Source organism: Kitasatospora sp. NPDC001664 (genome assembly GCF_053596675.1).
In genome coordinates, this window is sequence record NZ_JBSFGS010000006.1 from 1 (window position 1) to 55,744 (window position 55,744).

At 73.4% G+C, this 55,744-nt stretch carries 52 protein-coding genes and 1 pseudogene (1 of these 53 cut by a window edge); 31 read left to right on the top strand and 22 right to left on the bottom strand.

Annotation, left to right across the window (positions count from 1 at the left end; translation table 11 throughout):
- The first annotated feature begins 203 nt into the window (after nt 1–203).
- The 5 genes from ACWCYY_RS10345 (at nt 204) to ACWCYY_RS10365 (ending at nt 3,111) form a co-directional block, all read left to right on the top strand.
- The gene (locus ACWCYY_RS10345) at nt 204–377 is read left to right on the top strand and encodes a hypothetical protein (protein WP_449795653.1); all 174 of its coding nucleotides are present in this window, start codon (nt 204–206) and stop codon (nt 375–377) included.
- Nucleotides 378–380: 3 nt separating this feature from the next.
- On the top strand, nt 381–650 hold the full coding sequence (locus tag ACWCYY_RS10350; protein ID WP_345288403.1) for a hypothetical protein: 270 nt from the start codon (nt 381–383) through the stop codon (nt 648–650).
- 193 nt (nt 651–843) lie between these two features.
- Nucleotides 844–1,275: a hypothetical protein gene (locus ACWCYY_RS10355; RefSeq protein ID WP_345288401.1), complete on the top strand. Its 432-nt coding sequence runs from the start codon at nt 844–846 to the stop codon at nt 1,273–1,275.
- A 59-nt stretch (nt 1,276–1,334) separates the two neighbouring features.
- Nucleotides 1,335–2,225 carry a peptidoglycan-binding domain-containing protein gene (locus tag ACWCYY_RS10360; protein ID WP_449795654.1) on the top strand — a complete coding sequence of 297 codons (891 nt, stop codon included), beginning with the start codon at nt 1,335–1,337 and terminating at the stop codon, nt 2,223–2,225.
- A 67-nt stretch (nt 2,226–2,292) separates the two neighbouring features.
- Entirely contained in the window at nt 2,293–3,111 is an 819-nt protein-coding gene (locus ACWCYY_RS10365) for a CHAP domain-containing protein (protein ID WP_345288397.1), read from the top strand.
- Between the two features lie 231 nt (nt 3,112–3,342).
- On the opposite strand, the gene ACWCYY_RS10370 is transcribed toward ACWCYY_RS10365, so the two are convergent.
- From ACWCYY_RS10370 to ACWCYY_RS10380, 3 genes are read right to left on the bottom strand one after another with little or no spacing between them, the layout of a single operon-like run.
- Nucleotides 3,343–3,981 carry a histidine phosphatase family protein gene (locus tag ACWCYY_RS10370; protein ID WP_449795655.1) on the bottom strand — a complete coding sequence of 213 codons (639 nt, stop codon included), beginning with the start codon at nt 3,979–3,981 and terminating at the stop codon, nt 3,343–3,345.
- 32 nt (nt 3,982–4,013) lie between these two features.
- Nucleotides 4,014–5,540 carry a pyruvate, phosphate dikinase gene (locus tag ACWCYY_RS10375; RefSeq protein WP_449795656.1) on the bottom strand — a complete coding sequence of 509 codons (1,527 nt, stop codon included), beginning with the start codon at nt 5,538–5,540 and terminating at the stop codon, nt 4,014–4,016.
- Nucleotides 5,534–6,163 carry a transcriptional regulator gene (locus ACWCYY_RS10380; RefSeq protein WP_449795657.1) on the bottom strand — a complete coding sequence of 210 codons (630 nt, stop codon included), beginning with the start codon at nt 6,161–6,163 and terminating at the stop codon, nt 5,534–5,536. The genes ACWCYY_RS10375 and ACWCYY_RS10380 overlap by 7 nt, the downstream gene beginning before the upstream one ends.
- A 146-nt stretch (nt 6,164–6,309) precedes the next feature.
- Between ACWCYY_RS10380 and ACWCYY_RS10385 the strand changes: the two genes are divergently transcribed.
- Nucleotides 6,310–7,434: a TetR family transcriptional regulator gene (locus ACWCYY_RS10385; RefSeq protein WP_449795658.1), complete on the top strand. Its 1,125-nt coding sequence runs from the start codon at nt 6,310–6,312 to the stop codon at nt 7,432–7,434.
- A gap of 78 nt (nt 7,435–7,512) precedes the next feature.
- Here ACWCYY_RS10385 and ACWCYY_RS10390 read toward each other — a convergent pair whose 3' ends face one another.
- On the bottom strand, nt 7,513–8,319 hold the full coding sequence (locus ACWCYY_RS10390; RefSeq protein WP_449795659.1) for an RICIN domain-containing protein: 807 nt from the start codon (nt 8,317–8,319) through the stop codon (nt 7,513–7,515).
- Here ACWCYY_RS10390 and ACWCYY_RS10395 point away from each other — a divergent pair.
- The 6 genes from ACWCYY_RS10395 to ACWCYY_RS10420 all read left to right on the top strand — a co-directional run bounded on the left by ACWCYY_RS10395 (nt 8,306) and on the right by ACWCYY_RS10420 (nt 11,800).
- Nucleotides 8,306–8,482, top strand: a complete 177-nt coding sequence (locus ACWCYY_RS10395) for a hypothetical protein (protein ID WP_449795660.1) — start codon at nt 8,306–8,308, stop codon at nt 8,480–8,482. The two genes, ACWCYY_RS10390 and ACWCYY_RS10395, sit on opposite strands and share 14 nt — an antisense overlap.
- A complete protein-coding gene (locus tag ACWCYY_RS10400) occupies nt 8,479–8,874 on the top strand; it encodes a hypothetical protein (protein WP_449795661.1) in 396 nt (131 codons plus the stop codon). Before ACWCYY_RS10395 ends, ACWCYY_RS10400 begins: the two co-directional genes overlap by 4 nt.
- Nucleotides 8,875–9,170: 296 nt before the next feature.
- A complete protein-coding gene (locus tag ACWCYY_RS10405) occupies nt 9,171–9,833 on the top strand; it encodes a hydrolase (RefSeq protein WP_449795662.1) in 663 nt (220 codons plus the stop codon).
- 5 nt (nt 9,834–9,838) lie between these two features.
- The gene (locus ACWCYY_RS10410; protein ID WP_345288384.1) at nt 9,839–10,363 is read left to right on the top strand and encodes a DoxX family membrane protein; all 525 of its coding nucleotides are present in this window, start codon (nt 9,839–9,841) and stop codon (nt 10,361–10,363) included.
- Nucleotides 10,364–10,502: 139 nt separating this feature from the next.
- Nucleotides 10,503–11,090, top strand: coding sequence for a Dps family protein (locus ACWCYY_RS10415; protein ID WP_345288382.1), 588 nt, complete (start codon nt 10,503–10,505; stop codon nt 11,088–11,090).
- Entirely contained in the window at nt 11,090–11,800 is a 711-nt protein-coding gene (locus ACWCYY_RS10420) for a GPR1/FUN34/YaaH family transporter (RefSeq protein ID WP_449795663.1), read from the top strand. Before ACWCYY_RS10415 ends, ACWCYY_RS10420 begins: the two co-directional genes overlap by 1 nt.
- Before the next feature lie 46 nt (nt 11,801–11,846).
- Here ACWCYY_RS10420 and ACWCYY_RS10425 read toward each other — a convergent pair whose 3' ends face one another.
- The 9 genes and pseudogenes from ACWCYY_RS10425 to ACWCYY_RS10465 form a co-directional block, all read right to left on the bottom strand.
- A complete protein-coding gene (locus tag ACWCYY_RS10425; RefSeq protein ID WP_449795664.1) occupies nt 11,847–14,669 on the bottom strand; it encodes a BTAD domain-containing putative transcriptional regulator in 2,823 nt (940 codons plus the stop codon).
- Nucleotides 14,670–14,801: 132 nt separating this feature from the next.
- Nucleotides 14,802–17,759 (bottom strand): LuxR C-terminal-related transcriptional regulator, encoded by a 2,958-nt coding sequence (locus ACWCYY_RS10430; RefSeq protein ID WP_449795665.1) that lies wholly within the window; start codon nt 17,757–17,759, stop codon nt 14,802–14,804.
- A gap of 109 nt (nt 17,760–17,868) precedes the next feature.
- Nucleotides 17,869–18,834, bottom strand: coding sequence for an AraC-like ligand-binding domain-containing protein (locus ACWCYY_RS10435; protein WP_345290356.1), 966 nt, complete (start codon nt 18,832–18,834; stop codon nt 17,869–17,871).
- A gap of 169 nt (nt 18,835–19,003) precedes the next feature.
- Nucleotides 19,004–20,914, bottom strand: a complete 1,911-nt coding sequence (locus tag ACWCYY_RS10440; protein WP_345290355.1) for an amidohydrolase — start codon at nt 20,912–20,914, stop codon at nt 19,004–19,006.
- Nucleotides 20,915–20,948: 34 nt separating this feature from the next.
- Nucleotides 20,949–21,737 (bottom strand): alpha/beta fold hydrolase, encoded by a 789-nt coding sequence (locus tag ACWCYY_RS10445; protein ID WP_449795666.1) that lies wholly within the window; start codon nt 21,735–21,737, stop codon nt 20,949–20,951.
- A gap of 2 nt (nt 21,738–21,739) precedes the next feature.
- A complete protein-coding gene (locus tag ACWCYY_RS10450) occupies nt 21,740–22,162 on the bottom strand; it encodes an SsgA family sporulation/cell division regulator (protein ID WP_449795667.1) in 423 nt (140 codons plus the stop codon).
- A gap of 52 nt (nt 22,163–22,214) precedes the next feature.
- Nucleotides 22,215–22,829, bottom strand: a complete 615-nt coding sequence (locus ACWCYY_RS10455; RefSeq protein WP_345290352.1) for an FMN reductase — start codon at nt 22,827–22,829, stop codon at nt 22,215–22,217.
- Nucleotides 22,826–22,942 (bottom strand): annotated as a pseudogene (locus tag ACWCYY_RS10460) (5,10-methylene tetrahydromethanopterin reductase); the annotation flags it as partial. The pseudogene ACWCYY_RS10460 and the gene ACWCYY_RS10455, both read right to left, overlap by 4 nt.
- Before the next feature lie 111 nt (nt 22,943–23,053).
- Nucleotides 23,054–23,890 carry an alpha/beta fold hydrolase gene (locus tag ACWCYY_RS10465; protein ID WP_345290350.1) on the bottom strand — a complete coding sequence of 279 codons (837 nt, stop codon included), beginning with the start codon at nt 23,888–23,890 and terminating at the stop codon, nt 23,054–23,056.
- Nucleotides 23,891–24,122: 232 nt separating this feature from the next.
- Here ACWCYY_RS10465 and ACWCYY_RS10470 point away from each other — a divergent pair, with 232 nt between their 5' ends.
- From ACWCYY_RS10470 to ACWCYY_RS10485, 4 genes are all read left to right on the top strand, one after another.
- A complete protein-coding gene (locus ACWCYY_RS10470) occupies nt 24,123–24,332 on the top strand; it encodes a hypothetical protein (protein WP_345290349.1) in 210 nt (69 codons plus the stop codon).
- Nucleotides 24,329–24,934 (top strand): hypothetical protein, encoded by a 606-nt coding sequence (locus tag ACWCYY_RS10475; RefSeq protein ID WP_345290348.1) that lies wholly within the window; start codon nt 24,329–24,331, stop codon nt 24,932–24,934. Before ACWCYY_RS10470 ends, ACWCYY_RS10475 begins: the two co-directional genes overlap by 4 nt.
- A 201-nt stretch (nt 24,935–25,135) precedes the next feature.
- The gene (locus ACWCYY_RS10480; protein ID WP_345290347.1) at nt 25,136–26,749 is read left to right on the top strand and encodes a peptide chain release factor 3; all 1,614 of its coding nucleotides are present in this window, start codon (nt 25,136–25,138) and stop codon (nt 26,747–26,749) included.
- Nucleotides 26,750–26,837: 88 nt separating this feature from the next.
- Complete coding sequence (locus tag ACWCYY_RS10485; RefSeq protein ID WP_345290346.1) at nt 26,838–27,428, top strand: TetR/AcrR family transcriptional regulator; 591 nt, start codon at nt 26,838–26,840, stop codon at nt 27,426–27,428.
- Here ACWCYY_RS10485 and ACWCYY_RS10490 read toward each other — a convergent pair.
- Nucleotides 27,412–28,254: a LuxR C-terminal-related transcriptional regulator gene (locus ACWCYY_RS10490; RefSeq protein WP_449795668.1), complete on the bottom strand. Its 843-nt coding sequence runs from the start codon at nt 28,252–28,254 to the stop codon at nt 27,412–27,414. The genes ACWCYY_RS10485 and ACWCYY_RS10490 overlap by 17 nt on opposite strands.
- A gap of 317 nt (nt 28,255–28,571) precedes the next feature.
- On the opposite strand from ACWCYY_RS10490, the gene ACWCYY_RS10495 reads away from it, so the two are divergent.
- Nucleotides 28,572–29,684 carry an acyltransferase family protein gene (locus ACWCYY_RS10495; RefSeq protein WP_449795669.1) on the top strand — a complete coding sequence of 371 codons (1,113 nt, stop codon included), beginning with the start codon at nt 28,572–28,574 and terminating at the stop codon, nt 29,682–29,684.
- A gap of 56 nt (nt 29,685–29,740) precedes the next feature.
- Entirely contained in the window at nt 29,741–30,514 is a 774-nt protein-coding gene (locus tag ACWCYY_RS10500; protein ID WP_449795890.1) for an aldo/keto reductase, read from the top strand.
- 89 nt (nt 30,515–30,603) lie between these two features.
- On the opposite strand, the gene ACWCYY_RS10505 is transcribed toward ACWCYY_RS10500, so the two are convergent.
- Entirely contained in the window at nt 30,604–32,046 is a 1,443-nt protein-coding gene (locus tag ACWCYY_RS10505) for a DHA2 family efflux MFS transporter permease subunit (protein ID WP_345290344.1), read from the bottom strand.
- Between the two features lie 320 nt (nt 32,047–32,366).
- Here ACWCYY_RS10505 and ACWCYY_RS10510 point away from each other — a divergent pair, with 320 nt between their 5' ends.
- Nucleotides 32,367–33,227 carry an AfsR/SARP family transcriptional regulator gene (locus ACWCYY_RS10510; protein WP_345290343.1) on the top strand — a complete coding sequence of 287 codons (861 nt, stop codon included), beginning with the start codon at nt 32,367–32,369 and terminating at the stop codon, nt 33,225–33,227.
- 120 nt (nt 33,228–33,347) lie between these two features.
- Here the strand turns inward: ACWCYY_RS10510 and ACWCYY_RS10515 are convergent, their stop codons facing one another.
- Nucleotides 33,348–34,385, bottom strand: coding sequence for an alpha-ketoacid dehydrogenase subunit beta (locus ACWCYY_RS10515; protein ID WP_449795670.1), 1,038 nt, complete (start codon nt 34,383–34,385; stop codon nt 33,348–33,350).
- 35 nt (nt 34,386–34,420) lie between these two features.
- Complete coding sequence (locus ACWCYY_RS10520; protein WP_345290341.1) at nt 34,421–35,347, bottom strand: thiamine pyrophosphate-dependent dehydrogenase E1 component subunit alpha; 927 nt, start codon at nt 35,345–35,347, stop codon at nt 34,421–34,423.
- Nucleotides 35,348–35,824: 477 nt separating this feature from the next.
- Here ACWCYY_RS10520 and ACWCYY_RS10525 point away from each other — a divergent pair, with 477 nt between their 5' ends.
- The 3 genes from ACWCYY_RS10525 to ACWCYY_RS10535 are packed head-to-tail and all read left to right on the top strand — an operon-like array spanning nt 35,825 to nt 38,959.
- Nucleotides 35,825–37,003 (top strand): cytochrome P450, encoded by a 1,179-nt coding sequence (locus ACWCYY_RS10525; RefSeq protein WP_449795671.1) that lies wholly within the window; start codon nt 35,825–35,827, stop codon nt 37,001–37,003.
- Between the two features lie 13 nt (nt 37,004–37,016).
- The gene (locus ACWCYY_RS10530) at nt 37,017–38,291 is read left to right on the top strand and encodes an activator-dependent family glycosyltransferase (RefSeq protein ID WP_345290339.1); all 1,275 of its coding nucleotides are present in this window, start codon (nt 37,017–37,019) and stop codon (nt 38,289–38,291) included.
- Nucleotides 38,292–38,299: 8 nt separating this feature from the next.
- The gene (locus ACWCYY_RS10535) at nt 38,300–38,959 is read left to right on the top strand and encodes a dTDP-4-dehydrorhamnose 3,5-epimerase family protein (RefSeq protein ID WP_449795672.1); all 660 of its coding nucleotides are present in this window, start codon (nt 38,300–38,302) and stop codon (nt 38,957–38,959) included.
- 70 nt (nt 38,960–39,029) lie between these two features.
- Here ACWCYY_RS10535 and ACWCYY_RS10540 read toward each other — a convergent pair whose 3' ends face one another.
- From ACWCYY_RS10540 to ACWCYY_RS10560, 5 genes are all read right to left on the bottom strand, one after another.
- Nucleotides 39,030–40,484, bottom strand: a complete 1,455-nt coding sequence (locus ACWCYY_RS10540; protein ID WP_449795673.1) for an NDP-hexose 2,3-dehydratase family protein — start codon at nt 40,482–40,484, stop codon at nt 39,030–39,032.
- 52 nt (nt 40,485–40,536) lie between these two features.
- Entirely contained in the window at nt 40,537–41,736 is a 1,200-nt protein-coding gene (locus ACWCYY_RS10545; protein ID WP_345290336.1) for an FAD-dependent monooxygenase, read from the bottom strand.
- Nucleotides 41,737–41,806: 70 nt separating this feature from the next.
- Nucleotides 41,807–43,786, bottom strand: coding sequence for an anthranilate synthase family protein (locus tag ACWCYY_RS10550; RefSeq protein ID WP_449795674.1), 1,980 nt, complete (start codon nt 43,784–43,786; stop codon nt 41,807–41,809).
- 3 nt (nt 43,787–43,789) lie between these two features.
- Nucleotides 43,790–44,449, bottom strand: a complete 660-nt coding sequence (locus ACWCYY_RS10555) for an isochorismatase family protein (protein ID WP_345290334.1) — start codon at nt 44,447–44,449, stop codon at nt 43,790–43,792.
- A 68-nt stretch (nt 44,450–44,517) separates the two neighbouring features.
- Nucleotides 44,518–45,270, bottom strand: a complete 753-nt coding sequence (locus tag ACWCYY_RS10560; RefSeq protein WP_380149758.1) for a 2,3-dihydro-2,3-dihydroxybenzoate dehydrogenase — start codon at nt 45,268–45,270, stop codon at nt 44,518–44,520.
- A gap of 716 nt (nt 45,271–45,986) precedes the next feature.
- Here ACWCYY_RS10560 and rfbB point away from each other — a divergent pair.
- From rfbB to ACWCYY_RS10605, 9 genes are all read left to right on the top strand, one after another.
- The gene (gene rfbB, locus ACWCYY_RS10565) at nt 45,987–47,051 is read left to right on the top strand and encodes a dTDP-glucose 4,6-dehydratase (RefSeq protein WP_380149759.1); all 1,065 of its coding nucleotides are present in this window, start codon (nt 45,987–45,989) and stop codon (nt 47,049–47,051) included.
- A 64-nt stretch (nt 47,052–47,115) separates the two neighbouring features.
- Nucleotides 47,116–47,985 (top strand): glucose-1-phosphate thymidylyltransferase RfbA, encoded by an 870-nt coding sequence (gene rfbA, locus ACWCYY_RS10570; RefSeq protein ID WP_345290333.1) that lies wholly within the window; start codon nt 47,116–47,118, stop codon nt 47,983–47,985.
- A gap of 126 nt (nt 47,986–48,111) precedes the next feature.
- The gene (locus ACWCYY_RS10575; RefSeq protein ID WP_449795675.1) at nt 48,112–49,272 is read left to right on the top strand and encodes an acyltransferase family protein; all 1,161 of its coding nucleotides are present in this window, start codon (nt 48,112–48,114) and stop codon (nt 49,270–49,272) included.
- 66 nt (nt 49,273–49,338) lie between these two features.
- Nucleotides 49,339–50,463, top strand: a complete 1,125-nt coding sequence (locus ACWCYY_RS10580) for a nucleotide disphospho-sugar-binding domain-containing protein (RefSeq protein ID WP_449795676.1) — start codon at nt 49,339–49,341, stop codon at nt 50,461–50,463.
- A 4-nt stretch (nt 50,464–50,467) separates the two neighbouring features.
- Nucleotides 50,468–50,905: a VOC family protein gene (locus ACWCYY_RS10585; protein WP_345290330.1), complete on the top strand. Its 438-nt coding sequence runs from the start codon at nt 50,468–50,470 to the stop codon at nt 50,903–50,905.
- A 108-nt stretch (nt 50,906–51,013) separates the two neighbouring features.
- Nucleotides 51,014–52,741 carry an FAD-dependent monooxygenase gene (locus tag ACWCYY_RS10590; RefSeq protein ID WP_449795677.1) on the top strand — a complete coding sequence of 576 codons (1,728 nt, stop codon included), beginning with the start codon at nt 51,014–51,016 and terminating at the stop codon, nt 52,739–52,741.
- A gap of 115 nt (nt 52,742–52,856) precedes the next feature.
- Complete coding sequence (locus tag ACWCYY_RS10595) at nt 52,857–53,624, top strand: SDR family NAD(P)-dependent oxidoreductase (RefSeq protein WP_345290328.1); 768 nt, start codon at nt 52,857–52,859, stop codon at nt 53,622–53,624.
- A 57-nt stretch (nt 53,625–53,681) separates the two neighbouring features.
- Nucleotides 53,682–54,728 (top strand): ketoacyl-ACP synthase III family protein, encoded by a 1,047-nt coding sequence (locus ACWCYY_RS10600; RefSeq protein ID WP_449795678.1) that lies wholly within the window; start codon nt 53,682–53,684, stop codon nt 54,726–54,728.
- 32 nt (nt 54,729–54,760) lie between these two features.
- Nucleotides 54,761–55,744 carry the 5' portion of a ThiF family adenylyltransferase gene (locus ACWCYY_RS10605; RefSeq protein WP_449795679.1) on the top strand. Its footprint extends 156 nt past the window's final position, so the window shows 984 of its 1,140 coding nt (coding positions 1–984); its start codon is at nt 54,761–54,763; its stop codon lies beyond the right edge, outside the window.

Here is a 55,744-nt window from a genome sequence, read left to right on the forward strand (position 1 = left end):
GTCCGGCAGCAACGGCTCGATCCGCGCCCACTGGGCATCAGTCAACGACACATCAGATCCAACGATCCGATGATCCGAAAGAAACGGCCTAGGCCGGACGGCAGGATCTTCCTCAGCGGCGGAGAGCGCGACGGGAGACCGGGGCGAGGTCCGCAGGACATCCACCGGCACAGCAGTCGGTCACCGAACGGGAGAGAACAGTCATGGGGAACTCGATACGAATCGCCTGCACCGCCGTGGTCGTGGCGTTCACCGTCGGCCTGGGTGCCGCCGCCGCGAGCACGGTCGTCGCGGACCACTCGGACGTCCAGCGCATCGCGTCCCCCACGGGCTTCGACTGGGACGCCCCGCGCCCCGCACCGCCCGCACAGAGTTGACCGGTGCACCTGGTCGCGGTGACCCTGATCGGCCCTGATCCACCGTCACCGCAGCTGACGGCAGCGGCCGTCACCGATCTGATCTGGGTCCACAGCCGACGCGAGGACCGCGTGGAGCACATCCGCGCCCGCGTCGACCTCAATCTCTACCGCGTCGCCGCCGCGATCATCGCGGCCACTCCGGACGCGGCGACCGCCAGCCTGCGCCGCGTCTGCGAACGCGCCGTCCGGGACGCGCCGGCCCTGCGCGGCTGGTGCCTCGTCCCCGGGTAGCACCTCCGCGCACCAAGTCCACGGCCCTGCCGGCCGCTCGGGTGCGCCCACGCCGCGGCGCCGCGGCCGTCGTCACACACTCTTCCGCCCTGTCCCAGGGGTGAGTCCCGTCCGCGAGGCGGGCTGCCCGGACGCGCTCGGCGGCATCTGACATTTCCTCAACTCCCTTCTTCTGAAAGCAGGTTGCTTCGCCATGCGCATTCTGGCCAAGATCGCCGCCGTTGCCACCCTCGCCGTCCCGGCGCTCATCGCGGTGCCCGGGACCGCCCAGGCCTCCACCCCGTCCGGCTGCTCCAGCGTCACGCAGATCGGCAGCACCGCCTACCTCAACGTCGGCGGCGAGACCTTCGCCTCGGTCAAGCAGTACAAGGGCTGCGGCAAGAACTACTCCTACCTGTACGTGTGGCAGGGCTACCGCAACTCCCACAGCAGCTGGGACGCCTGTGCGGCCATCGTCACCGGCGGCTCGCACGTCCAGGACCCGCGCTGCGGCCACAACGACGTGGAGATCTGGTCCTTCGGCGCCAACACCCTCTCCGAGTGCACCCAGGCCCTGGGCTGGAACGGCACCGGCCCGATCCCGTACCCGGGTGAGGTCGCGGTCAAGACCGACACCCGCTGCTGATCCCCGAACCGGCCCCCCACAAGCGTCGTTGCCGACACCGAACCAGAAGGAACCACCCCATGGCGTCCGCCAGCAAGACCCGCAAGACCGCCACCCGACTTCTCACGGCCGTCGCCGTCCTCAGCGGCCTGGTGCTGAGTGCCGCCCAGGCCAACGCCGCGACCGCGTCGCTCCCCGGCGAGGTGCCGGCCGCCGCCGCCACCGCGCTGCCCGTGGTGAACATGGAGGCCACCGTCCTGGCCGCCCAGATCGACCCCCGCCGCGCCGACAGCACCCAGACCCCGGGTGCCCACGACTCGGTCCTGGCGGTCGAGCAGGCCCTGCAGGCCCGCGGCCTCCTCGACGCCCGTTGGGTGGACGGGTACTTCGGCACCACCACCGTCTCGGCCTACGCCGCGTACCAGCGCTCGCTCGGCTTCACCGGCCTGGACGCCAACGGGCTGCCCGGCACCACCTCGCTCACCTCGCTCGGGCAGGGCCGCTTCACCCTCACCCGCCAGATCGGGGTCGGGGCGAAGCTGAAGCGCGACGGATACACCGTCAACACCCGCACCCAGAACATGCTCCTCGAGGCCGAGCGCCTGTCGGGCGTCCACATCAAGCTCGACCAGGGCTCCTACAACCCCGGCGGCGACCCCACCTCGGCGGGCACCCACGACGGCGGTGGCGTCGTGGACATCAACGTCGACGGCATGACCAGTGCCACCCGCACCGCCGTCGCCAAGACACTGCGCCAGGTCGGCTTCGCCGCCTGGGTCCGCAGCCCCAGCCAGGGCAACTGGCCGTGGCACATCCACGCCGCCGCGATCAACGACACCGACCTGGCCACCCAGGCCCAGAACCAGACCGGTGACTACTACCTCGGCCTCAACGGCCTGGCCAACCACGGCGCCGACGACGGCCCGCGGGTCGCCATCCAGACCTGGGAGGAGTACCAGCGCACCCACTGACGGCGCGCTGCTCCACCCCGCTTCATCTGAGCACCAGCTGACGACACATCACGGAGAGAGAAGAACCTTGAAGAACATACGCACCACGCTCGCCATCGCCGGCACCGCGCTCGCCATGGCCGTCCCGCTCGTCGCCAGCACCCCCGCCTCCGCCGCGGGCCGCGACGGGGTCTGCGACTCCGGCGAGTTCTGCCTCTACTACAACAGCGACCAGGGCGGTTCGGTCTCCGACTTCGCGGGCTCCATCAGCGACTACGGCGCCACCCAGCCGTCCTGCTACGAGTTCAAGGGCGCCGGCAACGGCCAGGGCGTCTGCGTCAAGAACAACGCCGCCTCGGTGTGGAACCGCACCGGCAAGACCGTCCGCGTCTACTTCAACAGCGGCTACGCCGGCGCCAGCCAGGACTTCGCCTCCGGCGCCAAGGGCAACCTCAACGCCACGCTGAAGAACAACGAGGCCTCCCACCAGCTCCTCGGCGCCAACGGCGGCGGCAACGAGAGCCCGACGAACGACTTCGACCACGGCACCCGCGGCTTCGCGGCCAACAACTGCACCGCCTTCGCGGCGTTCCGCATCGCCGACCGCCTCGGCGTCCCGAACTTCACCAACTCCTACGGCGGCACCATCTGGGGCAACGCCGAGAACTGGGACGACGCCGCCCGCAGCAAGGGCATCACGGTCAACTCCACCCCGACCGTCGGCGCCATCGCCGTCAACGACACCCACGGGAAGTACGGTCACGTCGCCTACGTCAACGCGGTCTACTCCGACGGTTCGTTCGACGTCGAGGAGTACAACTGGAACGTCTCCCTCGGCTACGGCACCCGCAAGGGCCTCCGGGTCAGCAGCGCGGAGAACTCCTTCCAGCACATGATCCACTTCTGACAGGTCCTCAGGACCCCGGCAGGCCCTGATCGAGGGCGGTTCCACGGCCGGGACGATCCTGGGAAGGTGCGGGACGCGGGGGTGTGACGAGCCCTCCCGCGGCAGGACACGTCGAAGCCCCGTCGGACGGGGGCGGCCCGCAAGGGCGGCCTCCCCGGCGGGGCTTCGACGTGCCGCCGCGAGGGTGAGAGTGGGGAGAGAGAGTTCCCTTTCCCGAAGAATTCCGCGAGGTCATGATGCTTTCAGGCCTTTCGTCGGGCGGGGCCGGCCGGGCCCGCTGGGCTCAGGGGCGGGTGCCGGCTCCGAAGCCGTCCAGCGCAGCTCGGCCGGGAGGTGGCCCATGTCGTTGTAGAGCACGACCGTCGGTGCGTCGCCGTCGCGGTACTCGATCACGGTGAGCGCCGCGTTACCGCAGTTCAGCCCGAGCCACCGCACCGGCGGCGCGCCCAGAGCGTCCCGGACCAGCCAGGCCACCTGGTAGGCGTGGGTGACCAGGACCTCGTGCGTCTCGGTCTCGGCGGGGCGCGCGAACCTGGCGGTCAGGGCGTCGGCGGCGCGGCTCGCCTCCTCGGCCTCCTCGGCGCCGTAGCCGTCGAAGAACGCCGCCCACAGCGGCGGTACGTCGACGGGGACGTGCGGGACGTGGTCGACCAGCTCCGGTGCCTCGCGCACGACGGCGTCCGGCAGGCAGCTGCCCACGATCCGCGCGCAGTGCACCGCCCGGGGCAGCGGCGAGTGCCGGACCGCGTCGATCGGCAGGCCGGCCAGCCGCTTCCCGACCAGCTCCGACTGCCGCTCCCCGACGTCGGTCAGGGTGCCGAAGGGGTCGGCGGCCCCGTGCCGGACGAGGTAGACGTGCCGAGTGGCCATGGTGGTCCTCCTGTCGGTTCGGTGAGGGGGTGTCAGCGCCCGCGCAGGGCGGTGTGGGCCGCGGCGAGGCGCTGCGCCTCGTCGCGGGCGGAGTGGTCGCCGGAGGCCTCGTCGGCCCAGGCGAGCAGGCGGTGGAGGTGTCCGTCGGCGGCGTCGGTGACGGTGCGGGGGCTGCCGAGCACCACCTCGCCGCCGGTGCCGTCGATGGTGACCGGCGTGCCCTCGGGGAGGGTGCGGCCGCCGGCCGTCACGGACCCGCCGTCGAGGGTGAGGCCGGCCACGCCCACCACGGCGGGCTTGCCCATCGCGCGGGCGACGACCGCGGCGTGGCTGGCGGGACCGCCGCGCGCGGTGACGATCCCGGTGGCGGCGGCCAGGCCGTGCATGTCGCTCGGAGAGGTCTCCGGGCGCACCAGGACGACCGGGCCGGTCCGGGCCATCCGGACCGCGCCGTCCGCCGTGGTCGCGATCCGGCCGGTGGCGACACCGGGGCAGGCACCGATCCCCCGGGCGAGGACCTCGGCCTCCCCGGCGGCGATGCGCGGCGTGCGGACGTGGCGGAGGTGGACCGGCGAGACCCGGAGCAGCGCCTCGTCCCGTCCGATCAGCCGCTGGTCGACGAGCTCGGTGGCGACCCGGACCGCGGCGGCCCCCGCGAACCGGCCGGGCCGGACCTGGAGGAGCCACAACTGGCCCGACTGGAAGGTGAATTCGACGTAGCAGGCGTCGCGGTAGTGCCCCTCGATCCGTTGCAGGGCGTCGAGCAGCCCGCTCCACACCTGCGGCTCCCGCTCGGCGAGTTCGCGCAGCGGCCGGGTCAGTGCCGTCCCCGAGACGACCTCCTCCCCCTGGCGTCCGAACAGGACCTCGCCGTAGGGGACGTCCTCGCCGGTGTTGGGGTCGCGGCTGAACGCGACCCCGCTGCCGCTGGCGGCGTCGCGGTTGCCGAAGACCATCCGCTGGACCACCACGGCCGTGCCCAGGTCGTCCGCGATGCCGTTCAACTCGCGGTAGGTGCGGGCGCGTTGGGAGTCCCAGGAGGAGAAGACGGCCTCGACCGCCCGGGTCAGCTGCCGGGCGGCGTCGTCCGGCCCGGGCCGGCCCGGGCCGGCTGCTGCCGCGCCCGCCGTCGCGGCGGCGAAGCTGCGCAGGAAGCCCTGCCGGGCGTCCTGCGCGAACGGCCGGTCGCCGGTCTCGGCGGCCAGGCCCTCGGTGGCTTCGGTGGTGAGGCCGAGGTTGAGGACGGTGTCCATCATGCCGGGCATGGAGACGCCGGCCCCGGAGCGGACGGAGACCGCCAGCGGCTTCCGCGGCCCCCCGAAGGCCCGCCCGGTGGCGCGCTCCAGGTCGGCCACGGCCGCCGCGAGCTCCGCGTCGAGCCCGTCGGGAAGGCGGCCGTCCCGCAGGAAGGCGCGGCAGGCCTCCGTGGTGATGACGAACCCCTCCGGCACCGGCAGGCCGAGGCGGTGCAGCTGGACGAGGCCGGAGGCCTTGCCGCCCAGGGTCTCGGCCGTGCCCTCCGTCCGGGCGGAGAGCGTGCGGATCCACCTCGTCACCATCGCTCCAATCCGAGCGTAGCCAGCAGGTCCTCGTGCAGCTCCGCCCAGATGACGTGGTACGAGCCGGTGTTGTCGGCCACGTACGCCAACTCCCCGGCGGCGGCGCGGCCGAGGGCGTCGGCGAGGCGCACCGGGTAGCGGCCGAACCGGGGCAGGGCGGCGGACAGCTCGGCGCAGACCGCCGCGGCGCGGCGGTCCAGGTCGGCGAACCGGGCGAGCGCCCGGGAGTCGTAGCCGGGATCGTCGTGCTCGTTGACGCTCATGACGCCGTCGACAGACCGGAGTTGCCAGGCCGTGCAGAGGTCGAGCAGCTCGGGGTTGAGCACCATGAACCGCTCGTACGCGGCCGCCACGCGCTCCCGGGCCCCGGCCGACTCCAGCTCGCCGGCGATCCGCTCGGTGTCCGCCGCGCGCCCGGCCTCGGTGAGGCTCCACACCGGCAGGTCGCCGGACAGCCGGGTGACCAGGCCGCCGACCCCGAGGTCGATGAGCTCGGACTCGGCGTCGGACTCGTCCAGCCCCGTGATCGCGCCGAGCCGCGCGACGCTGACGGATCCGGCGCAGCGCAGGGCGTGCAGGACCAGCAGGGCGGCGTCCGGAGCGCGGGCTGTGGACCGGGTCATCGTGGGCGCTCCTTCGGGGGAGTTCGGCGGTGTGTCGCGGGCGGTGGGCATCGTCATTCCCCACTCTCATGTTCACGGCATCCAGATGTCTTCGTCATCTGAATGCCGGTTGTATCATGACATGCCAGGAGCCGGAAGGGGACACGATGGCGAGACTGACCCGCGCGCAGCAGCAGGAGCGGACCAGGGCGGCGGTGCTGGTCGCGGCCCGGCGGGAGTTCGCCGAGCACGGCTACGTCGAGGCCAAGATCGACCGGATCGCCGAGCGGGCCGAGCTGACCAGGGGAGCGGTCTACTCCAACTTCACCGGCAAGCGCGCGCTCTACCTCGCGGTGCTGGTCGACGACGTCGAACGGGCCCGGGCCGCCGCCGCACCCCCGGCGGAGGCGCTCGCCTCCGCCGGGCAGGCGCTCGGCTCCTTCGCCCGGGTCTGGCTCGAACGGCTGCCCTTCCTCGGCGACATCCCCGGCAGCGGCCACCTGCAGCTGCGCTCGCTCTCCGGAGTGCTGAGCACCGAGCCGGCGCGGGCCGCGCTCGCGGAGCTCGTGCGCTTCGAGGCGCTGCTGCTCGCGCTGGCGCTGGAGCCGCGCCCCGGGGTGCCCGCCGGGACCGTGCGGCGCGCCGGGCTGGCCCTGACCCTGCTGCACGGTGCGGCCGCCGTCGCGGAGAACGCCCCCGGCGTCGGCGACCCCTTCGACCTGGCGCGCGCCGCCGAGCACCTCGCCTCCATCGCCCTCGGCGACGATCCGGAGCCGGCGCACCTGCCCTACGTCACCCCGGCGCGCCCGGCCGAGGCCCCGTGGGCGCCGCCGGCCGGCCTGCGGGACGAGATCACCGGCCGTCAGGTCGACCTCGGTGAGGACGGGGTGGTCGTCGTGCTGGGCGCGGGGCGCCTGTCGGCGGCCGAGGACGCGCTGCGCTCGGCCGGGCCGGAGGACGAGGTGACCGTGGTCGTCGTCACCGGCGATCCCGCCGAGACCGGTCGGCTGGCCCGGCTCCGGATCGTGGACCTCGTCGGCTGTCTGCGCCGGGTGTTCCCGGCCGACCGGCTGCCGCGGGCCCGCGTCGTGTTCGACGACGCCGGCGCCGTCCCGGCTGCCCTCGACCACCTCCCGGCCGGCGGCGCCGACCCCGACGCCGACCTCGACCTCACCGAGATCGCGATCCGGGTCCGCGGCGGACTGGTCACCGCCCACGCGACCGGCCGCGGCGCGGGCTACGCCGCGGCCCGCCACCCTTCTCTCGACCCCGGCCGGAGCGGCGCGCTCTGACGACGGGTGACACCGCAGGGCTCCCGCTGTCCGCACTGGTGGGGACGGCGGGAGCCCTGCGGCGCGACGGTCGGGGCCTCAGACCGTGGTGCGCTTCCAGTGCTGGTTGGTGCCGGTGCCGCAGGTCCACTGCTCCAGCGGGGCGCCGTCGGTGGTCGCCTGGTTGGTGACGTCCAGGCACTTGCCGCTGTGCCGGGCCATGACCTGGACATTGCCCGTGCCGGTCTTCTTGAACCAGAACTGCTCGTTGATCTCCGGGCTGCAGCCCCACTGCACCAGCCGGGCCGCGTCGCGGGTGTCGAAGTCGGCGACGTTGGCGCACCGGCCGCTGTGACGGGCCGTCAGGGTCTCCCAGATCACGTTCATGCCGCGCACGGTGCCGGTGGCGGTGTCGACGGTGAGCTGGGGCGAGTAGTCCATGGTCATGGTGGTCCTGGTGGGGAACTTCAGTGGCAGCCAGACGTACTGGGAGTCGTTGACCGTGGCGCCCATGGAGTTGCCCCAGCGGTCGCCCAGGTAGAGGTAGCCGGTGCCGTTGGTGCCCTGGACGGGGAGGACGTAGGCGGTCTGGGTGCGGTAGGTGGTGGAGTCGCCGATGTCCTTCAGGCCGCTCCAGGCACCGGTGATGCTGGTGGCGGTGGCGTACTTCTGCTGGTTGGGGGCCCAGCCGGTGGCGCCGGAGGTGAGCAGGAAGTACACGCCGTTGCGCTTGAACATCGCGGGGGCCTCGCGCCAGTTGCCCGGCCAGAGTTTCTGGACCTGGGCGTCGACGGCGGTGTAGTCGGGGGTGAGGCGGTAGACGTGGAGGTCGGCGTTCTCGTTGGCGGCGGAGATCATGTAGCCGGTGCCGTCGTCGTCGACGAAGGTGGTGATGTCGCGGGACATCTCGCCGAGCCCGCGGTCGCCACTGGCGCTGCTGGAGGAGACGCTGACCGCGGTGCGCGGCCTGCTGCGCGGCGAACGCGTCACCGTGGAGGGCCGTGAACTCCGGCTCGACGGTCTGGAGTTGGTCCACCCCCCCCGGCCGCCGACGCGGTCCCACCGGTGATCGCGGGCGTGGTCTCGCCCAAGTCGCTGGAACTGGCGGGCCGGGCCGCCCAGGGAACCCTGGTGGCCGAGGGCCACGGCCCGGACGACCTGCGAGCGGTCCGGGCCGCCGCCGAGCGCGGCGGGGCCGCCGCCGACCACACGGTCACCGTGTTCACCTTCGTCGGTGTGGGAGAGGCGGCGGCACCCGCCCTGCGCGAGGCCGTCGCCGGCCATGCGCAGTGGCTGGGGCGCGAGGAGTCGGTGACCTTCGCGGCCGGCGGCACGGCGACGGAGGCGGCCACGGCCCTGCGCGCCCTCGGCGACGCGGGCGCCGGGACGGTGGTGCTGCGCTTCTGCGGCTCCGAACCACTCGGACAGCTCCGCGCGGTCCTGACGGCCCTCGGGACCTGAGGGCTCCGTCGGCCGCCCCGGTACGGCCCTCGCGCCGCCTCCGCCCCGGCCCCCGCCGCATGCCCTGCCGGGAGCCGAGGTGCCGGGCGTCCCTGACGACCCGGGAGATCTCCGCGCGCGACGGCACGACGTGGGACCGGCGGCCGTCGTAGGGGGCACCGCCGTACTCCGTGCACTGTCGTGCAAGGTCCTGGGCGTGAACGGAGAAACCGGGTGGCAGGACCGGTCGTAGCTTCGGGACCTGCCCGGCCGCGGAGACGGCCGGGCGCCACCCCGACCGTTCCGAGAGGACACCCATGTTCGACCCTGCCCAGGTGACGGCCGCCCCGAGCGCGGACCTGCTGACCCCCGACAACGCCGTCATGCTCTTCGTCGACCACCAGCCGCAGATGTTCTTCGGCACCGGCAGCGGCGACCGCGCCGCGATCGTCAACGCCACGACGGGCCTCGCCAAGGCGGCCCGGGCCTTCGGCGTGCCGGCCGTGCTCACCACCGTCGCCGCCGAGTCCTTCTCCGGCCCGCTGCTGCCGCAGCTCGCCGAGGTCTTCCCGGACCAGCAGCCCATCGACCGGACGACCATGAACGCCTGGGAGGACGAGGCGCTCGTCGCGGCGGTCAAGGCCACCGGCCGGCGGAAGATCGTCCTGTCGGGCCTGTGGACCGAGGTCTGCCTGGTGCTGCCCGCCCTCTCCGCACTCGGCCAGGGCTACGAGGTGTACGTCGTCTCCGATGCCTCCGGCGGCGTCAGCCCCGCCGCCCACGAGCACGCGATCCAGCGGATGGTGGCCGCCGGCGCGGTGCCGGTGACCTGGGTCCAGGTGCTGCTGGAGCTCCAGCGCGACTGGGCCCGTCAGGAGACCTACGGCGCGGTCATGGAGATCGTCAAGGCCCACGCCGGCGCCTACGGCCTCGGCGTCGTGTACGCGCAGAGCCTGCTCGGCGCGCACGCCGCGGGCTGACGCCCGTGGACACCGGCATTCTGATCCTCCGTCTGCTGACGGGGCTGCTGATCGCCGGCCACGGCGTGCAGAAGGTCAGCGCGCACCTCGGGGGCAAGGGGCTGGACGGCGGCGCGGCGGAGTTCCGTGCCGACGGCTTCCGCGGCGGCGTCCTCACCGCCCTGGCGGCCGGCGGTGGGCAGATCGGCTCCGGTCTGCTGCTCGCCGCCGGTCTGCTCACGCCGCTCGCCGCGACCGGGGCCGTCGGGGTCATGACCGTCGCCCTGACCGTGAAGTGGCCCAACGGCCTCTGGGTGCAGAACGACGGGTACGAGTACCCGCTCGTCCTGATCGGGACCGCCGCCGCCCTCGCGGCCACCGGCCCCGGCGCCTGGTCCCTCGACGCGGCCCTCGGCCTCGCGCCCTACCCGGCCTGGTGGGCCGCCGTCGCCCTCGCGGCCGGGCTCGGCAGCGGCCTGCTCACCCGCCTCGTCCTGCACGCCCGGCCCGCCCCGGCGGTGCCGCCCGGCGCAGCCCCCGGCGGCCGCTGAGCGGGAGCCGCTCGCCCGGCCCCCGTCCGGGGCCGCCGCGGACAGGACCCCGCGGCGGCTCCGGCCCCTCACCCTCCCCTCCCACCAGCCCCTACCGCTCCACCAGCCCCCTACCGCCCTCACCGACGGGAACACTCGCTTGGACACCACGCCCACCACCCCGCCCGCGCCCGGCGGCGGCCAGCCGCTGCTCCGTCAGAAGGGCGCCGAGACCCAGGCGTTCGGCACGCTGAAGCAGCTGCCGATCGGCCTCGGGCACGACACCCGCGCGTACTCCTGCCAGCGGTTGAACCGCGTGCTCGCCGACACGCAGGTGCTCCACTCCCTCTACAAGAAGCACCACTGGCTCATGCGCGGAGCGACCTTCTACGCGCTCCACCTGATGCTCGACCGGCACGCCGAGGCGCAGCTGGCCGTCGTCGACTCGCTGGCCGAACGCGTCCAGAGCCTCGGGGGCGTCGCGGTCGGAGACCCGCGCCACGTGGCGGAACTGACGGCCGTTCCGCGACCGCCGAACGGTGTGGAGCCCGTCCCCGCCATGCTGTCGCGGCTGCTCGACGCGCACGAGCGGATCCTGGTCGACGCCCGGGACGCCGCCACCCGGACCGCTGCGGAGGGCGACGAGGGCACCGCCGACCTGCTGGTCTCGGAGGTCATCCGCACCGGTGAGGCACAGGTCTGGTTCCTGGCCGAGCACCTGGTGGACACCCCGTTGGTGCGGGTCTGATGGCCGCCGAGGCTGCCGGATCCGCCGGGGCCGCTGCTCTGCGGCGCCACGAACCGGACCTCCGCGCGATGACCCGGATCACCCTGCGCCCGATGGCCTCGCCCATGCCGCTGGGCTTCTTCACCGTCGCCATCGCCTCGGCGATGACGGCCTGCCTCCAGCTCGGGATCTTCGAGAGCGAGGCCCGCCGGGCGGTCGCCCTCTGCGTGCTGCCGGCCTTCGCGCTGCAACTCCTGGTCAGCATCCTGGCGTTCAGCGCCCGGGACGTGATCGCGGCGACCCTGATGGGGGTCTTCGCGGGCAGCTGGCTGGCGTACGCGCTGGTCCTGTTCAGCGGTGCGGCCGACGGTCCGCGCGTGCTCGGCGTCTTCAACCTGGCGTTCCTGTGCTTCGGGGCGCTGATGGTCGCGGTGACGGGACCCAAGCTCGCGCTCCGGCTGGTGCTGGTGGCCTCCCTGCCGCGTTGGGCCGCCACCGGCGTGGCGGGTCTCACCGATGTGGAGTGGCTGACCCGGGTGTCCGGGGTCCTCGGCCTGGTGGTGGCGCTGGTGTCGACCTACGCGGCCTTCGCCCTGATGCTGGAGGACATGCGCGGCGAGGAGGTCCTGCCCCTGGGCCGCAGCGGTCCCGCCCGCACGGCGGTCGAGGGCGACCTCGCGGTGCAGCTGCGCAACCTGGAGCGCCAGGCGGGTGTGCGCCGGACGCTCTGAGGACCGAGGATCGCAGGCCCTACGGGCGGCGGAAGGTGACGGACGGTCAGTCCGGGACCGCCGCCGCCTTGGCGCGCAGGTCGGCGGCGTCCGCGTGCCCGAGCGCGGTGAGCAGATCGGCCGCGCGGTGCCAGTCGGCGCGCGCCCGGTCGCGGTCGCCGAGCGCCAGCCAGGTGCCGGCCAGGTGGTCGAGGACCTCCGCCTGGTTGTACTCGTCCGCCGCGTCGACGTAGCCGTCGAGGGCCCGCCGGTAGCACTCCACGGCCTGCCGGTGGCGGCCCAGGTGGTGGTGGGCGTAGCCGATGCTGTCCCAAGTGGCCGCCTCGCTGCGGCGGTTGCCGTTGGCCCGGAAGACCGGCAGGGCCTGCTCGCAGTGGCGGATCGCCTCCTCGTGCTCGCCCAGCAGCGTGTGGTACCAGCCGACGGCGTTGAGCTCCCTGGCGATCTGGTTGCGGGTCGTCCCGTCGTCGCCGAGGGCCCGGAACAGGGCCAGCGCCCGCCGGGAGTGGTGCAGCGCCTCGCGGTGCCGCCCCTGGCGCCCGCGTACCCAGCCGGTGCTGCGCTCGACGGCCGCCTGCATGGTGACCGGAAGGGTCGCCAACCGGTCGGTCAGCAGCTGTAGTTGGGCGTCGGCCTCGGCGTGGTGGCCGCTCAGCGCGTAGGAGCGGGCCAGCGAGAGCCGGGCCCGGACCACCTCATGGGGCGGGCCGGCCGCGGCCGGTGCGCCGAGGGCGGTGTGGAGGATCTCGATCTCGTCCTGCACCCAGCTCTGCTGGGAGGTGTGGAGCTGGCTGGTGAAGGCGAGGCTCCAGATCCGGCGCGGATGCTCCTCGCCGGGTACGGAGCGGAGCAGGGCCAGGATGCTGCGGAACTCGGCCCCGTACCAGGCGGTGCCGGCCGCCCGGTCGTCGAAGGCGAGCACCACGGTGCCCGGCGCGGCCGGCTCCAGGTCGACCTCCTCCCGGCGGGTGGAGACCGCGTCGTTCGCGGCGGCGGCGGAGTGCGCGTAGTGGTCGAGCAGCCGCCCGAGGGCGGCCGTCCGGTCGTCCCCGGTCTCGGCCACCAGGCCGGCGGCGTAGGCGCGCAGCAGGTCGTGGAGTGCGTAGCGGTCGCGGGAGTGCTCGGTGAGCATGTTCGCCTCGCACAGCTCCCTGGCCAGCGCGCGGGTGCGGTCGGGCGGCAGGGCCGCGGCGCTGGCCGCCGAGGCGAGCGAGGCCTCGGCGCCGGGGTGCAGGGAGAGCAGGCGGAAGAGCCGGGCGGCGTCCGGGGTCAGCGCCCGGTACGACCAGGCGAACACGGCCCGCAGGTCGGTGTCGGGGTCGTCGAGGCCGAGTGCGGTCAACCGGTCTGCGCCCGGGGCGAGTTCGGCCGCTACCCCGGCCAGCGTCAGGCCGGGGCTGAGCACCACCCGGGCCGCGGCTATGGAGACCGCCAGCGGCAGTCCGCCGCAGGCCGCCAGGACGGCCTCGACCGCGGCGGGCTCGGCCGCGAGCCGCTCCGGGCCGAGCCGGGCGGCCAGCAGTGCACGGGCCTGCGCCGTGGTGAGCCGGTCCACCGGTACGGCCAGGGCGCCGTCGTGGACGACGAGCGAGCTCATCCGGTTGCGGCTGGTCACCAGCACCAGGCAGCCCGGGGAGCCGGGGAGCAGCCACCGCACCTGCTCGGCGTCGCGGGCGTTGTCGAGGAGCAGCAGCAGGCGCCGTCCGGTGACCACGGCGCGGAAGCGCGCGGCCCGCATCGTGAGGTCCTCGTTCCTGCCCTCCACGGCGGTCTCGCCGAGCGCGACCAGCAGTACGGACAGCGCCTCGGCCGGGTCCAGCGGAGGGCTGCCCGGGTCGAAGCCGCGCAGGTTGAGGTAGAGGCGCCCGTCGGGGAACCGGTCGGCGACCTGGCGGGCCCAGTGCACGGCCAGCGCGGTCTTGCCGACGCCTCCCATGCCGGCCACCGCGGTGATCACCACGGCGGCGGACGGTCCGGCCGCCCGGGCCAGCGTCCGGGTCAACGCGTCGGCGAGCTCCGGGCGTTCGGTGAAACCCGGCACGGGCAGCGGGAGGGTGTCCGGCCCGACGGTGACCGTCGGCGCGGTGGGCTCGACGCGGGCAGGGGCCTCCTGCTCGCGCAGCGCCTCCTGGTGGGCGGCTCCCAGGACGGCGGACGGACCGACGCCCAGCTCCTCGGCCAGCCGTCGGCGTACCTCCTCGAACAGGGCCAGCGCCTCGGCCCGGCGGCCGACGGACGTCAGCCCGTGGATCACCGCGGCGTGCAGGGGTTCGTCGAACGGCGCGCTCCGCGCGACGTCGATCACCGCGGCCAGCACGGTGGCGGCGTCCCCGGCGTCGGTGGCGGCCGTCATCACCTCGGTGGCGGCGGCGATCCGGGCCCGCTCGACCGCCGCGAAGTGCGGCCGGGCCAGGGCGTTCCGGTCCAGGCCGGCCAGCAGCGGCCGCCGCACCAGCTCCGCCAGCTCACGCCGGCCCTCGCTCGCCTCGGGGCCCTCGCCCCGTGCCCGGGCCGGCAGTTCGTCGAGGAGCGTGAGGTCGTCCTCGGTGCCCGAGGTGTCGAGCCGGTACCCGGACGGGGCGGGGAGCAGCCACGACCCGGCCGCGCGGGCCGGCAGCCCGGGCTCCAGCAGGCGGCGCAACTGGCCGACGTGGCGGTGCAGTTGGTTCACCGCCGTGGACGGCGGGTGCTCGCCCCAGACGAGATCGACCAGCTCGGAGGTGCCGAGCCCGCAGGTGCGGGCCACCAGCAGGGCCGCGAGCACGGTGTGACGGTGCGGCGGACCGATCTCCAGGGGAGTGCCGTCGCGCTGGACCTGCAGACCCCCGAAGACCCGGAACCGCACTGCCGTCCGCCCCTGCCCGTTCATGGCATCAAACTAACCCGCGGGTAGGGCCGGGACCAAAGTCACCCAAAAGGTGACGACGGACACGCCTCCGCCCGGGTCTGACGCACCCTCATGAACGCGGGCGACAGGTTCGGCGGCGGGTCGGGCGGTGGGTCAGGCGGCGGTGGCGAGCAGCGCGGCGAGGTGCGTCCGGGAGGTGACGTTCAGCTTGGGGAAGACCCGGTGCAGGTGCCAGCCGACGGTGCGTGGGGAGAGCAGCAGCCGGTCCCCGATCTCCCGGTTGGTCATGCCCGAGGCGGCCAGCTGGGCGATCGTCAGTTCCTGTGCGGACAGCCGCTCGGTGAGGGCACTGCCCTGCTGCCCCCGGTCGACACCGGTCGCGCGCAGCTCACGGCCGGCGATCTCGCGCCAGGCGGCGGCCCCCAGCACCTCGAAGGTGTGGCAGGCCTCCCGCAGCAGGGGCCGGGCCAGGCGCGGACGTCGGTCCCGGCGCAGCCACATGCCGTAGGCGAGCTCCACCCGGGCGCGCGGCCACGGCCACTGACGGGGCGTGATCCGCAGGGCGCGCTCGAACAGCTCCTCGGCGTCCGGGCCTTCGGCCAGGAGGGCCCTGGCCTGCGCCAGGTTGACGGCGGTGGACAGCGGCAGCCCGTGCCCGTCGCCGTACCCGGCGATCAGCTCGCGCGCGTCCTCGCCGTCGCCGGAGCGGACGGCGGCCTCGGCCAGGTAGCAGAGGGTGCGGCGCTGCGAGGCGAGGTGGTGGGAGGGCGAGCCGGGCTCGAAGACGGGGCGCAGGGTCTGGTAGGCGCCGGCCGGGTCGTCCGAGTCGAACAGGGCGATGCTGCGGGCCAGCCGCAGGGTCGCCAGCACCGCGCCGACGCTGCGGCCGGCGGCGACCCGCTCGACGGCCGCGATGTCGGCGGCCGAACCGGCGAGGTCCCCGCGGAAGGCGAGCAGCACCGCACGGGTGGCCCGGGCCCGGATCGACCACAGCTGCTGGCCCCCGGCCTCGGCGAGGGCGAACGCCTCCTCGTTCACGGCGTGGGCGAGGTCCCAGTCCCCGACCACCACGGCGGCCTGCGCGTGCTGGGCCTGGACCTGCGCGAGCAGGCCGGTGCGGCCGTCGGCCCGCAGCAGCCGGGCCGAGCGGGCCAACAGGTCCCCGGCCCAGCCGGGCTCACCCACCGTCAGGGCGGCGGTGCCGAGCAGCCGCAGGGTCTCGGGGTCGGTGGTCGGGGTGGTGGTGCCGAGCGGCCGGAGGTCTTGGGCGTCGGCGGGGGTGGCCGGGGCGGCGGACACTGCTTCGGCGATCCTGGCGCGGGCCTCGCCGGGGGCGACGGCTGCTCGGGCGAGCGGGCCGGTGCGGCTGTCGGCCCGCCGCGGCTGAGCCGAGGGGGTCGACAGGTCGCCGGTCGAGCTGGGCTCACTCACCGTCAGGGCGGCGGTGTCGAGCGGCCGGAGGGTCTCGGGGTCGGTGGTCGGGGTGGTGGTGCCGAGTGGCCGGAGGTCTTGGGTGTCGGCGGGGGTGGTCGGGCCGGCGGACAGTGCTTCGGCGATCCGGGCGCGGGCCTCGCCGGGGGCGACGGCTGCCTGGGCGAGCAGGTGGCGCGCGTCGTGTTCGGAGCCGGCCAGGGCGAGGAGGCAGGTGGTGACCGCTTCCTGGGCCCGAGGGTCCCGGTCGGCCCAGGCCGCTGCCTCGGTGGCGCCGGCCAGGACGTCCAGTGCGGCCTCGCGGCGGCCCGCCCGGGCCAGTCGGGACGCCAGTTCGGCGCGTTCGCCGAGGCTTCGGGCACTGCGTTCGGGCCGTCCGGTGAACCGGATGCGCAGGTTGTCGGCGAGGATCTGCTGCTCCAGGTCCGGGCCGAGCCGTTCGGCCCGGACGAGCAGCCGTTCGGCCAGCTCGGACCGGTCGAGCTCGAAGGCGGTCCGGGCGGCCCGGACCAGCCGACGGGCCCGGTCCGCCGGTGCGGGGGAGAGCCGGGCGGCGAGCTCCAGCCGACGCAGCGCCTCGACCGGCTCGTGGCGGCGCAGGGCCTCGGCGGCCGAGGCCTCCAGGGGCCGGGCCACCGCCTCGTCCGGATGGACGGTGCCCTGGGCGGCGTACCAGGCCGTCAGGTACGGATCGGCGGCGGTCCGGGCGAGCGCGGCGTGGGCGGCGAGCAGGGCGGGAGCGCTCGCGTGCTGCCGGACGGCGGCGCGCGCGAGGTCCGACCGGAAGCGGACCCGTCCGTCGGCGACCTGCAGGAGCCCGTGCTCGGCCGCCGGGCCGAGGGCGTCGAGACCGACCTCGCGCCCGGTCAGCACCCGGGCGGCGGTGAGGACGTCGGCGAGCCCGTCGGTGCGCTGGAGGGCCGCCAGCAGGACGACGCCGGCGGCGTCCTCCGGCAGCTCGGCCAGGCCGGGCGCGACCGAACGGCTCAGACGGTCCGTCAGCGGGGGGAACGGCCGCAGCAGTTCCTCCGCCGGGGCCTCCGCCGCCGCCCGCCAGGCCGACGGCAGCTCCCGCAGGGCGAGCGGGTTCCCGTCGGCGTCCCGCAGGATCCGCCGCCGCAGGCCCTCGTCCTCGACCCCCGCCGCCCGGACCAGTTGGTCCGCCCGGGCCTCGTCGAGCGGGTGCAGCACCAGCTCGGCCATCCCCTCCGGGGCGGGCCCGCCGAGAAGCAGCACGGCCGCCGCGGAGGGGAGCTCGCGCGCCAGGTCGGCCAGGCAGCGCAGGGACGGTCCGTCCAGGAACCGCGCGTCGTCGAGGCAGATCAGGAGCGGCCGGCGGCAGGCGTCGATCAGTCGGAAGAGTTCGGCGGCCGAGACGGGCGGCGCACCCGCCGTGCCGAAGGCGGGGGAGGAGAAGGCCGGGCCCGAAGCCCGGAACAGCCGGTCCCGCAGCGCCCGCACCGCCGCGCCGGGCACGCCGGCCCCGGCGGGCGGCACGGCCGCCTCGATCACCAGGAAGCCGCGGCGCCTGGCCGAGGCCACCGCCTCCCGCAGCACGGTGCTGACCCCGCAGCCGCGGTCCCCCGTGACGGCCAGGGCGGCCCCCGCCGTCCGGACCGACTCCAGCATCTCCAGGACGGTGTCCCGCTCCCGCACCTCGTTGGCTGACCGCACGGTCACCTCCCGCTCTCCGTTACGCCTCGGAGCGTACGAGGGGGCCAGTGACTTCTGACTGACCGTCAGAAACGGCGGTCGGTCACTGGGCCCCGACGCCGCCCCCGCGGCCGGCTCAGGCCGCCTCCGCCAACCCCTCCCGGCCGCCGCGCCACTCGCGCGGCGGCATGCCGTAGGCAGTGCGGAAGACCCGGCTGAAGTGCGCGGGGCTGACGAAGCCCCACCGCTGCGCCACCGAGGAGACCGTCGCGGCCCCGGGGCGCCGGGCGAGCTCCCGCGCGCACATCTCCAGCCGGCGGCGCTGGATCCAGCGGGCCACGGTGGTCTCCTCGCCCTGGAACAGCTTGTGCAGGTAACGCACCGACACGTGGTGGGCGGCCGCGATCCGTTCGGGGGAGAGGTCCGGATCGGCGAGGTGCCGGACCGCGTAGTCCTTGATCCGCGCGACCAGTGCCCTGGCGGCCTCCGGGGCCGCCGGTCGCAGGCTCCCCGCGCGCTCCTGCACGAGCAGGGCGAGCAGGTCGACGGCGGTGTCCGCGAGCCGGCCGCCCGCGTACGGGTCGAGGCTGTCGGCGTCGCGCGCCAGCCTCCGCAGGTAGGAGGTGACCAGGCCGGCCGAGCCGGACCCGGCGGTGAACGGGGTGGCGACGACGCTCCGCAGGTCGTCGTCGTGGACGTGCAGGGCGGTGCGCGGCAGGTGGTAGGCCGTGAAGTCGAACGGGTCCGGGTACTCCTTGGTGAACGGGCGGCTGGAGTCCCACACGGTGAACTCGCCCGGGCCGATCCGGGCCTCCTTCCCGTCCTGGGACAGGATTCCGCGACCCCGGTGGTGCACGGTCACGGTGATCCAGCCCTCGCCGCCCGCCGCGATGGTCCGCCGGGTGCGGCTGGCGACCTGCGGTCCGGCGGTCGCCCGGGTGATCTGGACGGCGCCCAGCCGGTCGGTGCTGAGCAGGCCGGCGCTCGGCACCGGTTCGAGGAGTCTGACCTCCAGGGGCACGAAGGTCCGCGCGACCGCGTCGTGCCAGAACTCCGCGCGTTCGGCGGGTGAGAGTGGTTCGGTGGAATGCGTGGTGGGCACAGGCGTTCCTTCCTCGTGCTGTGCCGGTACTGCTGCTGTGCTCCAGCCTCGCTGAAAGCGCTCTCACACCGCTCCTGTCATGTGACCGGAGAGATGGCGGATCCCGGACGCGCGGGAACGACGAAGCTCCCCGCGCCGCGGAGCGGAGCGGGGAGCTGCGAGCGGTGGCTCAGAAGAAGCAGGGGTCGTCGAGCGGGTGCCCGTCGCCCTGGCCCGGGATCCGGTGGCCGCGGGCCGCGCGCCAGGCGAGCTGCTCGCCGGAGTCGGCCGCCGCCTCGGTGAGCCGTTCGGCCTGCCGGACGCCGGACAGGCTCGGTGCCGGAGTGCCCTGGTAGCCGCCGAAACGGGCCACCGGGCTCCAGGTCGGCGTCACCGCGGGCGGCTCGGGTGCGAGCCCCTCGTGCTCCCGGGTGCCGTGCACGATGCGGCCGCCCACCACGGTCAGCACCGACTCGATGTGCGGGATGTCCGCCTCCGGGACGGTGAAGTAGTCCGCGCTGAGCACCGCGAGGTCGGCGTAACTTCCCACCCGCAGACGGCCCTTGACCTCCTCCTCGCCGGTCAGCCGGGCACCGCCGAGGGTGTACAGCTCCAGTGCCTCCTCGCGGCTCAGCCGGTTGGCGGCCGGGCGGAGAGCGCTTCCACCGACGGACCGTCCGGAGACCAGCCAGTGCAGGGACACCCACGGGTTGTAGGAGGAGACCCGGGTGGCGTCGGTGCCGGCGGCCACCGTCAGTCCCCGGTCCAGCATCGCCCGCAGCGGCGGGGCCTCGGCGGCGGCCGCCGCGCCGTAGCGCCGGGCGAACGCCTCGCCCTGGAAGGACATCCGGTTCTGCACCGAGACCGCGCCGCCGAGTGCCGCGATCCGGTCCAGGCTGGCGGGGGAGACCGTTTCGGCGTGGTCGAACAGCCACCGGTTGCCGCCCGGGAACAGGCCCTCCGCGGCCAGCCGCTCGAAGACCCGCAGGTCGCGGCGGATGGTCTCGTCGTAGCTCGCGTGCAGCCGGAAGCCCCACCCGTGCTCCATCAGCAGCCGCACCGCCTGCTCGAACCCGGCCTCGTACGGCCCGAGTTCGGGGCGCGGCTCGGAGAAGTTCTCGAAGTCGGCGGCCGCCCAGGTCAGGTTCTCACCGGCCCCGTTCAGGCGCAGCCACTCGTCACCGTCGCCGGGCTTCACGGTCTCCACCCAGCGCCGGAGGTCGTCCAGCTCCTGCCCGGCGGTCTGCGGGAACAGGTGGTAGGCGATCCGCAGCGTCAACTCCCCGGCGCGCGCCAGCTCGGTGACGGTCCCGTAGTTCTCCGGGAAGCTCTGGAAGCCGCCCGCCGCGTCGATCGCCGAGGTCAGCCCGAAGCGGTTGAGCTCGCGCAGGAAGTGCCGGGTCGAGGCGGCCCGGTCGGCTTCGTCCAGGGTCGGCGCCTTGGCCAGCGTGGAGTAGAGCAGCAGCGCGCCCGGGGCGGCCAGCAGCAGGCCGGTCGGCTCGCCGTCGTGCCCGCGCACGATCTGCCCGCCGGCCGGGTCGGCGCTGTCCCGCCCGAAGCCCGCGGCCCGCAGTGCCGCCCGGTTGAGCAGCGCCGACTGGTAGAGGTGCAGGACGAACACGGGGGTGTCGGGGGCGGCGGCGTTCAGCTCGGCCAGGGTGGGCAGGCGGCGCTCGGCGAACTGGTCGGCGGACCAGCCGCCCACCACCCGCACCCACTGCCCCGGCGGAGTGCGCTCGGCCTGGGCGCGCAGCATGGCCAGCGCCTGACGCAGCGTCGGGACGCCGTCCCAGCGCAGCTCCAGCACGTAGTTGAGGCCGCCCCGGATCACGTGCAGGTGCGAGTCGTTGAGCCCGGGGACGGCCCGCCGCCCCAGCGCGTCGACCACCCGGGTCTGCGGACCGACCTGCGGCAGCACGTCGGCGTCCTCGCCGACCGCGGTGATCAGGCCGTCCCGGACCGCGACCGCACTCGCCCGCGGACGCCGCGGATCGCCGGTGTGGACCCGGGCGTTGCGCACCACCAGGTCGGCGGCCCGGGGGCCGGAGCCGTCGGTGGGCGGCGGGCCGGGACGGATCCCGGCGACGGGCATGCTCGACATGTGAACTCGCTTTCGGTGAACGGAAGTTGTGCGGTCACTCGCCGACGAAGGCGAGCAACTCCTGGTTGACCTCGGCCGCGTGCGTCCAGATCAGCCCGTGCGGGGCGCCCTCGACCACCACCAGGCGCGCGCCCGCGATGGCCTCCGCCAGCGGGAGGGCGGTCGAGTCCGGCGGCAGCGCGCGGTCGGCCCCGCCGTGGACGATCAGGACGGGGACGCGGATCCTCGGCAGGTCCGCGCCGAAGTCGGCGAGGCCCGTCCGGCCGTGCCCGGCGGTGGTGCTGCCCGCCGCGGCCGAGACGCCGACGTTCCAGCTGTACTGGACGACCCGGTCGCTCACCGGCCCGCCCCCGAGCAGGTCGACGCCGTACAGCTCGGCCAGGTGGCCGGCGACGAAGAGCGGAAGGTCGGCGCGGACGCCGCCGCTCTCCGGGGGGAACGGCGGCGGCGCACCGAGCAGCACGGCCCTGGCCACCCGCTCCGATCCGTAGGTGCCGAGGTAGCGGGCGACCTCGCCGCTGCCCATGGAGAAGCCGACCAGCACCGCCTCCCGCAGGTCGAGGGTCTCCAGCACGGCGTGCAGGTCGGCTGCGAGGGTGTCGTAGTCGTAGCCGGAGGACGGCTTGTCGGAGGCGCCGAAGCCGCGCCGGTCGTAGGTGATCACACGGTGGCCCGCAGCCAGCAGCGCGGCCTCCTGCAGCTCCCAGGACGCGCTGTTGAGCGGCCACCCGTGGATCAGCACGACCGGCCGGCCGCTGCCGTGGTCCTCGTAGTACAGGCGGACGGCGCCCGCGTGCTCGCCGCCGGCCGAGAGGAAGGGCACGGTCAGTCGTTCCTGATGCCGTGGGTGAGGATTCCGGCCAGCGCCCGGTCCAGTTCCGCCGGTGCGGTGCCCCGCCACCGCTCCTCCGCCGACCGGGTCCGGGACACCAGGTCCCGCACGTGGGCGGAGGCGATCCTGACGACGCACCAGGTGGCCTCCGAGACCAGCTCGACGTCCGTCGCGTGGTCGCCGTGCGGACGGACCCGCACGTCCCCCTCTCCGGCCGGCAGGAGGAGCCCGGTGGCCAGCAGGTCGCGGCCGAACACCCAGGTGGCCATCGGCGCCGCGTCCTCGGGGGAGAAGAGGTCCATCCGCACCGCCAGCGCGTCGTCCATCGAGTGGCTAAGGCGGGCCGAGACGTCGTACCACTCGTGGGCCGCCGTCATCAGTCCGGCGTCCACGGTCATTTCCAGGGATGGCTGCATGGTGGAGTTCCTTTCGGGCCCGATCGGACCGGTGACCCGTCCTGACGGAGCCTCAGTCGAAGCGCAGGTCCGCGAGGCCCCGTTCGAGGGCCGCGATCTCGTCCTCCGGTCCGGCACGGTCGGGCCGGCCGGCCATCAGCCCGGCCAGCTCGCCGCCCGCCCGGTGGATGCGGGCGGGCAGGCCGTCGGCGTACGCGTCCCCGGCCGCGCCCCAGTCGGAGGTCGCCGCGTAGACGGCGGTCGGCACGACCGTGGCGCGCAGGTACGCGAAGAGCGGCCGCAACGCGTGCTCCAGGACCAGGGAGTGACGGGGCGTCCCGCCCGTGGCCGCGACCAGCACCGGCTTCCCCGCGAGCGCGTCCGGCGCGATCACGTCGAAGAAGGACTTGAACAGCCCGCTGTAGGAGGCGGTGAACACCGGTGTGACGACCACCAGCCCGTCGGCCCCGGTCACCGCCTCGACGGCGGCGGCCAGCCGCGGCGCCGGGAAGCCGGTCACCAGGTGGTGGGCGACCTCGCCGGCCAGCTCCCGCAGTTCGACCACCTCGGTCGACACCGTACGCCCCAGGGCGGCGAGTTGGCCGACGGCCGCCGAGGCCAGCCGGTCCGCGAGCAGGCGGGTGGAGGACGGGGTGCTCAGCCCGGCCGAGACGACGACCAGCCTCATTCCCCCGCCACCTCCCGCGCGGCCGCGACCCTCGCCGCGTGCGTCGGAGCCTCCGGCACGTCCGCCGGGCGCCCGAGCGCGAACTCCTTGCGCAGCACCGGCACGACCTGTTTCCGTTCTGTCGGACTCTCGGCGCGTCTCTCGTGCCCCCGGCGCGCGCGACGGCCCGCGGCAGCGGGTCCTCCTGCCGCGGGCCGTCGCGCCGCTACCTCAGGGGGTGGGGCTCACTTCGCGAGGAAGGCGAGCAGCGCCTCGTTGACCTCCGCGGCGTGGGTCCACAGCAGACCGTGCGGCGCGCCCTCGATCTCGACGTAGTCGGCGGACGGCAGCGCCTTGCGGAACGGACGCGCGGTGCCCTCGGCCGGGAGGATGCGGTCGGCCGTGCCGTGCAGGATCAGCGCCGGCACGTCGACGGCCGGAATGTCGGCGCGGAAGTCGGTGTACCAGGTGGCCGGCGCGGCCGAGGCCGCGAACGAGCCGCCGCCGGCCGCGGTGTTCCAGCTGTTGCGGACGGCCTCCTCGCTGATCCGGGTGCCCAGGTTCTCGTCGAGGTTGTAGAAGTCGTTGAAGAACGCGGTGTAGTAGGCGTACCGGTCGGCCTTCACCGAGGCCACGATCCCGTCGAAGAACTCCTTCGGCGCGACCCCGTCCGGGTTGTCCTCGCTCTTCAGCAGGCACGGCTCCAGCGAGGCCAGGAACGCGACCTTCCCCACCCGCGCCGACCCGTACCGCGCCACGTAGCGCGCGACCTCACCCGTCCCCATCGAGAAGCCCACCAGCACGGCGTCGTCCAGGTCCAGGGTCTCCATCACCACGTTCAGGTCGGCGGCGAAGGTGTCGTAGTCGTACCCGGTCGTCACCTGCGACGACTGCCCGAACCCCCGGCGGTCGTACGTGATGACCCGGTAGCCGGCCTCCAGCAGCGCCGCGCTCTGCAGCTCCCACGAGTGCCCGTCCAGCGGGAAGCCGTGGATCAGCACCACCGGCCGGCCGCTCCCGTGGTCCTCGTAGTACAGCTCGACGGCGGTGGTGTTCTCGTGTCCCACGGTGATGAACGGCATGGGGGGTTCTCCTCGCTCGGTTCCGGATCCGCCCGCAATCTCGCTGCGGCACGGCATGCCGTCACGCTAGGGCGCGGGCCCCGCCGGCTCTTGTCGGGCGGCGCCCGCGTCCTTGCCTCCCCGCGCAGGACCCGTACCGCCCGATCACCGCGCCGGAGCCCTCGGCGCGGAGATCCACCGATGTCGTCAAGGAATCCTTGACAGATCATCTTCGTCAAGATTTCATTGACGCATGGTCACTTCCTCGAAGCCCGCGTCCCCGTCCGCTCCCGCCCTGGTGCCGCTGCTGGTGGTCGGGCTCGTCCTGGTCCCGGCCCTGATCGGCCGGGTCGGCACCGCACTGTCGATCGCCCTCGCCGTGGTCGAGCTCGCGCTGGTCGCCGCCGGGGGTGCGATGGTCGCGCGGGCGGTCGCGGCCCGGAAGGCGGAGGCGCACCGGTGACGGGCCGCGTGCTCGGGGCGGACGAGTCGGCACGGATCCGCGAGGGCATCGCGGCGGCCGTGCTCGGCGCCCCGGACGAACTGGCGAAGACGCTGGAGCACGACGCCGGCGAGTACCTGCGGCTGGTCGACGCCTCGCGGATCGGCGCCGAGGAGGCCGGGCGGCTGCTGCGTGAAGCCGTCCTCGCGGCCCGGGCGGCCGGCCACAGCTGGGACGCCGTGGGCGGCATCCTCGGGGTGAGCCGGCAGGCCGCGCAGCAGCGGTTCGCGGGCAAGGCCGGCGACGGCGTCCACCCGGCCGCGCCGGCCGACGGCCAGGACGCACCGGAGCGGCGCCGGATCGCGCCGGTGTCGGCGTTCAACGAGATGGCGGCACTGGCCGAGGGCGAGCACGAGGGCTGGCACCTGGTCGGCTACGGCGCCGCCTACCTGGAGGTCGAGGCCTCCGCCCACCCCTGGGAGCACCGCCGGGTCACCCTCGCCTCCAGCACCCGCCAACGCCGGATGGAGACCGAGGGCTGGCTCCCGGTCGGCGCGGGCTGGTTCCCCTGGCGCTACTACAAGCGCGCACTGCCGGCCACCACCCGCAAGCACCTCGCCTGAATCCCGGCCGTCGGTCAGGTCGTTCCGCCGGGCGGTGACAGTCAGTTCGCTGCGATGCGCGGTCCTGCGCGAGAACGGGGATTTCGGGGCCACGCCGCCCGACGGCCTATTATCGTCGTCTGGGCCCGCGTACCTGATGCCGGCTCACCAGGTACGGAGAGGCGTCACCGGCCTGCTGCCGATGCGTACCCGAGGAAACACGTGAGCTCCGTACAGCAAATCTCCGTCCAGCAGGTCCTCAACGAGGCCGGCCGCCGGCGGACCTTCGCGGTGATCAGCCACCCGGACGCGGGCAAGTCCACGCTCACCGAGGCGCTGGCGCTGCACGCGCGGGCGATCACCTCCGCCGGTGCGGTGCACGCCAAGGGCGACCGACGCGGTGTGACCAGCGACTGGATGGAGCTGGAGCGCGAGCGCGGCATCTCGGTGACCTCGGCCGCACTGCAGTTCGGCTACCGCGGCCAGGTGATGAACCTGGTCGACACCCCCGGCCACGCCGACTTCTCCGAGGACACCTACCGGGTGCTGGCCGCCGTCGACTGCGCGATCATGCTGGTCGACGCGGCCAAGGGCCTGGAGGAGCAGACCCGCAAGCTCTTCGCGGTCTGCCGCCACCGCGGTGTCCCGGTGATCACCTTCATCAACAAGTGGGACCGCCGCGGCCAGGACGCACTCACCCTGCTCGAGGACATCGAGACCCACCTCGGGATCACCCCCGTCCCGGTCGTCTGGCCGGTGGGCAACGCGGGCAACCTGCGCGGCCTGGTCGAAGCGGGGAACACCGAGCAGATGCTGCGCTACACCAAGGTGCCGGCCGGCACGCACGCCGCCCTCGAGGAGCGGCTCACCTCCGAGCAGGCCGCCGAGCAGGAGGGCGAAGACTGGACGACCGCGCTGGAGGAGCTGGAGCTGGTGCTCTCCTCCGGCCCCGGCTACGACCAGGAGGCCTTCGAAGCCGGCAAGATCAGCCCGGTCTTCTTCGGCGCCGCGCTGACCAACATCGGTGTGAAGCTGCTGCTGGACGCCGCGGTCGACCTCGCTCCGGCTCCCGGGCCCCGCCCGCTGGCCAAGGGCGGCAGCCGCGAGGTCGGTGAGGAGTTCTCCGGCCTGGTGTTCAAGATCCAGGCGAACATGGACCCGGCCCACCGCGACCGGATCGCCTTCGTCCGGGTCTGCTCGGGCGTCTTCGAGCGCGGCATGCACGTCACCCGGGCGGCCAGCGGCCGCTCGTTCGCGACCAAGTACGCCCACACCGTCTTCGGAGCCGAGCGCACCGTGGTCGACACCGCGTACCCCGGCGACGTGGTCGGCCTGATCAACGCGAGCGCGCTGCGGGTCGGCGACACCCTCTTCACCGGCAAGAAGGCCGAGTTCCCCGCGCTGCCCGCCTTCGCCCCCGAGTACTTCGCGGTGGCACGGCCCAAGGACATCAGCCGGTCCAAGCAGTTCCGCAAGGGCATCTCCCAGCTCGACGAGGAGGGCGTGATCCAGGTACTGGTCTCCGACCGGCGGGGCGACCAGGCGCCGGTCATGGCCGCGGTCGGCCCGATGCAGTTCGACGTGATCCTGCACCGGATGGAGCACGAGTTCTCCTCCCCGATCAGCCTCGACCAGCTCTCCTACCGGGTGGCCCGGATCACCGACGCCAACGGCGCCGCCGTCCTGGGCAAGTCCCGCCTGATCAACGGCGAGGTGCTCACCCGCCGCTCGGACGACGTGCTGCTGGCCCTGTTCGCCGACAAGTGGCAGCTGAACGCCTTCCAGCGCGCCCAACCCGATGTCCTGCTGCAGCCGCTGATCGCCACGGCGGACTGATCGCCGGCCGTCCCCGAGCGAGTCCGGCCCGGGCAAGCTTAGGTATGCTAGGCGCTCGCTTGATCGGTCAAGGTTTGGGGCAGGGATCATGGGTGCGCATGCTGGGTTGACGGTCGAGCGGATCACTCAGGCCGCGGCCGCTCTCGCGGACGAGGTCGGGATCGAGAAGGTCACGATCTCCGCGCTGGCACGGTCGTTCGGAGTGAAGGACGCCAGCTTCTACTCGCACGTGAAGGGTCTGCGGGAGATCCGGATCCGGGTCGCGATCCTGGCCTCGGAGGAGATGAACGAGTGCATCGGCAGCGCGATCGCCGGCCGCTCCGGGGGTGAGGCGCTGATGGCGTTCGCCGACGCCTACCGGCACTACGCGCTGCGCCACCCGGGCCGGTACGCGGCCACGCAACTGCGCCTGGACCCGTCCGAGTTCGCGGGGACCGAGGTGTTCGCGCGGAGCGTGGAGCTGACCTACGCGGTGATGCGCTACTACGAGCTGGACGAGCCCGACCTGACGGACGCGGCGCGGCTCCTGCGCAGCACCTTCCACGGTTTCATCAGCATCGAGGCCGCGGGCGGGTTCAACCACCCGCGCGGAGTCGACGGGTCCTGGCAGCGGATCGTCTCGAGCCTGCACCAGCTGCTGGAGCAGTGGCCGCGGACGGCGGTCACCGAGAAGGCGTGACCGGTCCGCGGGCCGGCCGCGCCCCGGCGGCCGCGGCGCGGGGGCGAGCCCGGTCACCGGGGCCGGCCCCCACGCCGGTCGCCGCGGTGCCGAGGCCCGACTCGTAGGCGAGGATGACGGCGTCGACGCGGTTGCGCAGGGCGAGCTTGTGGCAGATCCGGTTGAAGTGGGACTTCACCGTCCCCTCGGTGAGGGTGAGGGCGTGTGAGATCTGCTGGTTGGTCAGCCCCTGGGCGATGAGGTCGAAGACCTGCCGTTCCCGCGGCGTGAGTTGGGAGATGTCGGCCTGCGGCGGGGTCGGGACGGGCCGGTAGGTGCGACGCAGCGCGGTGAGCAGCTGGTCGACGGTACGGGTGCCGATCACGGTGTTGCCCCGGGCGATTCCCTTGACGGCGCTGAGGAGTTGACCGGGACTCTGGTACTTCGGCAGGAAGGCGCGCGCGCCGGCCCGGGCCGCGTTGAGGGTCCAGTCGTCGGTGAGGCCGTGGTCGGGGACGAGGAGCGCGACGGCGGTGCCGCGCGGGGAGCTGCCGGCGAGGTGGTGGACGGTGTCGAGGACGTCCGGGCCGGGGAGGGCGGCGTCCAGGAGGACGACGTCCGGTCGGTGGCGGTGGGCGAGCCCGAGGAGGGCGTGGCCGTCGGCCGCCTCGCCGAGGACGCGGAACGCGGGGTCCCCGTCGAGGACCGCGCGGATGCCGCGGCGGATCAGGGGATGTTCGTCGCCGAGCAGGAGCGTGCTGGTGCCGGGCGGGGTGGGCCGCTCCCGGGCCGACCGCGCGCACCCGCGCCCGTCCGCGTTCCGCACGCCACTTCTGCTGTCCGGCATGGTGCTCCCGCTCGTCGTGGCCGTGGTCGGACGGGCCGGTGGGTCGGCTGTCCGGCTGACGGCAAGGCATTCCCGGGGCCAGCGTAGGCGCGCGTTCTGGAGCGGTGATGGTGCCGGGCTGAAGCGGCGCGGCCGCTGGTCGGGGCGCTGGTCTGCAACCAGGGTTGGAGGCCTCGGTGCCACCTGTGGTTGGCATACAGGGGGTGGCCCGGTTGGGTACGTTCGCCGCGACCTTGAGGATCCCTGTGTGAGGAGACGTTGTGGCCTCGAATGTGTCCCTGCCACCCGCCGCGTCGCGTCTGCCGTCGCTGGCCGGCATGCGTTTCATCTGTGCGATCGTCGTCTTCAGTGCGCACGCCTACGTCTCGCTGTCGTTCAACGGTGACTGGACCGGCACCAACACCACGGTCCTGATGATCGTGGGGCGTTCGGCGTTGAGCTTCTTCTTCGTGCTGAGCGGGTTCGTGATGGCCTGGTCGGCGCGGCCGGGTGACACGGCCAGAGCATTCTGGCGTCGGCGTGCCGCGAGGATCTATCCCGCGCACGTGCTCACCTGGCTCGCCGCCGTCGTGCTGCTGCTGACCGTGACCGGCGGCACGGTCACCCTGGGGGACGCGGTCTCGAACCTGCTGCTCGTGCACACCTGGCAGGCGTCGTTCATGACCAACAACAGCCTGAACGTGGTGTCCTGGTCGCTGTCCTGCGAGGTGTTCTTCTACTTCTGCTTCCCGTTGCTGCACCGCTACCTGAAGCGGGTGCCGGCGAAGCAGCTGCTGTGGTGGCTGGGCGGGACCGTGCTGGCGGTGATCGCGGTGCCGCTGGTGGCCTCGACCGCGTTCGCGTCGCAGCCGACGTTCCCGCCCTTCGACGTGACGTACGACCAGTACTGGTTCGTGTACCTGTTCCCGGTCACCCGGCTGCTGGAGTTCGTCCTCGGGATCCTGCTGGCCCGGGGCGTGATGGCGGGTCGTTTCCTCAACGTGCGGTTCAGCTACGCGGTCCTGGCCTTCGCGGTGGCCTATCCGCTGGCCACGCAGGTGCCGTACCTGTACTCGATCACGGCGATGTCGGTCGTGCCGGTGCTGATGGCGGTGCTGGCGGGCGCCGGTGCGGACATCCGGGGTTCGCTGTCGGTGGCGCGGAATCCGGTCATGGTGTGGCTGGGGGACGTCACCTTCGCCTTCTACCTGGTGCACTTCATGGTGCTGGAGTACATGTACCGGCTGATCAACGACGGGCATCCGGCCTCGCGGGTCGAGCGGGTCGGTTCGGCGGCCCTGCTGTTCGTCGTGTCGTTCGTGATCGCGGCGGCGGTGCACACGTTCTTCGAGGATCCGCTGTCCCGCCGCTGGGGTTCCCGCCGCCGGCGGGCGGAGCAGGTGCCGCCCGCCGCCCCGCAGCGCGCCGACGGAGAGCCGGTGGCGCGGTGAGTCTCCGAGCCGGCGCCGGGCCGGTTCCGTCCGTGACGCTGAACAACGGTGTGACGATGCCCCGGATCGGCTTCGGGGTCTGGAAGATACCGGACGAGGAGACTCCCGCCGCGGTGGCGACGGCCGTGGAGGCGGGGTACCGGAAGTTCGACACGGCGTCGGAGTACCACAACGAGGCGGGGACGGGCCGGGGGATCGCCGAGTCGGGGCTCGCGCGCGAGGAGGTGTTCGTCACGACGAAGGTCTGGAACGCCGATCACGGGTACGACTCGACGCTGCGCGCGTTCGACAGGTCGCTGGAGCGGCTCGGGCTGGACTTCGTGGACCTGTACCTGATCCACTGGCCGGTGCCGGCCAAGGACCTCTACGTCGACACCTACCGGGCGCTGGAGAGGATCCACGCGGACGGGCGGGCCCGGGCGATCGGGGTGTCGAACTTCCAGCGGGAGCATCTGGACCGGCTCGCCGAGGAGTGCGGCGTGGTTCCGGCCGTCAACCAGATCGAGTTGCACCCCCGGCACCAGCGGGCCGAGGCGCGGGCCCTGCACGCCGAGCGCGGCATCGTCACCGAGGCCTGGTCGCCACTGGGCAGCGGGCACGGGATCATGGATCACCCGGACATCGCGGCGGTCGCCCGCAAGCACGGCAGGAGCGCGGCGCAGGTGTGCCTGCGCTGGAGCCTGCAGCTGGGCAACGCGGTGGTGCCCAAGTCCGCCCACCCGGAGCGGATCGCGCAGAACATCGAGGTCTTCGGCTTCGCCCTCGACGAGGACGACATGGCCGTGCTCGCGGCGCTCGAGGAGGCCAAGCCCTGGGGCACGCCCAAGTGAACCGGTGAGCGAACGCGGACACCCCGCCGGACGTGGTTCCGGCGGGGTGTCCGCACGTGCTGCTCGCGGGGGCGCCGCGAGTGGTCGGATCAGGCCCGCTTGGCCGGGCCGGAGGGCAGCAGCGCCGCGGGCAGGGCGGTCAGGACCACGAATCCCAGGGCCGCCCAGAACACGGTGTGGAAGGCCGGGATCACGCTGGCGCCGTCGGCGAGCGAGTGCTGCAGCAGCAGGGCGATGACCGTGGTGCCGATGGCCGCACCGAGCTGCTGGGAGACGGCGTTGACGGTGGTGGCGGCGGCCACGCTGGTCGGCGGGATCGAGTGGTAGAGGGTCACCATGACGGGCGAGGCGGCCAGTGCCAGGCCGATGCCCTGGACGAACAGCGCGGCGAGCAGCACGACACCGGGCTCGGCGCTGTCGGCCAGGCCGAACGCGGTGAGGCCGATGGCGACCAGCAGCAGGCCGGCGAGGACCAGCGCGCGCGGGTTGCTCTTGGTGTCGATGACCTTTCCGACCAGGAGGACGGCGACGGCCGCGCCGAAGCCCTGCGCGATCATGATGGTCCCCGCGGCGAGCGGGCTCTTGCCACCGGCCTGCTGGAAGAACATGGGCACCAGGACGACGGCTCCGTAGAGGCCGAAGTTGTTGAGCAGCGAGACGGTGGTGGAGGCGGTGAAGTTGCGGTCGCGGAACAGGCTGAAGTCCACGATCGCGGACCCCCGGTTGCGGCGGGCCAGCACGCCGTGCGCGACCAGGAGCAGGAGCGCCGCCAGCAGGGGGAGGAGGACCTGGGAGTCGCCGAAGGAGCGGCCCTCGCCCAGCCGGCTGAAGCCGTAGATCCCGGCGGTCAGGCCGATGCTGATGGTGAGCAGGCCGCTGATGTCCAGCCGGCCCGGCGCCTCTCCCTTGACGTTGGGGATGAGCATCGGGGACAGGACGGTCACGGCCAGGCAGACCGGCACGTTCAGGTAGAAGACCCAGCGCCAGGACAGGTCCTGGACGACGGCGCCGCCGATCACCGGCCCGGCGATGGGGGCGACCAGGATGGGGATGGCGATCAGGGACATCATCCGGCCCATCCGCTGCGGGCCGGCCAGCTGGACGACCAGGATGCGCATCAGGGGGAACAGCATGCCGGCCCCGAGGCCCTGGACCGCCCGGAACACGATGAGGGCGCCCAGCGACCAGGACAGGCCGCACAGGACCGAGCCGGCCAGGAAGAGGGCCAGGGAGGCGGTCCAGCACGCCGCGGCGCCGAATCGCTGGGCCGCCCAGCCGGTGACCGGGATGACCGCGGACATCGCCAGCAGGTAGGCGGTGGAGACCCACTGCACGTCTGCCAGGCTCGCGTTGAAGTGCTCCGTGAACGAGTGCAGCGCCACGCCCACGATCGTGGTGTCCATGAGGGCGACGAACGCGCCGAGGGCGAGCACGAGTGCCGCGCGGATCAGCGGGCCGCCGAGGGCCTGCGGCGGGGCGGGCGCCGGCAGCGGCTCGCTCTCCGTCTTGGTGGTGGTGACCTCTTCAGCCATCAGGGTGCCTTTCGTGTGTCGCGCTGCCTGTGCGATGGGTGTGGGTGGGTGACCTGTTCGGCTTCGATTGCCGGGCACCGTAAGGGATCTGATCGATCGTCAAGCCGCGAACGCCCCATTCCGTCACCGCCCGGTCGTCTCGCCGACGACAACCTAGCACCTCTTGACCAGCACCTAGGACATTTAGGCCAGGTCGATCCCGTTCACCGGATGCGGGGTGCGGCACCCCTGGCGCGGGCACGGTTCCTATGTATATTAGGCACGAGCCAAGGGTATCGAGGTTGGCAGTCAGGACAACGACTACAGGGGGTGCGTCCCATATGCGGGCCGAGAACGACACGGCGGTGGCGGTGGAATCGTGTGACATCCGGGTGCTGGGGCCGATGAGCGCCCGGCTGGGCGGAACGTCCATCGTTCCCACCGCGAACAAGCCGCGTCAGCTGCTCGCCCTGATGGCCCTGAACGCCGATCGGTTGCTCACGGCGTCGACCCTCATGGACGAGATCTGGTCCGACGCGGACGCGCCCCGCAGCGCGCTGCCGACGCTGCACACCTACATCCTTCAGCTGCGTCGCCTGATGACCAAGGCGCTCGGTCCCGACGCGACCTGCGCGGCCAAGGACATCCTGGTGACCAAGCCCGGCGGGTACCTGCTCAGCGTGTCGCCGGACTCGGTGGACGTGACGGCGTACCAGAAGCTGCTGACCTCCGCGCGTTCGGCGGCCGCCCGCGGTGATGCGGTGGCCGCGGCCCGTGCCTACGACGCCGCGCTGGGGCTGTGGCGCGGACCGGCGCTGGCCGACGTGCAGCCCGGTGCGGTGCTGAGCCCGGAACTGGCCCGGCTCGAGGAGAGCCGCCTGGGCGTCGTGGAGGAGCGGATCGACGCCTGGCTGCGGCTCGGTTGCCACTCCCAACTCCTGGACGAGCTGGCCTCCTTGACCAGGCGTCATCCGCTCAACGAGAACCTGCACGCGCAGTTCATGACCGCGCTGTACCGCGCCGGCCGGCAGAGCCGGGCGATGGAGACGTTCCAGAGCCTGCGCCGCCGGTTGGTGGAGGCGCTGGGTGTCGAGCCGTCCCGCCGGGTACGGACGCTGTACCAGGCGATGCTCTCCGCCGATCCCGAACTCGACGTCCTGCCGGCGGACGACCGGACCCGGCTGGCGTTCGCTGCGGCCTGACCGCCGCTCGCACGACGACGACTCGGCCCGGGGCGACGGTTCGCCCCGGGCCGAGTTCTTGTCGGTACTCGGAGCCGGCACCCGGGGGTGGTGCCGGCTCCGAGGGATCAGAGGGCCGGCTCAGAACGGTCCCTGGAAGCCGGCCGCGACGTCGATCAGCCCGGGAAGGTCCCCCCGCGCCTCTCCGCAGACCGCCAGACAGGCGTCCGCGATGGCGTCGGCACCGGGGTGGTAGGCCTCCTCGAGAGGTTGGGACACCGGCGCCGGGCTGTCGGGCAGCGTGATCCGGCGCACCGGGGCGAGCAGGGCCTGCGGCACGTTCTCGGCGACCACGGCGGCCACCTCCGCGGCGAAGCCGTACCGGGACCAGCTGGTGTCGGCGACGACGAGCCGACCGGTCTTGGCCACGGAGGAGCAGATGATGTCGTCGTCCAGCGGCCGCAGGCTGCGCACGTCGACGACCTCGACGCTGATCCCGCGCAGTGCGAGCTGCTCGGCGGCGCGTTCGGCCTCGTGGACCATGAGGGAGGCCGCGACCACGGTGACGTCCCGGCCGGGGCGGGCGATCCGTCCCACGCCGAAGGGGATCGGGACGGCCTCGGTGGGCACCTCGCCGGTGAGCGAGTACAGATTGCGGTTCTCGATCAGCACCACCGGGGTGTCCCCGGTCAGGGCCTGGACCAGCAGGCCCTTGGCGTCGGCCGGCGAGGCCGGGGTGGCCACGTGCAGTCCCGGGTAGTGCGCGAAGGTGGCGTGCGGGCTCTGCGAGTGGGTGGCGCCCTGGCCCCAGCCACGGCCGACCACGCCGCGGGTGACCACCGGCACACCGCCCTTGTCGCCGCCGTAGGTGTAGCGCCACTTGGCCGCCAGGTTCACCAGCGGATCGAGGGCCAGGAACATGAAGTCGGCGCGGATGTGCACCAGCAGCGGACGGAAGCCGGCCGCGGCCGCCCCGATGGCGAAGCCCGCGGTGGCGTTCTCCGCGTTGGGCATGTCGATCACCCGGCCGGCGCCGAACCTGGCGAACGCCTCCTTGGTGGTCCCGAACGTGCCGTTGACGTCGTCCACGCCTTCGCCGGCGACGAAGATCCGATCGTCCTGCAGCATGCACTGGACGGTGGCCTCGCTGATGGCCTGCCCGTAGGTCAGCTTGCGCATGTGTGGTGTCTCCTTCTCCCGTCGGGTGTCGACGGTCAGCGGGCCAGGGGCAGGTAGGCGCCGTCGAGCAGGCCGTCGACCGAGGGGAACGGCAGTGCCTTGGCCCGGTCCACCGACCGGTGGATCTCCCGCTCGAACCGGGTGCGCCAGTCGGCCACCGCGGCGTCGATGTCCGGCTCCTCGGCGCGCAGCGCCGCCGTGGCGCGCACGATCGGGCACCGGGCCCTCCACTCGTCGATCTCCTCCTTGGACCGGTACCCGTAGTCGTGGTCCCAGTCGGGGCCGACGTGGGCGCGCCAGCGGTAGGTCGACAACTCCAGCAGGAACGGTCCGTGGCCCTCGCGCGCGTGCGCCACCGCCCGCTGCGCCGCGGCGTGGACGGCGAACACGTCGTTGCCGTCGACCAGTTCGGCCGGCACTCCGGCCGCCTCGGAGCGACCGGTGATCGACGTGCCGGCGGGCTGCCTGGCCGACAGCGGCGAGCAGGCCGAGTACAGGTTGTTCTCGCAGACGAACACCACCGGGGTCCTGTGCACGGCCGCGAAGTTGAGCGACTCGGCGAAGACCCCCTCCTCGGTGGCCCCGTCGCCGAAGTACGTCAGGGCGACCCGCGCCTCGCCGTTGCGGGCGAACGCCCAGGCGGTGCCCACGGCCACCGGGATCATCTCCCCGAGGATCGCGGCCGAGCCGGCGAAGCCCGCCGCCCGGTCGATCACGTGCATCGAGCCGCCCCGGCCGTGGGAGCAGCCGTCCTGCCGGCCGTAGAGCTCGGCGACCAGCGCGTCCAGGTCGCCGCCCTTGGCGAGGTACGGAGCGTGGGAACGGTGACTGGTGTACACCCAGTCCTGCGGAGTCGTGGCCGCGCACACTCCGACCGCGCTGGCCTCCTGGCCGATGGAGAAGTGCACGGGCGTGCGGATCTCCTGCTCGTCGCGGTAGTAGTCGGCCAGCGTCTCCTCCACGACACGGATCCGTACCATGTCGCGAACCAGTCGGGCACGATCAGACGCCATGGTTGAAGTCCCAGTCCCTGAGTAGGCGAAGTGCGACGCCGCGGTCCACCACGCAGTCGCTGCGCGTGAGGTCCTCCTGTGCGGTCCGCCCGGCCCGGTCGGCCGTCGTTACGGGCCGCGCTGCCACAGCGGGACCGCGGCACCCGGCCTCCGGCGGTCCTCGCCGTCCGGGTACCGGTGCCGCACGATCGGTCCGTCGCTCGGCCAGTATTGCGGCACTCGATGGAGAGCCGGTTGATTCGTGCTGAGTCGGCCCGAACTCCCGGGTGCCGACCGGCTGTTCGGGGCGGTGGGCCGGCGGCCGCGCGGGGCGGTCCAGCACCGCTCGATCGGTGCTCAGCCGCCCGGGCCGAGGATGTACGGGGAGCGGTGGGCCGAGTCCCGCCGCCGCCCGATGGAGCGCCTGGACCAGGAGGATTTCCGCTCGTGCTGCTCACCGACCCCGGACTGGGGCGCCGAATCCAGCTGCAACAAGGCCTTGTCTGGCTCGCGGCAGCCCAGGGAGACCCCTGCGCGGCTCTGCTGCGCGGGCTCGACACCGATCCGCGCGAGTACTGGCGCCGGCTCGCCGAACGGCCGCTCGACCGCAGCGCCACCGGCGCCTGGGTGACGGCGCGTCACGCCGTGGCGAGCCGCGCGGCCGCCGAGCCGGCCCTGTGCGAAAGGCCGCTCCTGGACGGCTTCGGCCCGAGCGCCGCGGACGGCACGCCGCAGGACCGGGTGCCCGCCGACGGCGGTGACGACCCGGTGATCGACGTCGAACAGGCCTGGCACCGCGCGCTGGCGGCCGTCCCCGCCGCCACCGGCGGGGACGGCGGCTGGGACGTGGTGGCCGTCGCGCGTGCCGCCGCCGTGGAGGCGCTGGCCCTGGCCTGGGGACTGGACGCCGACGGACGGCTGGAGTTGAGCGCGGCGGTCGAGCTGACCGGCGGGCTGCTCGACGCATCGTGCTATCCGCAGAACCTGGCCGACACCCGGCGCATCGCCCGCGGCGTGACCGCCCTGCGGGCCCTGCCGGCGGTCGGTGGGTCCGAGGAGCGGGTGCTGCTGGCGGCGGTCGGCGTGCGGATGGCGACCGACCTGGTGGTCAACACCCTGGTGCGGTACCCCGAGGCGATGCCCCGGCAGGACCTGGAGGCCCTGTGGGCGCGGCTGCGTGCCGAGCCGGGAGGGGCGGCGCGGGCGGTGGCGGAGACGCTGCGCTGGGCCGGCCCGGTGCAGCTGCGCACCCTCGTCGCGCAGGCGCCGTGCGAGCTCGCCGGACAGCGGATCGAACCGGGGGAGGAGGTGGTGATCCTGCTCGGAGCCGCCAACCGCGACGCCGAGGCGTTCACCGACCCCGACCGGTACGACCCCGACCGGTTCGCGGCGGCCGCCCCCGACCGGTCCGATCCCGTCGAGGCGGCGCGAGCCGCGCGGGTCCTGCTGCCCGGTGCGCCGAGCACCCGGGTGCTGTCCTTCGCCGCGGCGTGCGCGCACGAGGGGCTGAGTCGGCTCGCCGTCCTGCGCCCGCGGCCGGACGGGACCGGGGCGCCGGCGCGGCGCGCGGCCGCCCCGGTGTCCCGGTCGCTGCTGTCCTTCGCCGCCCGCACACCCCTGAGCTGAGCCAGGAGAAGACATGAAGATCCTCTTCGTGAGCATGCCTCACCCCACGCACTTCCACCCGATGGTGTCGCTGGCCTGGGCGCTGCGCTCGGCCGGTCACGAGGTCCGGGTGGCCGGGCACCCGGACCTCACGGACACGGCCACCGGCGCCGGGCTGACCATGGTGCCGGCCGGGAAGTCCGGCTGGTACCGCGACGACCCCTACGAGCCCGACCTGTACGGGCAGTTGATGGGCCGAGGCGCCTCCGACTTCCTGCGCACCTTCGACTGGTCCTGGACCGACGAGCGGGCCTGGAGCTGGGAGGGCCTGCTGGGACAGGAGAAGATCCTGGTCTCCGCGCTGCTCGCCGGCATCAGCAACGACCCGTTCCTCGACGACGTGATGGACTACGCCCGCCACTGGCAGCCCGACCTGGTGATCTGGGAACAGCTCACGATGGGCGGCGCCGTGGTGGCCGAGGCCCTCGGCATCCCGCACGCGCGCTTCCTCTACGGCCTGGACTTCCTCGGCCGCGCCCGGGAGGAGTTCGTGCGGCTGTACCAGCAGCGACACCCCGACCAGCGCGAGGACCCGACCCGCGAGTGGCTGGAGGAGGCGGTGGGCCGCTTCGGCGGGACCTGGAGCGAGCGGCTGCGGGTCGGCGGTCTCACCATCGCCACCACCGTCCCCGGCACCGAGTTGGAGGTCGGCTTCGACACCATCGGCATGCGCTACGTGCCCTACAACGGGCGGTGCGTGGTGCCGGAGTGGCTGCGCGAGCCCACCGACCGCCGTCGGGTCTGCCTGACGCTCGGCACGTCCAACGAGATCGAGAACACCGGCACCACGGTGGGCGAGATCCTGCGGGGGCTGGCCGACCTCGACATCGAGGTGGTCGTCACCCTCGGCGCCGAGGAGGCCGCCAAGATGGGCGAACTGCCGGCGAACGCGCGGCCCGTGGGCTTCGTGCCGCTGCACGACCTGCTGCCCACCTGTCAGGCGATCGTGCACCACGGTGGCTTCGGTTCGCGGCTGACCTCCGCCTACCACGGGGTGCCGCAGCTCATCCTCGGCCACGGCTACGACACCATGCTGGCAGGGCAGCGGCAGGAGAAGCTGGGCGGCGGACTGTGCCTCTCGGCCGACAGCGCCACTCCTCAGGAGATCCGGGACTGCGTGGCCCGCCTGGTGGACGATCCGGCGCTGGCCGCCGGCGCCGCGCTGATCCGGGCCGACCTGCTGGCGCAGCCCTCCCCGGCCGAGGTGGTGCCGATGCTGGAACGCGTCGTCGCCGAGTGGGGCCGGTGAGCGCGGCCATGACCGCCGACCGGCACGGGACGGCCGCCACCGCCGAGGCTCCGGGGGCGGCACGTCCGGGCGGAGCCGGCGTCCGTGAGCTGGGCGTCGCGGGCGCCTTCGAGTTCACTCCCACCGTGTTCCCCGACGACCGCGGGCTGTTCGTGGACTCCTTCCGGCTGGCGGCCTTCGAGGAGGCGGTCGGCCACCCGTTCCCGGTCGTCCAGACCAGCCAGAGCCGCTCGCGCCGGGGCGTGGTCCGCGGAGTGCACTACACCGCGACACCGCCCGGCATGGCCAAGTTCGTGCACTGCACCGGCGGGCGGGCGCTGGACTTCGTGGTGGACCTGCGGGTGGGATCGCCGACCTTCGGCAGCTGGGACAGCGTCGTGCTCGGCGGGGAGGAGCTGCGGTCGGTCTACGTGCCGGTCGGCGTGGGGCACGCGTTCGTGGCGCTGGAGGACGCCACCACGATGGTCTACCTGATGTCGGGCGGATACGTGCCCGCCAACGAGCTCGCTGTCTCCCCGCTGGATCCGGACCTGGCACTGCCGTACGACCAGGGCGTGGCGCCGGTCCTGTCCGAGCGGGACCGGGCGGCCCCGACCCTGGCGCAGGCCGTCCGCCTGGGGCTCCTGCCGGACTACCGCACCAGCCTCGCGCTCGACAGGGCGCTCTGAGGAGCCCCGCACCGTGCCCGGGGGCCGGCTCGCGCGCTGCCGCGCGGACCGGCCCCCGGGCACGGTCCGTTCAGCCGGCCGCGGGTGCGGCGAGCAGGCTCCGCAGACAGGCCAGCAGGCCGCGCGCCTCCACGTTGAGGTAGTAGCTGTGCCGCAGCAGTTCGGTGAGCTGGCGCACCGTCAGCCACCGGTGGTCCGGGTGCTCCGCCGACCAGTCCGGCTCCGCCTCGACGATCAGGTAGCGGTTGCGGGTGTGGTAGAACCGTCCGCCCTCCTCCGAGAGCGTGGTGTCGAAGCGGACCCGCCGCGGGTCGGCGCCGAGCACCTCGTCGAGGAAGCGCGGGCGGGCCTCGGCGGGCAGGTGGGCGTAGTTCCGCGGGGTGCACTGGACGGTGGGGGCCAGTTCGACGACGTCGTTGTGCCCGGCCTCGGCGCTCGCCTGGACCAGGACGTGCAGGACGCCGTCGATCTCCCGGACCAGGAAGGCGATCACGCCGGGCCCGGTCGCGGCGATCAACGGCTGGGTCCACTCGTCCACCTCGCGGCCCCGGGCCCTGACCCGTACGCCCATGACGTCGAAGAACGCGCCTGTCCGGTGGCTGATCCGGCCCTCGGCCGAGTGCCACTCGTCGACCTGGCGGAGCGGCACCAGCCGGGCCCGCAGGTCCGTGGTGCTGCGGGCCTCGGTGATCCAGTGGGCGATCTCCGCGCCGGTGTGGCGGCCCTCGTCGGGGCCGGCCGCGCAGGACCGCAGCAGCGCGGAGCCGAACGCGTCCCCGGGGGAGCCGAGGGTCTCGGTACCGGGCCCGGCCAGTGGCAGGCAGGCCAGCGCGGCGCGCGAGTCCATGTTCACCAGGTCGTCCACGGCGAGCAGTTCGTGGAGCTGGCCGAGCGTCAGCCAGGTGAAGCCCTCGCGCACCGCGACCGGCTCGCGCACCTCGACGATCATGTTGCGGTTGCGCTTGCGGTAGAACCACGCGCCCTGCTCGGACTGGCGTACGTCGGCCAGCAGGGTGTGCCGCGCCGCGTCGCGGAAGTACTCCACGTACGGGACGTCGCGGCCCCGGTGGGCGCGGGTGAAGTTGCTGCGGGTGGCCTGCACGGTGGGTGACAGCTGGGGCCCGTCGCAGTTGCCGGGCTCCACCTTCGCCTGCATCAGGAAGTGCGGGACGCCGTTGAACTCGCTCATCAGGATGCCCAGGATGCCGGTCTCCGGCTGGTTGATGACGGGCTGGCTCCAGTGCGGCACCGGACCGTCCGGGTGCTCCACCCGCAGGCCTTCGATCGAGAAGAACCGCCCGCTGTCGTGGACGAGGTTCCCGGTCTCCGGGACGGTGTGCCAGCCGACCAGTTCGTCGAGCGCGATCGGCTCCACCTCGGTGTGCAGGCGCTCGGCGCACGCCGCGAACCACCGGTGGAAGTCCGCCGTGGTCGTCAGCCCGCCGGCCCGGGCCGCTGCGGAGCGGGCCAGGCCTCTCACCCGCTGCTCGTCAATCGTCGTGGCATCGAAGGGAGTTGTATTCATCCGGTCTCCTGCGTCCAGTCATCGGCCAGGTGGGTGGTGGTGAGGCGGCGGCTCACTGTGCCGCGGGGGCGGTGGCACCCCCGGCGTCGTGGGCGTGGAGCCAGTCGACGGCGTCCATCAGGTCGTCCGCGGACATGCCGGCGAGCAAGGCGTCGCGGGCCTGCGCCGCGCCGCCCGACGGGTGGTAGACCTCGCGGCCCATCCAGCGCGACACGTCCTGGACCCGTGCGGTGCGCTCCTGCCGCAGCGACGCGAACTCGCGCAGCCGGTCGGCGAGTCGGGAGGACGGGCAGTCCCGCAGCAGATCTCCGAGCACCACCGCGTCCTCCAGGGCCGTGCAGGCGCCCTGGGCGGCGTACTGGAGCATCGGGTGCGCCGCGTCCCCGAGGACCGCGGTGCGCCCGTCGGTCCAGGTCGTGGTGGAGTCGCGGTCGCACAGCACCCAGGTGCGCCAGTCGCGGCCCAGTTCCAGCAGGCGGCGGCCGTCGGGGTGCAGGCCGGGGAACCGGGCGAGCACCCGCTCCCGCTCCGTGGGCAGGCCGGCCACCGCGTCGCGGGCGCCGTCGTCCTGGGTGATGGCGAGGTTGAGGTGGCTGCCGCCGGCGACGGGATAGTGCACGAAGTGCCAGCCGGGGCCGGCCCAGAGGGTGACCGTGTTCGAGCGGAGCTCGGCGGGCACCGCCGCCATCGGCACGATCGCGCGGTGGATCGTGTGGCCCGAGACCCGGGGCGGGCCGTCGCCCACCAGCTGGGCGCGTACGGCCGAGTGGATGCCGTCCGCGCCGATCAGGGCGTCGCCGGTGCGGTCCGGACCCCGGGCGGTCAGGGCGCGCACCTGGTCCGGCCCGCCCCGGTAGCCGGTGACCTCCACTCCGGCGTGCAGGGTGATGTGTCGGTGCGCCCGGCAGGCGTCCAGGAGCGGCCGGTACAGGTCGCTGCGGTGGACGACGGCGTAGGGCAGGCCGAAGCGTTCCCGGTAGGCGTGGTCCAGCGGCAGGACCGCCAGCGGAGCGCCGGAGCGGCCGTCCAGGAGCCGCAGGGCGTCGACGTGGACGGCCGCGGCGCCGACCGGCTCCGCCAGGCCGAGCCGCGCCAGGGCGCGGAAGGCGTTGGGGGCCAGCTGGATTCCGGCGCCGAGTTCGGTGAACTCGCGCTTGCGTTCCAGGACTTCGACGGTGTGGCCGGCCTGGGCGAGGGCGAGGGCGGTCGCCAGTCCGCCGATTCCCCCGCCTGCTACGACGACATGTGGCACGTGGGTCCCCTGTGTTCGTGCGGAAATGACGGTGCGTCAGTTGTGGCGTGTGCGAGCTGGACCGGACCGGTCAGCCGACGGCTCCGGTCAGGCGGGCGGATCCGCCGGCCCGGCGCTCCGGTCGGTCTCCGGTCAGGTCTCCGGTCAGGTCGGCGACCAGGTCGGCCAGGACGGTCAGGCCGTCGCGGCTGAGCACGGACTCGGCGTGGAACTGGAGCGACGCGAAGGCCGGCCCGCGCAGGCCGTGCACCTGGCCGGTCCCGGGATCGCGGCAGACCGCGACAGGACCGGGGAGCGCGTCGTGGTGCAGCACGTCGTCGGCGGCGTGCAGGGCGAAGGTGTTGTAGAAGCCCACCAGCACCCGGCGGCCGAAGAAGTCGATCTCCTTCTGCACGCCCTGGTTGGGGCGGCTGCGCCGGACGACGGGCAGGTCGAGGAGGGTGCCCAGGACCTGGTGGCTGAGGCAGACGGCGAGGAAGGGGGTGCCGTCCGCCAGCAGCCGCGCGATGGTGCCGCGCAGGGTGGCGATGCGGGGGTCGCCGGTGTCGCACGGGTCGCCCGGGCCCGGTCCCATCACCACGAGGTCGTAGCCGTCGGCGGAGTGGTCCTGGTCGAAGCGGCGCACGTCGACCGTCAGCCCGAGGGCCCGGAGCTGCTGGGCGATCATGCCGGTGAAGGTGTCCTCGGCATCGACGATCAGGGCCCGCCTGCCCTCCGCCACCCGGAGGTCCGGCGATTCGGCCGGCCGGAGCGCCGGGTCGAGCCAGAACGCGGCCAGGCGGCTGTTGCGGGCGGTGAGGGCTCGGCGGACGCGTGGGTGGTCGTTGAGGTCGCCGGGCGCGGCGGTCTCGGGGCCGGTCGGCGCGGCGCCGAGGGCACGGAGCATGCCGCGGGCCTTGGCATGGGTCTCGGCGGCCTCGGAGAGCGGGTCGGAGTCGCGTACCAGGGTGGCGCCGACGCCCAGTTCGAGGCGCCCGGCGGTGATGTCGGCGGTGCGCAGCAGGATGGCGGAGTCCAGCGACCGGCCGCCGTTGATGTCACGGCTGATCAGCGCGGCGGCACCGCTGTAGTAGCCGCGTCCGCGCGGTTCGTGGCTGTGGATGACCCGGCAGGCGTTCTCCAGCGGGCTGCCGATCACGGTGGGGGCGAACATCGTCTCGCGCAGGATCTCCCGCACGTCGTGGGAGCTGTGACCCTGGATCAGGTACTCGGTGTGTGCGAGGGTGGCCATCTGCTTGAGGTAGGGGCCCACGACCCGTCCGCCGCCCTCGCAGATCCGGGCCATCATCTTGAGTTCCTCGTCCACCACCATGTACAGCTCGCCGGCCTCCTTGGGGTCGGCGAGGAATTCCAGCACCTCGGTCAGGGTGGGGCCCTGCGGCGGGTGGCGCAGGGTGCCGCTGATCGGGTTCATCACGACGGTCCGGTCGAAGAGACTGACGTGGCGCTCGGGGGTGGCACCGACGAGGGTGCGCTCCCCGGTGTGGACGAGGAAGGTCCAGTAGGCGCCGCGCTCGCCCCGCAGGAGCCGGCGGAACAGGCTCAGCGCGGTACGGGCGGACCAGTTGTGGATGCGGGCGGTGAAGGCCCGCTTGATCACGAAGTTGGCTCCCGCCCCGGTGCCGATCTCCTCGGTGAGCACCCGCCGGACGATCGAGGCGTACTCGTCGTCGTCGATGTCGAAGCCCGGGTCGGTGAGTTCGACGGGTTCGTCGGGCAGCAGCTCGAGGGCCCGGTCCAGCGGGCAGGTGTGCTGCTCCGCGACGGTCATGGCGAGCAGCGGGGTCCCGTCGTCGTGGCAGGCGAAGTCCCGTTCGCGTAACTGCCGGTAGGGCAACAGCACCAGGCTCTCGTGGCGCGGTCCGGGCGGGCCCTGGCCGAGTGGCGGCAGCGGGACGTCGGCGATCCGCTGGACCTCGCTGATGTCGCCGGTGAGCAGTTCGACGCGGTGGCCGACCGCGTCGGGGCGGTGCAGCAGCGCGAAGGCGGGCGGGCAGGGGCCGAGGACGCGTTCGAGGAGCCCGGCGAATCCGCTCCGGTCGGGGACCATGGGTCAGACCTGCCCGACGAGTCCGGGCTGCCCGACGTGCTCCAGCAGCTGATCGGTGGTCATGACGACGGCGCAGCGGGCCGCCGCGTACTCCAGCGCCCAGGCGTGCCGTTCGGCGGAGAAGTCCGCGACGGCGTCCGCGACCAGGAACGTCTCGATGTCGTGGGTGAAGGCGTCGACGGCCGTCATCAGGCAGCCCACGTGGGCGTAGACGCCGCAGATGACGAGCTGGTCGCGCCCGGCGGCGCGCAGGTGGTCGAGCAGGTCGTTGCCGTGGAAGGCGCTGTAGCGCCATTTGGTGAAGATTTTGCCGTCGTCGTCGGGGGCCACGTCGTCGACGATCCGGCGGTCCTCCGGGCTGGTGCGCATGCCCGGGCCCCAGAAGTCCTTGAGCAGACCGCGTTCCTGGTCGCTCATGCCACCCGGCTGCGCGGTGTAGGTGACGGGCATGCCCGACTGCCGACATCGTTCGACCAGGCGTCGGCTGTTGTTCAGCAGTCCGGTGACGGGTTCGTGGCCGGTCGTGAAGGGCGCCACGAAGTAGCGCTGCATGTCGTGCACGAGCAGGGCGGCGCGGCGCGGGTCGGGGATCCACGGGGCGGTGTTGGCGGGCAGTGACCGCTCGGTGGGCAGGGGGTAGGGGGCGATGCCAGGGATGGCCATGGGGGTGTCCTCCAGGAGGTGGGGCGGCGCGGCGCGGCCGCTGCGGGGCGGGGCCGGCCGGGTGAGCGTCAGCGGCCGAGCGCGGCACCGCCGTCGACGTACAGGTCGTGCAGGGTGATCTGGCCGGCTCGGTCGGAGAGCAGGAACGCGACGGCGTCGGCGACGTTCTGCGGGGTGGCGAAGCGGCCCAGCGGGATTCCCACGCGGTACTGCTCCAGCACGCCGTTGAGGGAGTCGGCCGGGCCGGACTCGTCGGTCCACAGGGAGCGCAGCATCGCGGTGTCGGTCGAGCCGGGGCACACCACGTTGCAGCGGATGCCGTGTTGCGCCAGCTCCAGGCCGAGGGACTTGGTGTAGGCGATGGCCGCGGCCTTGGAGGCCCCGTAGGCGGCCATGCCCATCCGGGGGACTCCGGCGGCGTTGGAGGCGACGGTGACGATCGCGCCGCGGATGTCGTTCTCGACCATGCGGTGCGCGACGGCTCTGGACACGCGGTAGACCCCGCCGGCGTTGACGGCGAAGGTGTGCTCCCAGTCCTCCTCGGTGAGCGACAGCGCCGAGCGGGCCCGCAGCACGCCGGCGGCGTTGACCAGCAGTTCGACGGGACCGAGCTCCTTCTCGACGGCGGCGACGGTCTCCTCGACCGCGCTCGTGGAGGTCACGTCCGCGGCGAAGGCCGTCACGGACAGACCCTCGGCGGCGACGTCGCGCTCCAGTACCTCGAGGGCGTCTCCGCCCAGGTCCAGAGCGGCCACCTGGGCACCCGAACGGGCCAGGGTGCGCGCGACGCATCGGCCGATGCCTCCTGCGGCGCCGGTCACCAGCGCGACCTTGCCGGCGTGTTCCCTGTCTATGATCGTCTCCCATCGCGGGGCGGATACGGCTGCTGGTTGGTGGGGCGTGAGCGTCGGGCGGGCGGGGAGCGGGCACCCCGACGGACCGGCGCCGGTGTGGGCCGGGGCGCGCGGTCGTGCTGCGGGGACGCTCGTCCAGGTGGTCGGGGCAGCGGGGCGGGAGCGGGTCGGCGGGTTCGCCTGGGCGACCCGATCATCCCGACACGAATGACGTGGCCATGCCATAATCCCCTTGGTGGCGGACCTGCGCCGAATGCCAGAACGCGGGCCACCCGCCTGTGGGGGTCGCGCGGGCGGTCCACCGTCCCCTGCCGTCCTCGGCCGCGCCGGTCGGCCGGGCCGTCGGGGTGGAGCGGACGCGAGGGCGGGGTGAGTCCGGGATTCCCGGCCGCGTCGGGCCGGTTGACTGTGTGAAGGTCCTGTGGAATCTCTGGTGAATTCGTGTGCGAGCGGACGCCGGCGAAGTCCACAGCGATTTGCAACCTATAGAGCGTGATGCGCGGTGGTCAAGAGCTCGGATCGTCCCGATGTGTCCGTTTTCTATCGTATGGCCAAATTATGCGGCGGGCTGTCGCGTGAGTCGCTCCGAGCGCCTCCGATCGCGGGTTTACAAACCGCGTCTAGAGGTATTAGGTTCGGGACGCACCACATCTGACCTCCCTACTGCCCGATGGGGGTACCGTATGAACGTGGAGTTACCGCCACCGTTGAGGTCCGGCGGGAAAGGGTCAGCCGGACCGCATCGCCGCATCGTCGTCACAGGTGGTGCCGGGTTTATCGGATCCCATTACGTGCGGCTATTGCTTTCCGGAGCCGAACGGCTCTCCGTGACAGTTCTGGACAAGCTCACCTACGCGGGAAACCGAGCCAACCTGAGCGACCTCGCCGCCGATCCGCGGCTGCGGTTCCGCCGGGGTGACATCTGCGACCCGGCCGTGGTGGACGAGGTCATGCGGGACGCCGACGAGGTCGTGCACTTCGCGGCGGAGTCCCACGTGGACCGCTCCATCGAGGACAGCGGCGCCTTCGTGCGCACCAACGTGCTGGGCACCCAGACACTGCTGGACGCCGCGCTGCGCCACGGCGTGAGCCGCTTCGTGCACGTGTCGACCGACGAGGTCTACGGGTCGATCGCGAGCGGGTCGTGGGACGAGTCGAGTCCACTGAGCCCGAACTCGCCCTACGCCGCCTCCAAGGCCTCCTCCGACCTTCTGGTCCTCGCCTGCCAGCGCACCCACGGGCTCAACGCCAGCATCACCCGCTGCTCCAACAACTACGGGCCGATGCAGTACCCGGAGAAGGTCATCCCGCTCTTCCTCACCCGCATCATCGACGGCCTGACCGTGCCGCTGTACGGCGACGGGCGCAACGTGCGCGACTGGCTGCACGTGACGGACCACTGCCGGGGCATCGAGCTGGTGCGCACCCGGGGACGGGCCGGCGAGGTCTACAACCTGGGTGGCGGCACCGAACTGACCAACCGCCAGCTCGCCGAGCGGCTGCTGGCCGTCGGCGGTGCCGACTGGTCGCTGGTGCGCGAGGTGGCCGACCGCAAGGGCCACGACCTGCGCTACTCGCTCGACGACCGCAAGGCCCGCGAGGAACTGGGCTACCGGGCGCGCGTGCCGCTCAGCACCGGCCTTCCCGCCACGGTCCGCTGGTACCAGGACAACCCGCAGTGGTGGCGTCCCCTGCTGCCGGAACCGGCGGGTCGTCCCGGCGCCGCCGCGCGGGCCACCCTGCCATGAGCCCGGCGGGACGGACCGCGGCAGACCGCGTCCTTCCGCCCCGAGCTAAGGAACCACTCCTCCCATGCGCGGAATACTGCTGGCCGGGGGCTCCGGCAGCCGGCTGCTGCCGCTGACTCTCATCAACTCCAAGCAGCTGCTGCCGGTTTACGACAAGCCGCTGGTCTACTACCCGCTGTCGGTGCTGATGCTGGCCGGCATGCGGGAGATCCTGATCATCAGCAGCGCGGCCCACCTGGAAGCCTTCCGCTCGCTGCTGGGCGACGGCCGCCATCTGGGCCTGGACCTGCAGTACGCGGTCCAGGACGAGCCCCGCGGGATCGGCGAAGCCCTCGTGATCGGCCGGGAGTTCGCCGGCGACGAGGACGTCTGCCTCATCCTCGGGGACAACATCTTCTACGGGCAGGGCCTGCCCGGCCAGCTGCGCGAGGCGGCCCGGACCCTGGACGGCTGCGCCGTCTTCGGCTATCCCGTCTCCGACCCCGAGCGTTACGGCGTGGCCGTCCTCGGGCGGGGCGGCGAACTGGTCGACATCGTGGAGAAGCCGGCCGACCCGCCCTCCAACATCGCGGTCACCGGCCTCTACATGTACAGCAACGACGCCCTCAGCTACGCCGAGAAGATCACCCCGTCCGCCCGCGGGGAGCTGGAGATCACCGACATCAACCGGCTGCTGGTCGAGCAGGGGCGCGGGCGGATCGTCCAGCTCGGCCGGGGCATCGCCTGGCTCGACGCCGGCACCCACGACAGCCTCCTGGAGGCGAGCCAGTACGTCCAGGTCCTCCAGAAGCGGCAGGGAATGCAAATCGCCTGCCTGGAGGAGACGGCCTACCGGATGGGTTACATCGACCGGAGGCAATTGGCCAGGCTCGCCGAAGGGCTCCCGCCCGGAACCATGTACGGCCGGCACGTCCGTTCCCTCCTGAAAGCCTGACCCGCCGCCCTTTCCAGAAAACCGGACCGCCTTTCCGTGGAATACCGGACCGGTTGACGACGCATGTGTACCCGCCGCCTCGAATTCCCGGACCGACGGCTCGACAATGAAAACGAAGGATTACCCATGCAGGAAGTGGTGGGCGCCTCGGGAAGACGGCGCCTCGATTCCCTCACCGGTGCGCGGTTCTTGGCCGCCGGACTGGTATTTTTCTGCCATCTGGCGACCAGTGGATTCTTTGTGGCCGGTTCCGCGCCGGCCACCGGGCTGATGGCGGCCACCAAGACCGCCGGTACGATCGGGGTCTCGTTCTTCTTCGTCCTCAGCGGCTTCGTACTGACCTGGTCGGTCCGGCCCGCGGACACCTACGGCGGCGTCCTGCGGCGCCGACTGGTGAAGATCTTCCCCAACCACCTGCTCACCTACGCCCTGGCGATGGCCGTCTACGCGTCGGCCTTCACGCCGCTGGGCACCGCGCTGCTCAACCTGCTGCTGCTCCAGGCCTGGTCCTCGGACCCGATGGTCTTCCTGAGCGTCAACGGGGCGAGCTGGTCGCTCTCCTGCGAGCTGCTCTTCTACGTGCTCTTCCCGGTGCTGCTCCCGTTGCTGCGCCGGATTCCCGCCCGGCGGCTGTGGTGGTGGGCGGGCGGTGTCGCGGCCGCCGTGATGCTGATGCCGCTGGTCGCTGCCCTGCTGCCGGCCGGTCAGACCCTGCCTGTGACCGGGTCCTGGCTGGACGGCGTGTCGATCGAACGGCTGTGGCTCGTCTACGTCTTCCCGCCGGTCCGGCTGCTGGAGTTCGCCCTCGGCATCCTGATGGCGCGCATCGTCCAGTCCGGCCGGTGGATCGCGCCGCGTCCCGCCTGGACCGGGCTGCTCGTGGTGGCCGCGTACGTGCTGGGGCTCTACACGCCCATGCTGTTCACGGTGGCCGCGGTGACCGTGGTGCCGCTGGCCCTGTTCGTCGCCTCCCTGGCCCAGGCGGACAGTGCCGGCGCCGGCACGCCGCTCGCGGCGCCCGTGATGCGTCGGCTGGGGGAGGCCTCGTTCGCCTTCTACCTGATCCACGGGATCGTCCTGGAGTACGCCGGCGAGCTGCTGGTCCGCGCGCACCGCGCGCCGTCGACGGGCCAGGGTGTGGTGGTGTCACTGCTCACCCTCGTGGTGAGCCTGGCGCTGGCCCTGGCGATCCACCGGTGGTTCGAGACGCCCCTGGTGCGGTGGTTCGGCCGTCCGCGGCCGCGCCCCGTCGTCCCGGCGGAGGCCGGCAGTTCCCTGGGCCGCTGAGCCGCGACGGCCGGCACGCCCGTACCCCGCAATTCCCGCCCCCACCATTCCAGCGAGGCCTGTGTCATGCGCATGCTCTTTGTCACCGGCGGCAGCCCGGCCACGGTGTACGCACTCACCCCCCTGGCGACGGCGGCCCGGAACGCCGGGCACGAGGTACTGGTCGCCTCCAACGAGGAGACGATGGAGTCCGTCACCGGAGCCGGGCTGCCCGCCGTCTGCGTGTCCGACGTGCCGATCCGGCACCACATCTACCACGACCGCGCCGGCACTCCGCTGGCGATGCCCGAGGACCCCGACCTGGCGATCCGGGCCATCGGCCATGCCTTCGGCCGGATGGCCGCCGCCTACCAGGAGCCGCTGCTCGAGCTGGCCCGCCGCTGGCGGCCCGACGTGATCGTCGGTGGCACCCTGCACTACTCGGCGGCGGTCCTGGCCGCCAGGATCGGCGTGCCGTTCGTGCGGCACTCCTGGGACTCCGGCGAGCCGCTGGTCGTGGACGAGGCCGCAGCGGTGGAGATGCGCCCCGAACTCGACGCGCTCGGCCTGGCGGGCATCCCCGGCAGCGACCTGTGGATCGACGTGTGCCCGCCCAGCGTGCGCGACCCCGAGGCACTCCAGGGGACGTCCATGCGGTGGATCCCCTGCAACCTGCAGCCGCCGCTCGAACCGTGGATGTACAGCAAGGGCTCCGCGCCCCGGATCGGGGTCACCGCGGGCACCAAGACCGCGCCCGGCTACTTCTTCGACTACCTGGTTCAACTGGCGGTCGGGCTCAAGAGGTTGGACGCCGAGATCCTGGTCAGCGCGCCGCCGGCGGTGGCCGGGCAGCTGAGCGAGGCCACCGGCATGCGGGTCGGCTGGCTGCCGTTCGACACCGTCGCCCGCTCCTGCGACCTGCTGGTCCACCACGCCGGCGGTGGCACCGCCCTGACCGGCATGGTGTACGGCATCCCCCAGCTGGTGGTCCCCAACATGCCCAAGCTGGTGGCTCCTTCGCAGCGGCTGGCGGCCTACGGCGCGGCCCGGGTGATCCTGCCCGGCGACGACACCCCCGAGGCACTGGCGGACGCGGCGTGCGACCTTCTGACGAACCATCACTACCGGGAGCGTGCCCGGGACTTGGCCGAGGAGGCCAACGCCATGCCGACCCCCCAAGAGGTGCTCGGCCTGATCGAGAAGCTGGTGTGACGCGGTGTTCTATCACGTGTGCTTCGTGGTCCCCGACATCGAGGCGGCGATGGCGGACCTCACCCGGACCGTCGGCGCCCAGTGGTCCGGCATCCTGGAGGACTCGCTCGGGCCGTGGGAGTACCGCCTGGCCTTCACCCGCGGCGGGGCGCCCTACACCGAGCTGGTGCAGGGCCCGCCCGGCAGCCCCTGGGACTCCAGCCTGGGTGCCCGCTGCCACCATCTGGGCCTCTGGACCGCCGATGTGACGAAGAGTGCGGCCCGCCTGTCCGAGGACGGCTTCGTCCCGGAGTTCGACGCCTGCCCGCTGGGGCGTCCCTACAGCTACCACCGGCTGGAGAGCCTGGGCGTGAGCCTCGAGATGATGGACGTCTCCCGGCAGGACCGCTTCCTGGCCGCCTGGGACCCCGGGGGCCCGGCGATGCCGCCCTTCGACGCCTGACCGGCGCCGCTCCGCACCGTGCCGCCCCGGCCGTGACCGGGGCGGCATCCGCCTGTCGTTGTTGATCCCGCAAGACCCGTGCCGGCCCGGACGAGGAGAGCCGAAGCAATGCTGAGCAGCGACATCGATGCCCCGGACGAGGGGACCCCGGACGAGGGGACCCCGGACGAGGGGACCCCGGCCACCGAGGCCCTGGACACCGACGTGCTGGTGGTCGGGGGCAGTACGGTGGGTCTCTTCACCGCCCTGTTCCTCGCCCGCATGGGGGTGCGCACCCTCGTCGCCGAGCGGCACCCGGCACCGCTGGCGCACCCGCGGGCCATGGGCATCGGGCCACGCACCGTGGAACTGCTGCACACGGCCGGCATCGCCGACGCCGTCGACGCCGAGTGCATGGACATGCGGGGCGGTGACCTCCAGATGTTCGCCACCCCCACCCTGGCGGAGGCCGACCTGGAGGCCCTGTCCGCACAGGCCCCGCCCCGCACAGACGCGTTCCGCGACGTGACGCCGCGCCACCTGCGCGGCACCTGCCCCCAGGGCCGCCTGGACAAGGTGATCACCGCCGCGGCGCGCGGCGCGGGTGCGCGGATCGAGTTCGGTACCGAGATGGTCGCCTTCGCCCAGGACGACGCACGGGTCACCGCGCAGCTGACCGGCCCCGACGGCCCCGTGGAGGTCCGGGCTCGCTACCTGGTGGCGGCGGACGGCGCCCGCAGTGGCGTCCGCGAGAGCCTGGGCATCGGCACCAGCGGCCCGGGCGTCATCGGCGACCCGCTGATCAGCGTGCTCTTCCACGCGGACCTCGGCGAGTTCACCGGCGGCCGGCCGTTCACCGTCTGCGACATCACCACCCCCGAGGCGGCGGGCGGCCTGCTGCCCGTCGACGGCGACCGCGAGTGGATCTACGCCTTCCGCTATCCGCGGGACGCGGGCCTCACCTCGGACGACTTCACCCCGCAGCGGTGCGCCGAGCGGATCAGGGCCGCCGTCGGCCGCGAGGACCTGCCCCTCGAGGTGGTGAGCATCCTGCCCTGGCAGGTGCGCGGGGCGCTCGCCGACCGGTTCCGGGACGGTCGGGTCTTCCTCGCCGGGGACGCCGCGCACGTCATTCCCCCGGTGGGTGCCTTCGGCATGAACACCGGTGCGGCCGACGCCCACAACCTGGCCTGGAAGCTGGCCTACGTGCTCGGCGGACAGGCCGGAGAGGCCCTGCTGGACAGCTATGAGCAGGAGCGCCGCCCGGTCGCCGCCACCGCGCTCCAGCAGTCGATGCTGCGGCTGGAGGACCCGTCCCTGCACTGGCAGACCGGGGAGCAGGGCCGCCGGCACCGCGCCTCGGCCGGTGCGGTCAACGCACCGGTGATCCACCTCGGCTACCGCTACGACTCCGGCGCGGTGATCGGCCCGGTCGCGCCGCTGCCCTCCACGGAGGACGTCGAGCCCGACCTGGACGGCTCGCCCGGCTCCCGGCTGCCGCACCACTGGCTGGCCCCGGGCGGGCGGACGCGCTCCACGCTGGACCTGGTCGACTACCGCTTCACGCTGCTCGCCGGACCGGACGGAGCGGCATGGCCGAAGGCCGCGGCCGAGGTGGCGTCCCGGCTCGGCGTCCCGGTCGACGCCCACCTCGTCGAGGCGGCCGCGGAGTCCGTCCCGAGTTGGGCGGCCGCGGTCGGCATCGAGGACGGCGGCGCGCTGCTGGTCCGCCCCGACGGCTTCGTCGGCTGGCGGACCCGGGCAGCGGCGGCCGATCCCGAGGCCGAACTGGCGGACGTCCTGACCGCGCTCCTGGACCGCGCGCGAGCACCGCGCGGGAGCGGCCGGCCCGCGTGACGGTAACCCGCCGGTCCCCGGCCGGGCCGCACCCCGGCACCGGCCGGGCGCGGTGGTCGCCGCCCGGGCAGTGCTCTTCATCCGTGCCACGTACGACTCTTCGAGGGGGAAAGCCATGAGTGGTCCCGCACCGCGGACCGCGCTGGTCACCGGCGCCGGACGGGGCATCGGACGGGCCATCGCCGAACGCCTGGGCGCCATGGGCGCGACGGTGGCCGTCCACTACGGACGCGACGACGACTCCGCCGCCCGGGCCGTGGCCGCGGTGCGCTCCGCCGGCGGCAACGCCTTCCCGGTGCGGGCCGAACTGGGCACCCCGGGCGCCGTCGAGACCCTGGCCGCCGGCGTCGAGGCGGGCCTGCGCGAGCACACCGGCGCGGCCCGGCTGGACGTCCTGGTCAACAACGCGGGCATCGGCTGCCGCGCCGACATCACCACCATCACGCCCCAGGACCTCGACCGGGTGTTCGAGATCAACGTCAAGTCGCCGCTCTTCGTCGCGCAGCGGCTCCTGCCGCTGATGGGCGAGGGCGGCCGGATCGTCAACGTGTCCTCCGTGGCCCATCAGGTCGCCCACCCGCACGTCCTGGGCTACGCCATGAGCAAGGGCGCGCTGGAGGCGTTCAGCCGCTCGCTCGCCGCGCAGCTCGGACCCTCCGGCATCACCGTCAACACGGTCGCCCCCGGACTGATCGAGACCGACCTGCACCGCGCCAGGCTGCGCGAACACCCCGAGGAGGCCGCGGAGGCGGCGGCCAGGACGGTCTTCGGCCGGCTCGGCCAGCCGGGCGACGTCGCCGACGTCGTCGCGTTCCTGGCCTCCGAGCAGTCCCGCTGGGTGACCGGCGAGTGCCTGAAGGCCACCGGGGGTGCCTACCTGTGATGCCCCACCACTGAACGCCCCGTCCCATCGCCCCCACCGCCGACGGAAGGTCTGGACATGCTCGCCAACGACATCTACCTCGACAGCATCGGTGTACGGCTCGGTCGCAGGCTCGACCTCGCCGAGGCGGCAGCCGACGGCCGGTACGCCGCGTCCGAGCACATCGCCAACGGCCTGCTGGGCGTGACCGTCTCCGAGGACGACCACGCCCCCGACCTCGCGGTCGCGGCCGTGCGCCAGGCGCTGGAACGCTCCGAGGCCGACCCGGCGGACGTCCGGCTGCTGCTGCACGCCAGCGCGTACTTCCAGGGCCAGGACATGTGGACCCCGTCCTCCTACATCCAGCACCACACCATCGGTGGCGGCGCCCCGGCCGTGGAGGTCGACCAGAAGTCCAACGGGGGGCTGGCCGCCCTCTCGCTCGCCTCGGCCTTCCTGGCCGCCTGCGAGGACACCGCCGCCGTCCTGATCACCACCGGCGAGCGGTTCTGCCTCCCCGGCTTCGACCGGTTCCGCACCGAGAGCGGCACGGTGATGGCCGACGGCGGCACCGCCATGCTGCTCACCAGGCGCCCGGGGTTCGCCCGCGTCGTCTCCTGCGTGCTCACCTCGGACCCCTCGCTGGAGGGCATGTACCGCGGCCGGACCCTCAAGGACGCCCCGGCCGCGGGCGACAAGCCGCTCAACATGCGCGGGCGGAAGGCCGACTTCATGCGCCGCCACCTGAGCGACCTGGAGGAGATCTCGCTGCGGATCGCCGACGGCATCAGCGGCTGCCTCCAGCAGGCACTGGCGGAGGCCAAGTGCGAGGCCGACGACATCCGGCGCTTCGTCATGCCCAACAACGGCCAGACGGTGCGCTGGTGGGGCATGCTCGCCGAGATGGGCGTCGAGCGCGAGCGCACCACCTGGGAGTTCGGCCGCCAGATCAGCCACCTGGGCTCCGGGGACCAGGCCGCCGCCCTCGACCACCTGCTGCGCACCGGTCAACTGGCCGCAGGCGACCGCGTGTTGCTGGCCGGAGCCGGTTACGGCTTCAACTGGGGCGCCGCGGTGCTGGAGATCCTGAACGTGCCCGACTGGGCCGCCACCGAAGCGTCCTGACGGACCGTCATCCTTCCGAGACAGGAGCACACATGCCCTTCCCCCCGCTCGCGGAGCCCGCTTCCGACCTGTCCGAGGACGAGGCCCGGCGGCATGCGCACCAGGTGATCCTGGCCGGCCACGGCATGACGGCGCAGCGCCGGCTCGCCGCCGCCCGGGTGCTGGTCATCGGTGCGGACGAGATCGGCGCACCGCTGATCGCCCACCTCGCCGACTGGGGCGTGGGCACCATCGGCATCAGCGACGGTTCCCCGCTCAACCCGTGGGACCGCCACCTGGGCATCGTGGCCGACGAGCCGGCCACCCGCGCCGACGCCTGGGCCCGGGCCCTGGCCACCACCCACCCGGCGGTGCGCACCGTCGTCGAGGGCCGCTTCGACGTGACCACCGCGGCGGACCTGGTCGCCGGCTACGACCTGGTGGTCTGCGCCGGTGAGGACCCGGCCCGCTGTCAACTGGCCGACGACGTCTGCGCGCAGGCCGGCAAGCCCTACGTGTGGGGGTCCATGGACGCCACCGGCGGGCGGGTGGCGGTCTTCTGGGACGTCCACGGCGCCACCCTCCGGGACCTGTTCCCGGAGCCTCCCACCCCCTACTTCCGCGGCATGTCCGGCGCGCTGCGGGCGGTGGGGTCCTGGCTGGCGGTGACCATGGCCACCGAGGCCCTCAAGCTGCTCACCGGCGCCGGCGAGCCGCTGGTGGGCCGGGTGATGAAGTACGACGCGATGGCCGCCACCTGCGTGACCGTGCCGCTGCGCCGCGATCCGCGCACCGACCGGCCGGCCGAACCGACCGCGGCGGAGCCGTTCTTCGGGCTCCTGTCGCCGCAGGCGGCCGTGGCGGCACGCGAGTCGACCCTGTCGGTGGAGGAGCTGAAGGAACTGCTCGACGGCGACGAGCCGATCGCCCTGGTGGACGTGCGCGAGCCCGACGAGTACGCCTTCGTGAGCCTGCCCGGCTCGGTGCTCGTCCCCAAGGACGAGTTCCTGGACGGTGACGCGGTCCAGCGGCTGCCC

Bases quoted from the DNA above. Each gene is read 5' to 3' on its own strand.
- ACWCYY_RS10360 (WP_449795654.1), top strand. From the start codon at position 1,335: ATGGCGTCCGCCAGCAAGACCCGCAAGACCGCCACCCGACTTCTCACG.
- ACWCYY_RS10390 (WP_449795659.1), bottom strand. From the start codon at position 8,319: ATGTCCCGCGACATCACCACCTTCGTCGACGACGACGGCACCGGCTAC.
- ACWCYY_RS10345 (WP_449795653.1), top strand. From the start codon at position 204: ATGGGGAACTCGATACGAATCGCCTGCACCGCCGTGGTCGTGGCGTTC.
- ACWCYY_RS10395 (WP_449795660.1), top strand. From the start codon at position 8,306: ATGTCGCGGGACATCTCGCCGAGCCCGCGGTCGCCACTGGCGCTGCTG.
- ACWCYY_RS10440 (WP_345290355.1), bottom strand. From the start codon at position 20,914: ATGTCGAGCATGCCCGTCGCCGGGATCCGTCCCGGCCCGCCGCCCACC.
- ACWCYY_RS10550 (WP_449795674.1), bottom strand. From the start codon at position 43,786: ATGGTCCCCGACCGGAGCGGATTCGCCGGGCTCCTCGAACGCGTCCTC.
- ACWCYY_RS10355 (WP_345288401.1), top strand. From the start codon at position 844: ATGCGCATTCTGGCCAAGATCGCCGCCGTTGCCACCCTCGCCGTCCCG.
- ACWCYY_RS10555 (WP_345290334.1), bottom strand. From the start codon at position 44,449: ATGGCCATCCCTGGCATCGCCCCCTACCCCCTGCCCACCGAGCGGTCA.
- rfbA (WP_345290333.1), top strand. From the start codon at position 47,116: ATGCGCGGAATACTGCTGGCCGGGGGCTCCGGCAGCCGGCTGCTGCCG.
- ACWCYY_RS10485 (WP_345290346.1), top strand. From the start codon at position 26,838: ATGGGTGCGCATGCTGGGTTGACGGTCGAGCGGATCACTCAGGCCGCG.
- ACWCYY_RS10530 (WP_345290339.1), top strand. From the start codon at position 37,017: ATGAAGATCCTCTTCGTGAGCATGCCTCACCCCACGCACTTCCACCCG.
- ACWCYY_RS10600 (WP_449795678.1), top strand. From the start codon at position 53,682: ATGCTCGCCAACGACATCTACCTCGACAGCATCGGTGTACGGCTCGGT.
- ACWCYY_RS10370 (WP_449795655.1), bottom strand. From the start codon at position 3,981: ATGGCCACTCGGCACGTCTACCTCGTCCGGCACGGGGCCGCCGACCCC.
- ACWCYY_RS10510 (WP_345290343.1), top strand. From the start codon at position 32,367: ATGCGGGCCGAGAACGACACGGCGGTGGCGGTGGAATCGTGTGACATC.
- ACWCYY_RS10515 (WP_449795670.1), bottom strand. From the start codon at position 34,385: ATGCGCAAGCTGACCTACGGGCAGGCCATCAGCGAGGCCACCGTCCAG.
- ACWCYY_RS10425 (WP_449795664.1), bottom strand. From the start codon at position 14,669: ATGAACGGGCAGGGGCGGACGGCAGTGCGGTTCCGGGTCTTCGGGGGT.
- ACWCYY_RS10455 (WP_345290352.1), bottom strand. From the start codon at position 22,829: ATGAGGCTGGTCGTCGTCTCGGCCGGGCTGAGCACCCCGTCCTCCACC.
- ACWCYY_RS10500 (WP_449795890.1), top strand. From the start codon at position 29,741: ATGCCCCGGATCGGCTTCGGGGTCTGGAAGATACCGGACGAGGAGACT.
- ACWCYY_RS10465 (WP_345290350.1), bottom strand. From the start codon at position 23,890: ATGCCGTTCATCACCGTGGGACACGAGAACACCACCGCCGTCGAGCTG.
- ACWCYY_RS10380 (WP_449795657.1), bottom strand. From the start codon at position 6,163: ATGACCCGGTCCACAGCCCGCGCTCCGGACGCCGCCCTGCTGGTCCTG.
- ACWCYY_RS10420 (WP_449795663.1), top strand. From the start codon at position 11,090: ATGGCCGCCGAGGCTGCCGGATCCGCCGGGGCCGCTGCTCTGCGGCGC.
- ACWCYY_RS10450 (WP_449795667.1), bottom strand. From the start codon at position 22,162: ATGCAGCCATCCCTGGAAATGACCGTGGACGCCGGACTGATGACGGCG.
- ACWCYY_RS10575 (WP_449795675.1), top strand. From the start codon at position 48,112: ATGCAGGAAGTGGTGGGCGCCTCGGGAAGACGGCGCCTCGATTCCCTC.
- rfbB (WP_380149759.1), top strand. From the start codon at position 45,987: ATGAACGTGGAGTTACCGCCACCGTTGAGGTCCGGCGGGAAAGGGTCA.
- ACWCYY_RS10495 (WP_449795669.1), top strand. From the start codon at position 28,572: ATGCGTTTCATCTGTGCGATCGTCGTCTTCAGTGCGCACGCCTACGTC.
- ACWCYY_RS10385 (WP_449795658.1), top strand. From the start codon at position 6,310: ATGGCGAGACTGACCCGCGCGCAGCAGCAGGAGCGGACCAGGGCGGCG.
- ACWCYY_RS10535 (WP_449795672.1), top strand. From the start codon at position 38,300: ATGACCGCCGACCGGCACGGGACGGCCGCCACCGCCGAGGCTCCGGGG.
- ACWCYY_RS10540 (WP_449795673.1), bottom strand. From the start codon at position 40,484: ATGAATACAACTCCCTTCGATGCCACGACGATTGACGAGCAGCGGGTG.
- ACWCYY_RS10590 (WP_449795677.1), top strand. From the start codon at position 51,014: ATGCTGAGCAGCGACATCGATGCCCCGGACGAGGGGACCCCGGACGAG.
- ACWCYY_RS10405 (WP_449795662.1), top strand. From the start codon at position 9,171: ATGTTCGACCCTGCCCAGGTGACGGCCGCCCCGAGCGCGGACCTGCTG.
- ACWCYY_RS10490 (WP_449795668.1), bottom strand. From the start codon at position 28,254: ATGCCGGACAGCAGAAGTGGCGTGCGGAACGCGGACGGGCGCGGGTGC.
- ACWCYY_RS10470 (WP_345290349.1), top strand. From the start codon at position 24,123: ATGGTCACTTCCTCGAAGCCCGCGTCCCCGTCCGCTCCCGCCCTGGTG.
- ACWCYY_RS10595 (WP_345290328.1), top strand. From the start codon at position 52,857: ATGAGTGGTCCCGCACCGCGGACCGCGCTGGTCACCGGCGCCGGACGG.
- ACWCYY_RS10375 (WP_449795656.1), bottom strand. From the start codon at position 5,540: ATGGTGACGAGGTGGATCCGCACGCTCTCCGCCCGGACGGAGGGCACG.
- ACWCYY_RS10505 (WP_345290344.1), bottom strand. From the start codon at position 32,046: ATGGCTGAAGAGGTCACCACCACCAAGACGGAGAGCGAGCCGCTGCCG.
- ACWCYY_RS10580 (WP_449795676.1), top strand. From the start codon at position 49,339: ATGCGCATGCTCTTTGTCACCGGCGGCAGCCCGGCCACGGTGTACGCA.